Annotated in this window: 45 protein-coding genes and 3 tRNA genes (1 of these 48 running past the window's edge); 10 read left to right on the forward strand and 38 right to left on the reverse strand. The window is 62.9% G+C overall.

All coding sequences use genetic code 11. The features are described from left to right. Both CSC67_RS11230 and smc read right to left on the reverse strand, forming a co-directional pair. Nucleotides 1-236, reverse strand: partial view of a cell division protein ZipA C-terminal FtsZ-binding domain-containing protein gene (locus CSC67_RS11230; RefSeq protein WP_167752856.1) — the beginning only. Its footprint begins 772 nt before the window's first position; the window shows 236 of its 1,008 coding nt (coding positions 1-236); it begins with the start codon at nucleotides 234-236; its stop codon lies beyond the left edge, outside the window. A 44-nt stretch (nucleotides 237-280) separates the two neighbouring features. Further along, the gene (smc, locus tag CSC67_RS11235) at nucleotides 281-3,805 is read right to left on the reverse strand and encodes a chromosome segregation protein SMC (protein ID WP_118994609.1); all 3,525 of its coding nucleotides are present in this window, start codon (nucleotides 3,803-3,805) and stop codon (nucleotides 281-283) included. 326 nt (nucleotides 3,806-4,131) lie between these two features. On the opposite strand from smc, the gene lplT reads away from it, so the two are divergent. Beyond that, entirely contained in the window at nucleotides 4,132-5,436 is a 1,305-nt protein-coding gene (gene lplT, locus CSC67_RS11240) for a lysophospholipid transporter LplT (RefSeq protein ID WP_118994610.1), read from the forward strand. A gap of 13 nt (nucleotides 5,437-5,449) precedes the next feature. On the opposite strand, the gene CSC67_RS11245 is transcribed toward lplT, so the two are convergent. After that, nucleotides 5,450-6,517, reverse strand: coding sequence for a uracil-DNA glycosylase (locus tag CSC67_RS11245; protein ID WP_167752857.1), 1,068 nt, complete (start codon nucleotides 6,515-6,517; stop codon nucleotides 5,450-5,452). Continuing rightward, the gene (tsaB, locus tag CSC67_RS11250) at nucleotides 6,510-7,775 is read right to left on the reverse strand and encodes a tRNA (adenosine(37)-N6)-threonylcarbamoyltransferase complex dimerization subunit type 1 TsaB (RefSeq protein ID WP_118994612.1); all 1,266 of its coding nucleotides are present in this window, start codon (nucleotides 7,773-7,775) and stop codon (nucleotides 6,510-6,512) included. The genes CSC67_RS11245 and tsaB overlap by 8 nt, the downstream gene beginning before the upstream one ends. A 268-nt stretch (nucleotides 7,776-8,043) precedes the next feature. Between tsaB and ompR the strand changes: the two genes are divergently transcribed. From ompR to CSC67_RS11265, 3 genes are read left to right on the forward strand one after another with little or no spacing between them, the layout of a single operon-like run. Beyond that, on the forward strand, nucleotides 8,044-8,778 hold the full coding sequence (ompR, locus tag CSC67_RS11255; protein ID WP_017524991.1) for an osmolarity response regulator transcription factor OmpR: 735 nt from the start codon (nucleotides 8,044-8,046) through the stop codon (nucleotides 8,776-8,778). A gap of 43 nt (nucleotides 8,779-8,821) precedes the next feature. Continuing rightward, nucleotides 8,822-10,189, forward strand: coding sequence for a sensor histidine kinase (locus tag CSC67_RS11260; protein WP_118994613.1), 1,368 nt, complete (start codon nucleotides 8,822-8,824; stop codon nucleotides 10,187-10,189). Nucleotides 10,190-10,234: 45 nt separating this feature from the next. Then, complete coding sequence (locus CSC67_RS11265; protein WP_118994614.1) at nucleotides 10,235-10,783, forward strand: peroxiredoxin; 549 nt, start codon at nucleotides 10,235-10,237, stop codon at nucleotides 10,781-10,783. A 4-nt stretch (nucleotides 10,784-10,787) separates the two neighbouring features. On the opposite strand, the gene CSC67_RS11270 is transcribed toward CSC67_RS11265, so the two are convergent. The 3 genes from CSC67_RS11270 to CSC67_RS11280 all read right to left on the reverse strand — a co-directional run bounded on the left by CSC67_RS11270 (nucleotide 10,788) and on the right by CSC67_RS11280 (nucleotide 13,969). Beyond that, a complete protein-coding gene (locus CSC67_RS11270; RefSeq protein ID WP_245220202.1) occupies nucleotides 10,788-12,611 on the reverse strand; it encodes an alpha/beta fold hydrolase in 1,824 nt (607 codons plus the stop codon). Between the two features lie 129 nt (nucleotides 12,612-12,740). Continuing rightward, a complete protein-coding gene (gene ispF / locus CSC67_RS11275; protein WP_118994615.1) occupies nucleotides 12,741-13,226 on the reverse strand; it encodes a 2-C-methyl-D-erythritol 2,4-cyclodiphosphate synthase in 486 nt (161 codons plus the stop codon). Then, a complete protein-coding gene (locus tag CSC67_RS11280; protein WP_118994616.1) occupies nucleotides 13,223-13,969 on the reverse strand; it encodes an IspD/TarI family cytidylyltransferase in 747 nt (248 codons plus the stop codon). The genes ispF and CSC67_RS11280 overlap by 4 nt, the downstream gene beginning before the upstream one ends. Before the next feature lie 27 nt (nucleotides 13,970-13,996). Here CSC67_RS11280 and mfd point away from each other — a divergent pair, with 27 nt between their 5' ends. After that, entirely contained in the window at nucleotides 13,997-17,494 is a 3,498-nt protein-coding gene (gene mfd, locus CSC67_RS11285; RefSeq protein ID WP_118994617.1) for a transcription-repair coupling factor, read from the forward strand. Between the two features lie 110 nt (nucleotides 17,495-17,604). Then, the gene (gene serB, locus CSC67_RS11290) at nucleotides 17,605-18,450 is read left to right on the forward strand and encodes a phosphoserine phosphatase SerB (protein WP_118994618.1); all 846 of its coding nucleotides are present in this window, start codon (nucleotides 17,605-17,607) and stop codon (nucleotides 18,448-18,450) included. Between the two features lie 629 nt (nucleotides 18,451-19,079). Here serB and CSC67_RS21715 read toward each other — a convergent pair. The 18 genes from CSC67_RS21715 to CSC67_RS11380 form a co-directional block, all read right to left on the reverse strand. Then, nucleotides 19,080-19,355: a DUF2818 family protein gene (locus CSC67_RS21715; protein ID WP_425337648.1), complete on the reverse strand. Its 276-nt coding sequence runs from the start codon at nucleotides 19,353-19,355 to the stop codon at nucleotides 19,080-19,082. Nucleotides 19,356-19,633: 278 nt separating this feature from the next. Next, nucleotides 19,634-21,118, reverse strand: a complete 1,485-nt coding sequence (gene nuoN / locus CSC67_RS11300) for an NADH-quinone oxidoreductase subunit NuoN (RefSeq protein ID WP_118994620.1) — start codon at nucleotides 21,116-21,118, stop codon at nucleotides 19,634-19,636. 12 nt (nucleotides 21,119-21,130) lie between these two features. After that, nucleotides 21,131-22,633 carry an NADH-quinone oxidoreductase subunit M gene (locus CSC67_RS11305; RefSeq protein ID WP_118994621.1) on the reverse strand — a complete coding sequence of 501 codons (1,503 nt, stop codon included), beginning with the start codon at nucleotides 22,631-22,633 and terminating at the stop codon, nucleotides 21,131-21,133. After that, the gene (nuoL, locus tag CSC67_RS11310) at nucleotides 22,630-24,642 is read right to left on the reverse strand and encodes an NADH-quinone oxidoreductase subunit L (RefSeq protein ID WP_118994622.1); all 2,013 of its coding nucleotides are present in this window, start codon (nucleotides 24,640-24,642) and stop codon (nucleotides 22,630-22,632) included. Before nuoL ends, CSC67_RS11305 begins: the two co-directional genes overlap by 4 nt. A 16-nt stretch (nucleotides 24,643-24,658) precedes the next feature. Then, on the reverse strand, nucleotides 24,659-24,967 hold the full coding sequence (nuoK, locus tag CSC67_RS11315; RefSeq protein WP_017524981.1) for an NADH-quinone oxidoreductase subunit NuoK: 309 nt from the start codon (nucleotides 24,965-24,967) through the stop codon (nucleotides 24,659-24,661). Then, nucleotides 24,964-25,578: an NADH-quinone oxidoreductase subunit J gene (locus CSC67_RS11320; RefSeq protein WP_118994623.1), complete on the reverse strand. Its 615-nt coding sequence runs from the start codon at nucleotides 25,576-25,578 to the stop codon at nucleotides 24,964-24,966. Before CSC67_RS11320 ends, nuoK begins: the two co-directional genes overlap by 4 nt. A 16-nt stretch (nucleotides 25,579-25,594) precedes the next feature. Continuing rightward, on the reverse strand, nucleotides 25,595-26,083 hold the full coding sequence (gene nuoI, locus CSC67_RS11325) for an NADH-quinone oxidoreductase subunit NuoI (protein WP_118994624.1): 489 nt from the start codon (nucleotides 26,081-26,083) through the stop codon (nucleotides 25,595-25,597). Between the two features lie 17 nt (nucleotides 26,084-26,100). Next, nucleotides 26,101-27,174: an NADH-quinone oxidoreductase subunit NuoH gene (gene nuoH, locus CSC67_RS11330; protein ID WP_118994625.1), complete on the reverse strand. Its 1,074-nt coding sequence runs from the start codon at nucleotides 27,172-27,174 to the stop codon at nucleotides 26,101-26,103. Beyond that, nucleotides 27,175-29,502 (reverse strand): NADH-quinone oxidoreductase subunit NuoG, encoded by a 2,328-nt coding sequence (nuoG, locus tag CSC67_RS11335; RefSeq protein ID WP_118994626.1) that lies wholly within the window; start codon nucleotides 29,500-29,502, stop codon nucleotides 27,175-27,177. A 15-nt stretch (nucleotides 29,503-29,517) separates the two neighbouring features. Further along, complete coding sequence (nuoF, locus tag CSC67_RS11340; protein WP_118994627.1) at nucleotides 29,518-30,885, reverse strand: NADH-quinone oxidoreductase subunit NuoF; 1,368 nt, start codon at nucleotides 30,883-30,885, stop codon at nucleotides 29,518-29,520. Then, entirely contained in the window at nucleotides 30,882-31,376 is a 495-nt protein-coding gene (gene nuoE, locus CSC67_RS11345; protein ID WP_118994628.1) for an NADH-quinone oxidoreductase subunit NuoE, read from the reverse strand. Before nuoE ends, nuoF begins: the two co-directional genes overlap by 4 nt. 36 nt (nucleotides 31,377-31,412) lie before the next feature. Next, the gene (locus tag CSC67_RS11350; protein ID WP_118994629.1) at nucleotides 31,413-32,669 is read right to left on the reverse strand and encodes an NADH-quinone oxidoreductase subunit D; all 1,257 of its coding nucleotides are present in this window, start codon (nucleotides 32,667-32,669) and stop codon (nucleotides 31,413-31,415) included. Nucleotides 32,670-32,671: 2 nt separating this feature from the next. Further along, entirely contained in the window at nucleotides 32,672-33,283 is a 612-nt protein-coding gene (locus CSC67_RS11355) for an NADH-quinone oxidoreductase subunit C (RefSeq protein WP_118994630.1), read from the reverse strand. Nucleotides 33,284-33,329: 46 nt separating this feature from the next. Continuing rightward, on the reverse strand, nucleotides 33,330-33,806 hold the full coding sequence (locus CSC67_RS11360; protein WP_017524972.1) for a NuoB/complex I 20 kDa subunit family protein: 477 nt from the start codon (nucleotides 33,804-33,806) through the stop codon (nucleotides 33,330-33,332). Between the two features lie 100 nt (nucleotides 33,807-33,906). Beyond that, entirely contained in the window at nucleotides 33,907-34,266 is a 360-nt protein-coding gene (locus tag CSC67_RS11365; RefSeq protein WP_118994741.1) for an NADH-quinone oxidoreductase subunit A, read from the reverse strand. 244 nt (nucleotides 34,267-34,510) lie between these two features. Further along, complete coding sequence (locus CSC67_RS11370) at nucleotides 34,511-35,662, reverse strand: porin (RefSeq protein ID WP_118994631.1); 1,152 nt, start codon at nucleotides 35,660-35,662, stop codon at nucleotides 34,511-34,513. A gap of 287 nt (nucleotides 35,663-35,949) precedes the next feature. After that, nucleotides 35,950-37,086, reverse strand: coding sequence for a porin (locus CSC67_RS11375; RefSeq protein WP_118994632.1), 1,137 nt, complete (start codon nucleotides 37,084-37,086; stop codon nucleotides 35,950-35,952). Between the two features lie 611 nt (nucleotides 37,087-37,697). Beyond that, nucleotides 37,698-38,849 carry a porin gene (locus CSC67_RS11380; protein WP_118994633.1) on the reverse strand — a complete coding sequence of 384 codons (1,152 nt, stop codon included), beginning with the start codon at nucleotides 38,847-38,849 and terminating at the stop codon, nucleotides 37,698-37,700. A 594-nt stretch (nucleotides 38,850-39,443) separates the two neighbouring features. Between CSC67_RS11380 and CSC67_RS11385 the strand changes: the two genes are divergently transcribed. Beyond that, nucleotides 39,444-40,346: an aspartyl/asparaginyl beta-hydroxylase domain-containing protein gene (locus CSC67_RS11385; RefSeq protein WP_118994634.1), complete on the forward strand. Its 903-nt coding sequence runs from the start codon at nucleotides 39,444-39,446 to the stop codon at nucleotides 40,344-40,346. A 91-nt stretch (nucleotides 40,347-40,437) separates the two neighbouring features. Continuing rightward, on the forward strand, nucleotides 40,438-40,806 hold the full coding sequence (locus CSC67_RS11390; protein WP_118994635.1) for a hypothetical protein: 369 nt from the start codon (nucleotides 40,438-40,440) through the stop codon (nucleotides 40,804-40,806). A gap of 2 nt (nucleotides 40,807-40,808) precedes the next feature. Here the strand turns inward: CSC67_RS11390 and CSC67_RS11395 are convergent, their stop codons facing one another. The 12 genes from CSC67_RS11395 to CSC67_RS11450 form a co-directional block, all read right to left on the reverse strand. Further along, a complete protein-coding gene (locus tag CSC67_RS11395) occupies nucleotides 40,809-41,621 on the reverse strand; it encodes a response regulator transcription factor (protein ID WP_118994636.1) in 813 nt (270 codons plus the stop codon). Between the two features lie 118 nt (nucleotides 41,622-41,739). After that, a complete protein-coding gene (locus tag CSC67_RS11400; RefSeq protein ID WP_167752859.1) occupies nucleotides 41,740-42,618 on the reverse strand; it encodes a DMT family transporter in 879 nt (292 codons plus the stop codon). Between the two features lie 32 nt (nucleotides 42,619-42,650). Next, nucleotides 42,651-44,264: a sensor histidine kinase gene (locus CSC67_RS11405; protein ID WP_118994637.1), complete on the reverse strand. Its 1,614-nt coding sequence runs from the start codon at nucleotides 44,262-44,264 to the stop codon at nucleotides 42,651-42,653. A gap of 330 nt (nucleotides 44,265-44,594) precedes the next feature. Beyond that, nucleotides 44,595-44,679, reverse strand: a tRNA-Leu gene (locus tag CSC67_RS11410). Between the two features lie 96 nt (nucleotides 44,680-44,775). After that, on the reverse strand, nucleotides 44,776-45,315 hold the full coding sequence (secG, locus tag CSC67_RS11415; RefSeq protein ID WP_118994638.1) for a preprotein translocase subunit SecG: 540 nt from the start codon (nucleotides 45,313-45,315) through the stop codon (nucleotides 44,776-44,778). Nucleotides 45,316-45,332: 17 nt separating this feature from the next. Then, nucleotides 45,333-46,085: a triose-phosphate isomerase gene (gene tpiA / locus CSC67_RS11420; protein ID WP_118994639.1), complete on the reverse strand. Its 753-nt coding sequence runs from the start codon at nucleotides 46,083-46,085 to the stop codon at nucleotides 45,333-45,335. Between the two features lie 235 nt (nucleotides 46,086-46,320). Continuing rightward, a complete protein-coding gene (locus tag CSC67_RS11425; RefSeq protein ID WP_118994640.1) occupies nucleotides 46,321-47,298 on the reverse strand; it encodes an NAD(P)H-quinone oxidoreductase in 978 nt (325 codons plus the stop codon). A gap of 69 nt (nucleotides 47,299-47,367) precedes the next feature. Further along, nucleotides 47,368-47,778 (reverse strand): hypothetical protein, encoded by a 411-nt coding sequence (locus CSC67_RS11430; RefSeq protein WP_118994641.1) that lies wholly within the window; start codon nucleotides 47,776-47,778, stop codon nucleotides 47,368-47,370. An 11-nt stretch (nucleotides 47,779-47,789) separates the two neighbouring features. Continuing rightward, nucleotides 47,790-48,338: a hypothetical protein gene (locus CSC67_RS11435; RefSeq protein ID WP_118994642.1), complete on the reverse strand. Its 549-nt coding sequence runs from the start codon at nucleotides 48,336-48,338 to the stop codon at nucleotides 47,790-47,792. A gap of 60 nt (nucleotides 48,339-48,398) precedes the next feature. Next, nucleotides 48,399-49,169 (reverse strand): OmpA family protein, encoded by a 771-nt coding sequence (locus CSC67_RS11440; RefSeq protein ID WP_118994643.1) that lies wholly within the window; start codon nucleotides 49,167-49,169, stop codon nucleotides 48,399-48,401. A gap of 75 nt (nucleotides 49,170-49,244) precedes the next feature. Beyond that, a complete protein-coding gene (locus CSC67_RS11445; protein WP_167752860.1) occupies nucleotides 49,245-54,968 on the reverse strand; it encodes a YadA-like family protein in 5,724 nt (1,907 codons plus the stop codon). Nucleotides 54,969-55,087: 119 nt separating this feature from the next. Continuing rightward, a complete protein-coding gene (locus CSC67_RS11450; protein WP_167752861.1) occupies nucleotides 55,088-55,813 on the reverse strand; it encodes a response regulator transcription factor in 726 nt (241 codons plus the stop codon). Between the two features lie 356 nt (nucleotides 55,814-56,169). On the opposite strand from CSC67_RS11450, the gene CSC67_RS11455 reads away from it, so the two are divergent. Together CSC67_RS11455 and CSC67_RS11460 are read left to right on the forward strand one after the other, a co-directional pair. Then, nucleotides 56,170-56,259 (forward strand) — tRNA-Ser (locus tag CSC67_RS11455). 38 nt (nucleotides 56,260-56,297) lie between these two features. After that, a tRNA-Leu gene (locus CSC67_RS11460) sits at nucleotides 56,298-56,383 on the forward strand. Between the two features lie 167 nt (nucleotides 56,384-56,550). On the opposite strand, the gene CSC67_RS11465 is transcribed toward CSC67_RS11460, so the two are convergent. After that, nucleotides 56,551-57,459, reverse strand: a complete 909-nt coding sequence (locus tag CSC67_RS11465; protein ID WP_118994646.1) for a hypothetical protein — start codon at nucleotides 57,457-57,459, stop codon at nucleotides 56,551-56,553. Nucleotides 57,460-57,671 lie beyond the last annotated feature (212 nt).

Genomic DNA, 57,671 nt, shown 5'->3' on the forward strand with positions numbered 1-57,671 from the left:
TCGCAAACCGGATCGGCCTCGGTCATGTCTTCGACAGGCGCGTCGGCGGACCCTATTCCGGGCTCGCGCCGCCCCATCGCCGGCGCCAGGCCGCCCATGAGCGGGTCTTCGTCCGCCTCGGGAAAATGCTCCTGCATGCGCTGCCTGACGCGCCGGTCCTGCCACCAGTTGAAGCACACCAGCACCAGAATCAGGATCACGCCCAACGAAATCAGGCCTATCTGCAAATCACTCATTGTCCGCCCCGTAGCGTCCGTAAACTGTTAAGCACTTTAAAGCGTCAGGCTTCGGCCAGCTGCAGCGCCGATTCGATGTCGACGGCAACGATGCGGGAAACGCCCTGTTCCTGCATGGTCACGCCGACCAGCTGTCGAGCCATCTGCATGGCAATTTTATTGTGAGATATGAATAAAAACTGGGTCTGTTCGCTCATGCTGGAAACCAGGTTGGCATAGCGCTCGGTATTGGCGTCGTCCAGCGGCGCATCGACCTCGTCCAGCAGGCAGAACGGCGCCGGGTTGAGCTTGAACAGCGCAAACACCAGCGCGGTCGCGGTCAGGGCTTTTTCGCCTCCCGACAGCAGGTGGATGGTGCTGTTGCGCTTGCCGGGCGGCTGCGCCATGACCTGCACGCCGGCGTCGAGGATTTCTTCGCCCGTGATCGTCAGCTTGGCTTCCCCGCCGCCGAACAGGCGCGGGAACAGTTCGCCGAAATGCGCGTTGACCGTGTCGAAGGTTTCCTGAAGCAGTTCGCGCGTTTCTTTGTCGATCTTGCGTATCGCGTCTTCGAGCGTTTCGATGGCGCTGCACAGGTCCTGATGCTGGGCATCGAGGAAGCTGCGCCGCTCGCGCGCCGTGGAGAGCTCGTCGAGCGCCGCCAGGTTGACCGGCCCCAGGGCATCGACCTGGCGCGAGATGCGCTGCACCTCGGACTGCAGCCAGCCCGTGCGGCGCCAGTCGTCGGGGCGTTCGTCCAACAGCCTGCCCAGCGTCTCGCGGTCGACCTCGTGCGCGTCCAGCTGCTCTGAGAACTGTTCTACCGCCAGGCGCGCCGCCTGCTCCTGCAGCTGCAACTGCATGATGCGTTCGCGGCGCGGTTCGAGGGAACGCTCTTGAGCCAGGCGCTCTTCGTCGGCGGTGCGCAGCAGGGCTGCCAGATTGTCCAACTCGATGCGCGCAAGATTCAGCACCTCTTCGCGCCTGGCCCGCTCTTCGAGGGCGTCCTGCAGGCCGGCCTGCGCCGCGGACGCGTCCAGTTCGAAGAGTTCGCCCTGCAGCCCTTCGAGTTCGTCATTGGCGCGTCCGACCTGATCCTGGGCCAGTTGCAGATTGCGCCGCAGATCGGCCATGCGGGTCTGCAAGGAGCGCTCGGCGAACTCGGCCTCTTGGACGGCGCGCTCGAGGTCGCGCAGGTGCTGGCGCGCCTGTTCGGCTTCGCGCGCCAGGTCTTCGCCCGACATCTCGGCGTCGGAGAAACGCGTCTGGTGCTCGGCCAGCTCGATGTCCAGGGCTTCGAAACGCGCCTCGGCCTCTTCGCGACTGGCGCGCAGCTCTTCGGACTGCGCGTCGATTTCGGCCAGTTCTTCGCGGATGCGGGCCGCGCGCTCGCTGGACTGCCTGGCCCGTTGATCCAGCCTGGAATGTTCGAGCTGCACGTCGTGCAGTCGCCGGGTGAGCTCGCCCACGCGCGTACGGGCGGGCGCCACGGACTGCGACACCTGCTGCCAGGCCGCTTCGGCCTTGGCCACCCTGGATACGGCTTCGTCGGCCAGCAGCTGCCGCGCCTTGACCTGGCGCTGCAGGTTCTCGATTTCCTGCTGTCGCGCCAGCAGGCCGGCCTGTTCGGAATCGGGGGCGTAGAAACGCACGCTATGCCGGTCGACCATGTGGCCCGCCTTGACCACGTACAGCCCGCCGGCCGGCAGCCGGTCTCTTTGGAGCAGGGCGGAGTCGACGTCATCGGCCAGATAGACGTCGCGCAGCCAATCGTTCAGCAAGGCGCGCAGGTCGGCGTCGCTGATGCGCAGAAGCGACATGAGCGGAGTGAAGCCCGCGGGCGCATCCGCCGCCGGTGCGGCCGGAGGCAGCTGGTAGAAGGCCAGCCGGGCGGGCGGCGGCTCGGCGCTGAAGGCCCGCGCATGTTCGAGCTGCCGGATCTCGAGCGCCGCCATGCGTTCGCGCAGCACCGCCTCGAGCGCAGGCTCCCAGCCCGGCTCGACATGCAGCTTCTGCCACAAGCGGCCCAGGCTGGTCAGCTCATGCTGCTCGAGCCAGGGCTGCAGCGCGCCCTGCTTTTGCACGTCTTCCTGCAACTTGCCCAAGGCCGACAGCCGCGCCTCGAGGCGGGAAAGCTCTTGCGATTCTTCGCGCGCGGCGGCATGCGCTTCGCTGCGCTGCGCATCCAGGCCGGGCAGCTGGTCTTCGAACTCGGCCAGTCTGGCCTGGGCCTCTTCGAGCTGTTCGTCCAGCACGGCCAGTTCGCCGGCCAGGCGCTGGAGATTTTCGGGATCGGGGGCATCCAGCTCGCGCATCTCTTGCTCGAGGCGCTCGCGCCGCTGCTCCAGGGCGCCGAGCTGGCGGTCGGCGTCGCGCTGGGCCTGCGCCACCAGAGCCAGGTTCTGCTCGACCCGCGCCAGGACGCCGCGCAGTTCGTCGCGCGATGATCCGGCCGCCCTGACCCGGGCGTCGATCTCGGGCAGAGCCGCGGCCGCTTCCTCGGCGCGCGCGCGGGTTTCTTCGATGCGCGCGACGGCGGCCTGGCGTTCGTCTTCGCTCTGGGCCAGCTGCTCGGTGCAATGGCGCTCTTGGTCGGTCCATTCCTGGATCTGCTGCTGCAGCTGCCCGCGCCTGGCTTGCAGGCGGTTGCGCGAATCGACCACATGCCGGATCTCGGCTTCGAGCCGGCTGACCAGTGCGCCGGCCTCGAACAACTGGCCCTGGGCGGCGTGCACCGCGTCGGCCGCCGCATAATGCGCCTGCCGGCGGGACTCGAGCGCCGACTCGCCGGCCCGCAGGCCGGCGATGGCGCCTTCGAGTTCGGTCTGGGCCTGCTCGATGGCCAGAAACTTGGCCTGCTGTTCTTGGCGGGCGTTGGTTTCCTTAAGCAGCCACAGAGCGTGCTGCTTCTGTTCGCCTTCTTCCTGCAGCGACCGGTAGCGGGCCGCGACCTCGGCCTGGGATTCGAGTTTCTCGAGCTGGCCGGTCAACTCCTGAAGAATGTCCTCGACCCGCGTGAGATTTTCGCGTGTATCGCCGAGGCGGTTTTCGGTTTCGCGGCGGCGCTCTTTATACCGGGACACCCCGGCGGCCTCTTCGAGAAAGACCCGCAGCTCTTCGGGCTTGGCTTCGATCAGCCGGTTGATCATGCCCTGGCCGATGATGGCGTAGCCCCGGCTTCCCAGGCCGGTGCCCAGGAAGATGTCGTGGATGTCGCGCCGGCGCACTTGCTGGTTGTTGATGAAGTAGCTGCTGGTGCCGTCGCGTGTCAGCACCCGCCGCACCGCGATCTCGCTGTAGGCGCTCCATTGCCCCGCGGCGCGGCCCTCGGAATTGTCGAACACCAGTTCGACCGAGGCGCGCGCCGCCGGCTTGCGGTTGCCCGAGCCATTGAATATCACGTCCTGCATCGACTCGCCGCGCAGTTCCGAGGCGCGGGTCTCGCCCAGCACCCAGCGCACAGCATCGATGATGTTGGACTTTCCGCAACCATTGGGCCCCACGACGCCGACCAATTGACTGGGCGTGGGGATGACCGTCGGCTCGACGAATGATTTGAAGCCGGCTAGTTTTATTTGGGTCAGGCGCACAATGAACGGATGAGCTGAAATGTAGGAGCGGAACTATGTGGCTAAACGGGAACCATACCCGATGACAATTGGTTTGTATGATACCGCACCGGAAAGCAGTTCCAGCAAGCCGGTTCTGCCGGACGGCCACGGGTTTTCGCGCCTTTGCGCCATGTCCGGCCGCGCCTGACGCTATACTCTTTAACTCTTTTCGCGAATTGTTGCGATGATTGCCTGAAACGCGACCCATGCCCCATGTCCTGAACAAGCCTCCGCCCGCCTTTTGCTGATGGCCCGCTCGCCGGCCCCCAACCCGCAAACATCTCCTTTCTTAACCGGGAACATCATTGAAAAAAGGCTTTTATCTCGTCATGGCTGCCCAGGCACTGTCGTCTCTGGCCGACAACGCGCTGCTGATCGCGGCCATTGCGCTCATCGCGGACCTTCAGGGTCCCGACTGGATGGCGCCGATGATGAAATGGTGGTTCGCCCTGGCCTACGTAGTATTGGCGGCCTTTGTCGGCGCCTTTGCCGACTCTTATCCCAAGGGCCGGGTGATGTTCGCCACCAATGCGGTCAAGGTCGTGGGCTGCATGCTGATGTTCAGCTATCAGCTGACCGGGCTCGGCGTACCCGGTCAATTGGTGCTGGTGTTTGCCGCCTACACCCTGGTGGGCATCGGGGCGGCGGCCTACTCGCCGGCCAAGTACGGCATCGTCACCGAAATGCTGCCGCCCGAACAACTGGTCAAGGGCAACAGCTGGATAGAAGGGCTGACCGTGCTGTCCATCATTCTGGGCACGGTGCTGGGCGGCGTGCTGGTGAACCCCTCCGTGTCGGCGCACCTGCTGAGCATGTCTTGGATGCCCGGCATCGTACAGACCCGGGCCGAGGCGGCCATCCTGCTCATAGGGGTCGTGTATTGCCTGGCCGCCCTGTGCAATCTTCTGATTCCGCAAACCGGCATCAGCTATCCCAAACAGCAAACCAACCCGTTCAAGCTGGTGGTGGAATTCGCCGGCTATGTGCGCATCCTCTGGACGGACAAGCTGGGACAGATCTCGCTGGCGGTCACCACGCTGTTCTGGGGAGCCGGCGCCACACTGCAGTTCATCGTCATCGAATGGGGCGCCCAGCACCTGGGCTACCGCCTCGACCAGGCGTCCATCCTGATGGGAGTCGCCGCCCTGGGCACGGTGTTCGGCTCGATATGCGCGGGCCGGGTGCCGCTGCGCAAGGCGCTGTCGGTGCTGCCCCTGGGCGTGCTCATGGGCCTTGCCGTCTTGCTGATGCCCCTGGTGAACAGAACCTGGGAGGTCTATGGGCTGCTTCTGCTGGTGGGCGCCCTGTCGGGCTTCTTCGTCGTTCCCATGAACGCACTGCTGCAGCATCGCGGCCACGTCCTGCTGTCGGCCGGACACTCCATTGCCGTGCAGAACTTCAACGAGCAGCTCAACATCCTCTTGATGCTGGCGGTCTATAGCCTGATGTTGTGGCTGAACCTGCGCATCGGGGTCATTATCGTCATCTTCGGCTTGCTGGTCGCCAGCCTGATGCTGCTCTTCATGCGCTGGAGCCGCCTCAATCACAAAAGAGATCCCGAGCTGCACAAGCAGATCGGCCAGCATGGTCACGGCCAGGCGCTGCGCTGAACAGCCGCCCGCTTCAGACGAGCGCGCGCGCCAGATTCAGGTCGCGCCAGCTGGCGGCCTTATGGCGTGGCCGCGACAACAGCGAGGCCGGATGATAGGTCACCACCACCGGGATGTCGGACCCGCCTGACTGGAAGGCATGGACACGGCCCCTGTATTGCTCGAACGTAGCCGCATCGCCCAGCAAAGCCTGCGCCGCCAGGCGTCCCAGGGCCAGGATGCCGCGCGGCCTAAGCAAGGCGATCTGGCTGTGCAGATGCGGCAGGCAGGCGGCGATTTCTTCCGGGGTGGGCGGCCGGTTGCTGCGCGGCCGGCATTTGACCAGATTGGTGTAGAACACTTTTTTGCCGGGCTCGATGTCCGCCGCCGCGAGCATGGTGTGCAGGAGATCGCCGGCGGTGCCCTGGAAAGGCCGGCCGAGCCCATCGTCGCGTCCGCCCGGCGCCTCGCCCACCACCAGCCAGTCCACGGCTTGAGTGGCCCCCGCCCCCGGCACCGCGCTATGGCGCCCGGCGTGCAGGCCGCAGGCCTCGCAGGTCTGGATGCTTGCCTCCAATGCTTCCCACTCGGGCGACGACTCGCCTCGCGCCCCGTCCGGGCCCCGCACCGGGCTGTCCGGAACTAGCGCATCCACAGCCGGGATTGAAGGCGACGCCGGTGCATCGGGGGCCGGCATCGGCGCAGGCGAAGTTTGCACCGACGCAACGACTGTGTCCGCGGGAGGGACATCGCGTGCAGGCTTTGCGACGCCCGGTCCGGGCGCGGCCGGGCCGCGTTCGCCCCCGCCTTGCTTCAAGGCGGCCAGGGCCGCGAGGGCGCGGCTCCGGTTGTCGGATACGGCGGCGCCGGCGTCCATCTCGTCCGCCGCGGCCGCCTCGAGCGCGACAGTGTCCGCGGCTGCCGCACGCCCGCCCTGCGCCGCGCCGACGGCGCCGCCTGTCAGCGCGGCTCCGGCGTCGCCCCGTGCAAGCGCATCGCCGCGCGCCAAGCGCGCCAGCATCGGCCGATCAAGGCCGATTTCCTGCAGCCAGAGCCGCTGGGCATCGGTCAGCCGCGGTGGATCGGGCAGGCGCTCAGACATGGCCGGCACCAAGCTTTTTCTCCATGACCAGGGCGTCCTCGCGCGCATTGCGGTCTTTCGGATAGTAGTCTTTACGCATGCCTATCTGTGAGAATCCGCGATTGCGGTAGAAGGCCAGCGCCTGGGCATTCGAAGGACGCACTTCGAGGATGAGGGCCGGCAGGCCCCGGGCCAGCGCCTGCCCTTCGCAGTGGCGCAGCAGGCCATGGCCCACCCCGCTGCGCTGCGCATCGGGACGCACGGCGATCAGCAGCAGGTGCGCCACGTCGGGAGCGAACATGGTCAGGGCGAACCCTTGTATGCGCCCGCCTTCGCAGGCCACCCAGGCGCCATAGCCGGCCTGGAGCGCGTCGCGGAAATTGCCGCTCGTCCAGGGAAAGGACTGGACGGCGCTTTCGATGGCCGCCGCCTCGTCGATGTCGGCCTCGGTCATGCCGCGAATGGCAAGGGCCGGCCGCGCCTTGGGATTGCCTCCCCGGCCCTGCTCGCGCTCGGCGGTGGTATAGGCCACCTTGTCTCGCACGTACAGCGGAGCCGCCTGATGGGGCGGCACGGTGTGGCCGCGCTGGAAGGCATGCCATGCCAGTTGGGCCACCGTCTCGGCGCAGGCGCGCAGCGGCCCGCCCCGGCGCAGGATCACGCCGTCGTCGAAAGCCCGCGACGCGTCGGCCACAGCCACTTCGCCCAGCATCTGGGGATAGGCCTCGAGCGCATCGCCCAGCAGCTTGACCGCCGGCGTGTTGCCGCGCGCCCAGTGGCGCGCCTGGCGCCTTACCCAGGGAAGGACGTCGGAGACATCGAGCAGCACCGGCTCGTGCAAAGTATGCCAGCCCGAGGGATGATCGGCCGCCTTGCCGTACACGGCCGCATAGACCTCGGACATGCGGGCGTCCTGCACCACGGCCCGTATGGGTTCATCGCCGTCGTCGCGCAAGGCCGCGGCATGCAGCGACACGACGGGAATGACCGGCAAGCCAAGGGCGAACGCCATGCCCTGCGCCACGCCGCAGGCCACGCGCAGGCCCGTGAAGCCGCCCGGGCCCTGGCCGAAGGCGATGGCATCCAGGTCGGCGCGGCGCAGCCCGGCCTGTTCGAGGAGTTCGTCCACCATGGGCAGCAGGCGCTCGGCATGTTCGCCCGTCGCGTCGTGCGACAGAGAGCGCAGCCTGAACGCCTGGCCGTCGGAAGACAACAGCGCCACGCCGCACACACTGGAAGAAGTCTCTAGCGCAAGAAGATGATGTCCAGCAGTGCCCATGTGCCTCCAGAAAATGCCCTGTGCCGTTCCGTGTCGGCATCCATTTTAAGGCCAATGGTGCTAAGCTATATGGCTTGTATGAGATGGTAAACGGTTTGATTCGAGATTCGCAGAACGAAACGCCCCAAGGGGGCTCAAATAAAAATTGCCCATGCCTCTTGCCCTTGACGCCTTCCGATGCAAGGGCCGATTCTACCAAACGCTTAATATGTAATTTCTTGCTACCAGCCCCTTTCCGGGTTTCCCCGAGCCTGTTACATTTTCGACCATGAATACACAAAACCAATCCCTCATTCGAAAAATTCTCGTCGTCGACGACGATCCCCGGTTGCGCGACCTGCTGCGTCGCTACCTGTCCGAACAAGGTTTCAACGTGTTCGTGGCCGAAGACGGCAAAGAAATGAGCAAGCTCTGGCAGCGTGAACATTTCGACCTTCTGGTGCTCGACCTCATGCTGCCGGGCGAAGACGGCCTGTCCATCTGCCGCCGCCTGCGCGGCGGGCACGACAACACGCCCATCATCATGCTGACGGCCAAGGCCGAAGAAATCGACCGCATCGTGGGTCTCGAAATGGGAGCCGACGACTACCTCTCCAAGCCCTTCAATCCACGCGAACTCCTGGCCCGGGTCAATGCCATCCTGCGCCGGCGCGGCACCGAAGAGCACCCCGGCGCGCCCAGCCAAGAAAACGAGTCCATCGAATTCGGGCCGTACGTGCTCAATCTTTCCACCCGCACGCTTACCCGCAACAACGAGCAGGTGCCCATCACCACGGGCGAATTCTCCGTTCTCAAGGTCTTCGCGCGCCATCCCAAGATCCCGCTTTCCCGCGACAAACTGATGGAACTCGCCCGCGGCCGCGAATACGAAGCGTTCGACCGAAGCCTGGACGTCCAGATTTCGCGTCTGCGCAAACTGATCGAACCCAATCCCTCCAAACCGGTCTTCATCCAGACGGTCTGGGGCCTGGGTTATGTCTTCGTGCCCGACGGCGGACGCTGACGTCCCCCGGCGGGGCGTCGGGTAGTTTTTTGCAGTCGCCTGCATGTCGCGCCTTTCCAGACAACTCAAAAAGATCACTTCCAGGCTGCGCCTGGGCTTGTTCAGCCGTTCCTTCCTGCTGCTGGCCGCCTTGATGCTGGTCAGCCTGGGGGCATGGCTGCAGGTGTTCTTCAGCATGGAAGAAGGTCCCCGGGCCACCCAGATGGCGCAGCGGGCCGCCACGTCCGTCAGCATCACGCGCTCGGCGCTGGTCTACGCCCCGACCAATGTCCGGCCGGCTCTGCTGCTGGATCTGGCCACTAAAGAAAGCCTGCGCATCCAGCCTCGCGAGACGACCGACCGGCTCGAACCGCTGCCCGACTCCAACTACTGGAATCACGTCGCCTCCGAGATCAAGAAACGCCTCGGCGCCGGCACGCAGGTCATGTGGTCGGTCAACGAGGCGCCCGGCGTGTGGGTCAGCTTCGAAATCAATCGGGATCAGTACTGGCTGGTCTTCGACCGCGAGCAGCTGGGCCTGACCGCCGGCATAGAGTGGTTCGGCTGGGGCGTCACCGCCCTGCTCCTGGCTCTCATCGGTTCGGCCATCAGCGTGCGCTTCGTCAACCGCCCCCTGGCCCAGCTGGCCAAAGTGGCCCAGCAGCTCGCCCGGGGCGAAACGCCCTCCCCGCTGCCCGAGAAAGGCCCGCTCGAAATCCGCGAAATGAACATCGCCTTCAATCGCATGGCGCGCGACCTGCGGCAGGCCGAGGCCGACCGCGAAATCATGCTGGCGGGCATCTCGCACGACCTGCGCACGCCCTTGGCGCGCATGCGCCTCGAGATCGAAATGACTTCGGTCAGCGACGAAACGCGCCAGGCCATCGACGAAGACCTCGCGCAGATCGACCACAGCATCGGCCAGCTGATGGAGTACGCTCGGCCCGCGGGGGTCGTGCCCAGCAAAGGCATCGACATTTCCCGCGTGCTGAACGACCTGTTCGACCGCGAGCGCACCCACACCGAGTCCTTGGGCGGACATCTGTCCGCGTCCATACAGCCGGGGCTGTATGCCAAGATCGCGGCGCACGACCTCAAGCGCGTGGTCAGCAATCTTATCGAGAATGCCCGCCGCTACGGCCGCTCGCCCGCCGACGATCGCGCCTATATACAACTGCTGGCGCGCCAGGAGGGCGGCACGCTGGCGATCGAAGTCACCGACCAGGGCGCGGGCATCGCCGAAGCCGACATCGAGCGCCTGCTCAGGCCGTTCTCCCGCGGCGAATCCGCCCGCACCGGAGTCAGCGGCGCGGGCCTTGGGCTGTCCATCGTCGAACGCCTGCTGGGCCAGGTGGGCGGCCAGCTCAAATTGCTTCAGCGTCCCTCGGGCGGCCTCATCGCGCGCATCGAGCTGCCTCGGGCAAGGGGTTGAACCTGAGGCATAATTTGCTTATTGCAGGCGCATAAAGGAGAGCAAATGAAAACCGTAGGCGACAAGCTCGAGCCGTTCAAAGTCACCGGCGTCAAGCCGGGCTTCAATCTGCCCGAGGAAAACGGGGTGTCGGCCTTCGAAGACATCACCGAAAGCTCGTTTCCGGGCAGATGGAAGGTCATCTACTTCTATCCCAAGGACTTTACCTACGTATGTCCCACCGAGATCGTCGGCTTCGACCAGCTCAGCGCGCAATTCGAAGAGCGCGACACGATACTGATGGGCGGTTCGGTCGACAATGAATACGTCAAGCTCGCGTGGCGGCGTGCAGACCCCGAACTGGACAAGCTGAGCCACTACCAGTTTGCCGACATCACGGGCTCGCTCATCGACCAGCTGGGCATACGCCGCAAGTCCGAAGGGGTGGCCCTGCGGGCCACCTTCATCGTCGATCCCGACAACGTCATCCAGCACGTGTCGGTCAACAACCTCGACGTCGGGCGCAATCCCGAAGAGGTCTTGCGCGTGCTCGACGGCTTGCAGACCGAAGAGCTGTGCGCCTGCAACCGCCGCATCGGCGGCGCGACGCTGTAGAAGCCTAGCGTTCGACGGCCTTTCTCAGGCTGTCGAGCAGTTTTTCCGCCATGTCGGGGTCTTCGAAGTTGGACGCGGCCCGGACGCCGGCCGAACTGGCCTTCAAGGCCTCCGGCTTATCGTCGAAAGGCAAGGGCTTGCCCTGGCACTCGGTCAGGCGCTGCGAGGGCTCCTTGCCCAACAGATGATCCATGACCGCAAGGTCGACGCACTCGGTTTGATATACGATGAGGCCGTGGGCGCCTTCGTTCTGGACGCGCACCATATGGGCGGCCGGAAGCTGTTCGAAGGTTTCCATGGCGCCGCTGAGCGGCGTGGGCACATCGAACTGGCTTTGCAGCATCAGCAGCGGTGCATCCTTCAGGCTTTCCATTGAAGGCTTGGCTACGTTGGCCTTCCAGTCCCAGTAAAGACAAGGCTGCTTGGCGACCCGATTGCTGGCGATGGGCAGCGTTTGGGCCTGTTCGAAACCCGTGTCGATCCAGAACGCCTGGTCTTTATTTGCAAGAGGCTCGTCGTTGCAAACCACCGTATCCCAGACGGCCCCTCCAGTGTCGAGCGCAAACAGGTCGGGCTCGGCATAGAAGTTGGGGTCCTGCAGCATCCTGAGGCGCTGGACCAGATGCGAAGCCCTTCGCTTGAACAGCTCGTTGAGTGCTTCGTCGGCAAAGTAAGGGCCGCCGTTTATGAAGGCGATTTCTATGTCATTGAGCGACTTGCCCTGGCCGATGAGTTTCTGGGTTTCGATGGCGGCCTTGACGGAAGAAAGATAGCCGGGAATGACCGTCCGTTCGGCCCTGAAGCTTCCGCCGGTGTCGAGCAGGGCCTGGGTGACCTCGTGGCCCACGGTGTTCAGGTCGTCGACGATGGACTGGGCGCTTGTCCCCATGCCGAAGACATCGTCGTGCCTGGCGGCATACGGCGCCACATATTCCTTGAACGTGTGCACCTGCCCGTTCACATAGCTGATGGACGCATTGTGAATCGACTTGCTGAAGTTCATATTGCTGTCCAGCACCATGGGGCCCACTTTGTCGGGGAAGATGCCGGCATACCAGAAGCCCAGCCAAGTGCCGTACGATATCCCGTAGTAATGGAATTTTTCATCGCCCAGCAGATGGCGCATCAAATCCATGTCGCGTGCCGTGGCGTCGGTGTGGATGTAGTCGGCAACGGGGTTTTTCTGGCAATTGCTGGCCGTATAGCGCGCGATATCCGTCAGCCGGCGAATATTCTCGGCGCCATCGCCCCACTTGGTGTCGTCCGTCGGATAAATGAGCTCGTTGCCGACACACACGATATTGGTGCTGGCGCCCACTCCGCGCGGTGAAAAGCCCACGAAGTTATATGCTGCGCCCACCTCTTTGTATTTTCTGCCCAGTGCGGAATCCTCGTTTCCATTCGACAGCAGCATGGAAAACAGCAGGGAATTCATCTGGCCGTCGCCTCCCGGCCCGCCGGGATTGAAAAACAGATTGGGTTTTGTCTCGGCCGCCTCGGCGGCTTTTACACGCAGCATCGACACCGAAATCTGCAAACCATCCGGATTCTGATAGTCCAACGGGGCTTTGATGTCGGCGCACTGTACGCGGTCTCCCAGCTTGGCAGCGTGCTGCGCGAAATCGGCGGATGGCCCGTTTTCGGCGATATACCGGCTGCAGTCGCTCCAGTTGACCGTTTGGTTCTTATAGAAGGCAAGGGGATCGGGCTCCGGCTTGGGGGTGGGCTTGCCGTCGCCCCCGCTGCCGCCGCAAGCGGCCAGAGTAAGCGCCGCGGCGCAAGAAAGAAGAGTGATCGATACTTTCACGGGGATAAGGGGCGAGGTCATGGAGAGAAAGGTTTAGTTACCAACGGGAACTTTTTTTGTCGCAGTATACAGGCGCGCTGTACGCGCCGGAAGTCCCGGGTTCACCCCGGCATGACGATGGCGGCAGAAGGGAAAAGAGAGATCTACAGGCTAGCTGCGGGCCAGCAGCGCGACCACGGTGGCCGCTATGCCCTCCTTGCGGCCCAGGTGGCCCAGGCCTTCGTTGGTCTTGGCCTTGATGTTGACGGCGCTGGCTTCCAGGCCCAGGTCGGCGGCGATATGGGCCGCCATGGCGGGCGCGTGCGGACCGATCTTGGGCGCCTGGGCATGCACGGTGGCGTCGAGGTTCACTGCCTTCCAGCCCGCCGCTTCCACCTTGGCATAGGCTTCGCGCAGCAGACGGCGGCTGTCGGCTCCCTGGTAGGCCGGATCGGTATCGGGAAAGTGCCTCCCGATGTCACCCAGCCCCGCGGCGCCCAGCAAAGCATCGGTGACGGCATGCAGCAGCACGTCGGCATCCGAATGCCCCGCCAGACCGTGCGTATGGGGAATCTCGACCCCGCCTATGATCAGCGGCCGGCCCTCGACCAGCGCATGCACGTCGAAACCCTGCCCCACCCGAAAGGGAACGCTCATAACCATTTTTCCATCAGTTCGAAATCTTCCGGCCAGGTCACCTTGAAATTGCGCACCGAGCCCGGCACGAGCCGGGGCCTGTGGCCGGCCAGCTCCATGGCCGACGCCTCGTCGGTGACGGGCCGATGGGCCGCCTGAGCCTGCTCCAGGGCGTGCAATAGCTTGTGCGCGAGAAACATCTGGGGAGTCTGCGCCGTCCACAAGGCCTCGCGGTCGACGGTCGAATGCACCACGTAGCCGCTGTCTGTGGTACCCGCCCCGCCCGTCAGCAGGCAGGCGTCGCGCTCGGCCTCCACGGCCCGCTTGACGGTGTCGGCCACCGGCAAAGCCAGCAAGCCGCCCGTTCCGTGAGCAAGGCAGGAGTCGATCAGCCTGGCCAGGGCCTGGGCCGGCAGGCCGGGACGGGCCGCGTCATGCACCAGGACCCAGTCCTTGGGTCCCGGCGCGGCCTCGCGCAGGGCGGCCATGACGGTCCGGGCGCGGGTAGGCCCGCCGCAAGGGCGAACCGCCACCCGGGAGAGGCCGGCCAGGGCCGGCCCGGCCAGGTCGTCGCCCGCCGCCACGGCCACCAGCACGCGCTCGATGCGCGCGTCGGCCAGCAGCGCCCGCACCGCGTGCCGCAGCATGGGTTCGCCGCGCAAAAGGCGGTATTGCTTGGGCTGAGGCGTCTGATCCGGCGCCGGCTGCTGCGCGCGCTGGCCGACCCCCGCGGCCGGAACGATGGCGATCAATTTATCTGGCATGCAAAGATTTTATAATGACAGCCTGAAATGGCTACGACTTCTTCCCTTTTGCTTCCTTCCATTCCTTCCATTCCGTCCCTCATCAAGGCCCTCAAGCCCGGCCAGCGCCACGCGGCGCCGACCCCGCCCGGCTCGGGCGATGCCTGGCTGCTGGCCGACCTGGCGCGGCAGGCATCGCGCCCTCTCGTCGTCCTGTGCGCCGACCCTTTGACGGCACAGCGCCTGGCCGATGAAATCAGGCTGTTCGCGCCGCAATTGCGCATACGGCAGCTGCCCGATTGGGAAACCCTGCCCTACGATAATTTCTCGCCGCACCAGGATCTGATTTCAGAACGGCTGCAGACGCTTCATGCCCTGCTGCAGGGTACGGTCGACATTCTGACGGTGCCCGTGACGACGGCGCTGTACCGCCTGGCCCCGCCCGCCTTCCTGGCCGCCTATACCTTCTCGTTCCGGCAAGGCGACCAGCTCGATGAAGAAAGCCTGCGCCGTCAACTGACCCTGGCCAATTATTCTCACGTCACGCAGGTTACCGCGCCCGGAGAGTTCTGCATACGCGGCGGCCTCATCGACCTGTTCCCGATGGGATCGGTGCTGCCCTACCGGCTGGACCTTTTCGACGACGAGATCGAATCCATCCGGGCTTTCGACGTCGACAGCCAGCGCAGCCTCTACCCGGTCAAAGAGGTGCAATTGCTGCCCGGCCGCGAGTTTCCCATGGACGAGGCCGCGCGCAACCGTTTTCGTGCGGGTTTTCGCGAGTTCATCGAAGGCGATCCCTCGCGCGCCCTGCCCTACAAGGACATCGGCAACGGCATCGCGTTTGCCGGCGTGGAATACTATCTGCCCCTTTTCTTCGAAGAAACCGCCACTCTCTTCGATTATCTGCCCGCCGATACACTGACCGTTTCAGTGGGCGACATCGACGAAGCCATGCGCGGCTTCGCCCAGGATACGCATAGCCGCTACCAGTTCCTGAAAAGCGACCGCGAACGGCCGGTGCTGCCTCCCGGCATGCTGTTCCTGGATTCCGAAGCGCTGTTCCTGCGGCTCAAGGACTTTGCCCGACTGGCCCTGACTGCCGGCGGGTCGCATCCCGATTTTTCAAGCGTGCCCGACGTCTCGGTAGCGCGGCGGGCCGAGAACCCGCTGGCGCGCCTGCAGGCCACGCTGCAACAGCCGGAATTGCGGCTGGCGCTGTGCGCCGACTCGGCCGGGCGACGGGAGACCCTGCTGCAGATGCTGGCCGAATTCGGCATCGCGCCCGACGCCGGGGCCGATACGCTGCAGGAGTTCCTCGACAACGACAACCATTTCAGCGTCATCGTGGCGCCGCTGGCGGCCGGATTCTTCCTGCCCGGCAGCCGCCTGATGCTGCTGACCGAGAACGACCTTTATCCCAACCAAACGCATGCTCTGCGCCGCAGGCGCCGAGCCCAGGAGCGCAGCAGCGATGTCGAGGCCATGGTGCGCGATCTGTCGGAGCTGCGCGAAGGCGACCCGGTCGTCCACGCCCAGCACGGCATAGGCCGCTACCACGGCCTGGTCGACATGGATCTGGGCGAAGGCAAGATGGAGTTCCTGCATCTGGAGTACGCCAACGGCAGCACGCTTTATGTGCCGGTCTCCCAGCTGCACGTCATCGCCCGCTACAGCGGCGCCGACCCCGAAAGCGCTCCCCTGCATCAGCTGGGCTCGGGCCAGTGGGACAAGGCCCGCCGCAAGGCGGCGCGACAGGTGCGCGACGCCGCGGCCGAACTGCTGGCGCTTTATGCCCTGCGCGCCGCGCGCGAAGGCTACGCTTTCAAGCTGCCGCTGAACGACTACGAGGCCTTCGCCGAAGGCTTCGGCTTCGAAGAGACGCCCGACCAGTCTGCGGCCATCGAGGCCGTCATCGGCGACATGACCTCGGGCAAGCCCATGGACCGGCTCGTCTGCGGCGACGTGGGCTTCGGCAAGACCGAGGTCGCCTTGCGCGCCGCCTTCCTGGCGGTGGCCAACAACAAGCAGGTGGCGCTGCTCTGTCCCACCACGCTGCTGGCCGAGCAGCACGCGCAGACCTTTGCCGACCGCTTCGCGGACTGGCCGGTAAAGGTGGTCGAGCTGTCGCGCTTCCGTTCCAGCAAGGAAGTGGCGGCGGCGGTGCAGGGCCTGAAGGACGGGACGGTGGACATCGTCATCGGCACGCACAAGATTCTGTCCAAAGAGGTTTCGTTCAAGCGTCTGGGCCTGGTCATCATCGACGAGGAACACCGTTTCGGCGTGCGCCAGAAGGAAGCCCTCAAGGCGCTACGCGCCGAGGTCGACGTGCTGACGCTCACGGCCACCCCTATTCCGCGCACCCTGGGCATGTCCCTGGAAGGCATACGCGACTTCTCGGTCATTGCCACCGCGCCGCAAAAGCGCCTGGCCATCAAGACTTTCGTGCGACGCGAAGACAACAGCACCATACGCGAAGCACTGCTGCGCGAACTGAAGCGCGGCGGCCAGGTGTACTTCCTGCACAACGAGGTCGAGACCATCCACAACCGGCGCGCACGGCTCGAAGAGCTCGTGCCCGAGGCCCGCATTGCGGTCGCCCACGGCCAGATGCCGGAGCGCGAACTCGAGGAGGTGATGAAAGGCTTTTACCAGCAGCGCTACAACGTGCTGCTGTGCACCACCATCATCGAAACGGGCATCGACGTGCCTTCGGCCAACACCATCGTCATCCACCGCGCGGACCGGCTGGGCCTGGCCCAGCTGCATCAGTTGCGCGGCCGCGTCGGCCGCTCGCACCATCAGGCCTATGCCTATCTGCTGACCCCGGGCGAGGACGCCATCACCAGCAACGCCAAGAAGCGGCTGGAAGCCATCCAGGCCATGGAGGAGCTGGGCGCCGGCTTCTACCTCGCCATGCACGACCTCGAGATACGCGGCACGGGCGAAGTGCTGGGCGAATCGCAATCGGGCAACATCCATGAAATCGGCTTCTCGATGTATTCGGAAATGCTGAACACGGCGGTGCGCGCGCTGAAGGCCGGCGAAGAGCCCGACCTGGAAACGCCCTTCGCGTCGACCTGCGAAGTCAATCTGCATGCTTCGGCGCTGCTGCCTCCGGACTACTGCCCCGATGTGCATGCGCGGCTGGGGATGTACAAGAAGCTTTCGCACGCACGCAGCGAAGACGACCTCATCCTGATCCAGGAAGAGCTGATCGACCGCTACGGGAAACTGCCCGAGGCGGCGCAGACGCTGCTGGCCACCCACCGGCTGCGCCTCATCGCCGAGCCGCTGGGCATCATCAAGATAGACGCCAGCGAAAGCCAGGCCATGATACAGTTTTGCGCCAAGCCCAATATCGATCCGATGCGCATCATCCAGCTGGTGCAAACCCAGCGGCACGTGAAGCTTGCGGGACAGGACCGCATCAAGATCGAGATCAAGCCGGCGCCCGGCGGCAAGGACGATTCGCGTCAGGCCCAGGCCGGCAAGGTCGCGACCCGTATCGACGCAGTGCGGTCGGTGCTGCGTGCGCTGGCGTAGGCGCCGCCGGCGCACTGCGCTTCGAGCCGGCCCGCCGCAAGAACCGCGTCGGGCCTTCCGGCACAATTACCGATTCATCAACCCCCTTGTATCCCTAAGACTCTCCAGCCATGAGCCACCTCATACTCCAGTCCCCCGCGCTTCGCGCCGAGAACGTTGAACAGATCGCCGCGCTGGCCAACGCCCAAGGCGTGCATAGCCTCGGCAACACCGCGGCCCACCTGCTGGGCGTCGACGAAGGCGAACGCGGCGAGATCGGCCGGCGCTGCGATGACCTGGGCATCGACTACGCGTTTCTGGACAGCATCCGCAGCCTGTCGGAATGCAGGATACTGGCCATGGACATGGACTCGACGCTGATCAACATCGAATGCATCGACGAGATCGCGGACATGGTGGGCCGCAAGTCTCAGGTCGCGGCGATCACCGAGGCGGCGATGCGCGGCGAGATCGCCGACTTCGCCGAAAGCCTGCGCCGCCGCGTCGCCCTGCTCGAAGGCGTGCAGGCCTCAGACCTGGAGCGCGTCTACGTCGAGCGCCTGTGCCTGAACGCGGGGGCGGAACGGTTGATCGAAACGGCGCATGCGGCGGGCGTGAAGACGCTGCTGGTGTCGGGCGGCTTCACGCTGTTCACGCAAAGGCTGAAGGAACGACTGGGCCTGGACGAGGCGCACGCCAATGTGCTGGAAGTGGAAAACGGGGTCCTGACGGGCAAGGTGCTGGGGCCGATCGTGGATGCGCAGGGCAAGGCGGACCGGGTTTCGGACCTGGCTCGGCGGCTGGGCGCGACGAAGGACCAGATCATCGCGCTGGGCGACGGCGCGAACGACTTGAAGATGCTTGCGCTGGCGGGATATTCGGTGGCCTATCGGGCCAAGCCGGTGGTGCGTGAGCAGACGCGGTTTGCGATCAACTACAGTGGGCTGGATGCAGTGTTGAATTGGTTCAAGGCTTAAGGTTTGACGACGCTGCGTCACCAGTAAGGTTCTTTGTTCTAGTCCCGTCCCTGCGCTGCGGGGGTGTGCTTGGGCGGGCAGCGGCGGTCGGCCCTTCGGGCACGCCTGTCCGCTTCGTCCGGGGCTTACGCCCTCTCCCTTCAGCGGCGCCTGGCTCTCCCACCAATGCCCGCCCAAGCACACCCCCACATCACAGGGACTGCACCGGAGTAAGTAGACGGCTCGCGTGCGAGGCCACACAATTCGAAATCTTGAGGCGCGGGGCGGGTGGGTATTTTGGGCGACGTCCGAGCAAGCCGAGTACCCTGTCATTTTCGGGGAGGCAAGCCCGCAGCTGTTTGAGCGGCCGCTTGGCGGACCACTGGTCCGCCGCCGCGAGTTCTGCGGGCGCCCCGAAAATGATAGGGTAGGAGGGAAGCCCGGCGCAGCCGGGCCGCAGCGAGCGGCGCCCAAAATACCCACCCGCCCCGCGCCGGCTTAAGTACTTATATGGTTGAAGTGTCGGAGCAGAGAGACATTAAGAACTTGCGACCGCCTAGCGTACCGACCGTTCAAGTATTCTCCCACCCCACTTATTACCGTCGATAAGGAACTGAGCAGCGCAAGGTTAACCATGGCGACCGAGCAGCCTACGCCTTCCGCCCAGCATGATGGCGACGCAGCAAATAGCGCAGCACGAAGCCGGGATAAGCCAGCACAAGATATAGGCTGAGGGTAATGGCGTAGAACTCCCAACCCTGCTGGAAGGGATTGCCGATATTCGCTTCGAAGGCGAAGCCCAGAGTGCCGACCATCAGGTACAGCACCAGCACCTCGATCAGCCGGGCCAGGAAAGGCTTCTCCACCGCCACGCGGCGAAAACGCCAGCCGGGGTAGGACAGCAGCAGTACCGCCCCAATGGCCACCGCCAGCAGCTTGCCCAGGAAGAGCGCCGCCGATGCAGCGTCGGCGCCTATGATCAGCGCGCCGCCGATCAAGTCCAGCGCCAGCAGGCACCAGCCCGCCAGCAGTGCAAAAAAGACAATCGACTCCAGCACGCGAAGCAGTGCCGGGCGAGCCGGCTCGCCCGGCTGAGCCCACGGCAGCGCCAGCAGATGGCGCTGCAGCAGGAACGGCAGGCTTGCCGTGCCGAACGCCAGCAAAATGACCACCCAGACTGCCAAAGACTGATCCATGACGGCCGCTAGAAGCCCAGTGAAGTTTCAATGGCGCGAACGCAAAGCGCCATGAGACCGCCGGGCAGTATGCCCAGCGCCAGGATCGCCAGGCCGTTGAGCGACATCAGGCCATTGGGCAGCACGCCGCTGGGCGCGGACAGCACTTCGCCTTCAGGCTCGTCGAAATACGCCATCTTGACGATGCGCAGATAGTAGAAAGCGCCCACCAGCGAAAACAGCACCGCCACGACGGCAATCGACACATAGCCCGCGCCGACCAGGGCCTGCAGCACCGCCAGCTTGGCATAGAAGCCCACCATGGGCGGAATGCCGGTCAGCGAGAACATGGACACCAGCAGCACGCCGGCCAGCACAGGACTGCGCTGGTTCAGGCCCTTGAGGTCGGCAATGCGCTCGCAATCGAAGCCCTTGCGGCTGAGCAGCAGGATCAGGCCGAAAGTGGACAGCGTGGTCAGCACATAGGTCAGCATGTAGAACAAGGCCGAACCATAGGCCTGGCCGGTGGCGGCGGCCTGGTCCTCGACCACGCCCGAAAGCAGTCCCAGGAACACGAAACCCATGTGCGAGATGGTGGAGTACGCCAGCATGCGCTTGAAGTTGGTCTGCACGATGGCGGTCAGGTTGCCGATGGCCAGCGAGAGCACGGCCATGATCAGCAGCATGGGCTGCCAGTCGAGCGCCAGGCCGTGCAGGGCCTCGGTAAGCAGGCGCAGCACGATGGCGAAGGATGCGATCTTGGGCGCCGCGCCCAGGATCAGGGTCACCGACGTGGGCGCGCCGTGGTAGACGTCGGGCACCCACATATGGAAAGGCACGGCGCCCAGCTTGAACGCCAGGCCCGCGACGACGAAGACAACGCCAAATACCAGCGCCAGGCGGTTCGCGTCGCCGGCGGCGATGGTTTGCGCGATACGGGCCAGATCCAGGTGCCCGGTGGCGCCGTAGATCATGGAAAGGCCGTACAGCAATACACCCGAGGCCAGCGAGCCCAGCACGAAATACTTCATGGCCGATTCGACGGCGGGCATGTGGTCGCGGCGCAGCGCGATCAGGGCGTACAGGGCGAACGACATCAGTTCCACACCCAGATACACGGTAAGCATGCTGCCGGCCGAGATCATGACCATCTGGCCCAGCAAGGCAAAAAGCGTCAGCGTATACAGCTCGCCGCCGTTGTCGAGCATGTCGCGCGCTTCGGCGTACGAACGGCCATAGATCAAGGTGACCGCCACCGCAATGTAGGAAGCGATCTTCAGCAGATGGGCCAGGGGATCGACCACGTACAGGCCGTGGAAGGTAGAGCCGGCCGTGCCGTTGGACCATTGCACCGCGCTGACCACGGTGACGGCCAGCAGCGTGGCAAGGCTCAGCACAAAGGTCAGGTGGCGTTGCGAAGCCTTCGAGAACGCATCGATCAGCAGGATTGCCGCGGTGAGGACCAGGAGCAGAATCTCGGGCAGCGCCAATGCGAAGTGAAAATGGTTTTGCATAGTGATCCAGGCCTACAGTTTCGAAATGGAGACGTGCTGCAACAAGGCCTGTACCGACACATGCATGACGTCCGTGAACGGTTTGGGGTGGATGCCCATGTAAAGCACCATGATCGCCATAATTCCCAGGATGAAGAACTCGCGCGCGTTCAGGTCGGGCATGGCGCGCACATTGTCGTTGCCGATTTCGCCGAACGCCACCCGCTTGAGCATCCAGAGGGAGTAGACCGCCCCCCAGATGAGGGCGGTAGCCGTCAGCAGGCCGATCCAGAAGTTGTATTCGACCGCGCCCATGATGACGGTGAACTCGCCCACGAAGCCGCTGGTGGCCGGCAGGCCGCTGTTGGCGAGCGAGAACAGCACGAAGAAAGTGACGAAGCGCGGCATGACGTTGATCACCCCGCCGTAGTCGGCGATGCGGCGCGTGTGCATGCGGTCGTACAGCACCCCGATGCACAGGAACATGGCGCCCGACACGAAGCCGTGCGACACCATCTGCACGATGGCGCCCTCCATGCCGGCCGTGTTGAACAGGAAGAATCCCAGCGTGACGAAGCCCATGTGGGCGACCGACGAATACGCCACCAGCTTCTTCATGTCGTCCTGCACGATGGCGACCAGGCCGATGTAGATGACGGCGATCAGCGACAGCGCGATCATCAGGCCGGCCAGGCTGTGCGAGGCGTCGGGCGCGATGGGCAGCGAGAAGCGCAGGAAGCCGTAGGCGCCCAGCTTGAGCATGATGGCCGCCAGCACCACCGAGCCGCCGGTGGGCGCCTCGACGTGGGCGTCGGGCAACCACGTATGCACCGGCCACATCGGCACCTTGACGGCGAAGGCGGCCAGCAAGGCGATGAACACCAGCACTTGCGCGGTCTGGCCCAGCGGCAGCTGGTGCCAGGTCAGGATGTCGAACGAGCCATCGGCCGCATGCCACAGATAGATGAAGGCGACCAGGGTCAGCAGCGAGCCCAGCAAGGTATACAGGAAGAACTTGAACGCCGCATAGACCCGGTTGGGGCCGCCCCACGCGCCGATGATGAGGTACATCGGAATGAGGGTGGCCTCGAAGAAGACATAGAACAGCATGCCGTCCAGCGAGGCGAACACGCCCACCATCAAGCCCGACAGGATCAGGAAGGCGCCCATGTACTGCGCCACGCGCTTGGTGATGACCTCCCAGCCGGCCAGCACCACGATGACCGTGATGAAGGCCGTCAGCAGCACGAACCACAGCGAGATGCCGTCGATGCCAAGATGGTAGTTGACCGCGAAGGTCTCGATCCAGGGCGCTTTCTCGACGAACTGCATGTCGGCCGTGCCGGGATTGAAGCCCGTGTACAGGGGCAGCGTGACCAGGAAGCCCAGCACCGAGCCGGCCAGCGACAGCCAACGCGTGAGCCCCGGCCTGTCGTCTCGGCCCAGAAGCAGGACGATCAGGCCGGCGACGATCGGCACGAAGATCGATAGAGTCAGCCAGGGAAAAGTTGAAGACGCCATGTCGCTAGCCATCAGTGAACCGTCAGCACGAAAAAGGTTAAGAACGCCATGATGCCGATGATCATGGCAAAGGCGTAGTGATAGATGAAGCCGGACTGCAGGTGCCGGCTAATGGCCGCCACCCAGCCCACGACCTTGGCGCTGCCGTTCACGACGATGCCGTCGATGAAGCCGCGGTCGCCGCCCTGCCACAGTCCGCGGCCCAGGCCGAGCGCCAGGCGCGACACCACTTGCTCGTTGAACCAGTCGGCATAGTATTTGTTCTCGAGCAGGCCATAGACGCCCGACAGGCTGCGGCGCAGGGCCGCCGGCACCGCCGGATTCACCATGTAGCAATACCAGGCGACCACCAGGCCGGCGATCATCAGCCAGAACGGCACGGTAACGAATCCGTGCAGTGCGTAAGCCAGCCAGTCATGCCAGTGAGCAGCCAGCTCGGCCATGGCGGGATGCTCGGCCAGCACCGTGATGGAGCCTTCGAAGAAACCGCCGAACAGCATGGGATCGATCAGCAGCGCGCCCGCGATCACCGACGGTATCGCCAGCAGCACCAGGGGCAGCGTCACCACCCACGGCGACTCGTGCGGCACGCCGCCATGGTGGCCATGGTCGTCGGCGTGGCCGTGATCGTCCACATGGCCATGGCCCGTGGTGTCGAACCTTTCTTTGCCGTGGAAGACCAGGAAGTACACGCGGAAGGAATACAGCGAGGTCACGAACACGCCGATCAGGGTGGCGTAGTAGGCGAAGCCCGCGCCCCATACGTTGGCCGCGCCGGCGGCTTCGATGATGTGCTCTTTGGAATAGAAGCCCGCGAAGAACGGCGTACCGACCAGCGCAAGCGTGCCCACCAGGAAAGTGATCCAGGTGATGGGCATGTACTTGCGCAGGCCGCCCATATTGCGGATGTCCTGGTCGTGATGCATGCCGATGATGACCGAGCCGGCCGCCAGGAACAGCAGGGCCTTGAAGAAGGCGTGGGTCATCAGGTGGAACACCGAGGCCGCGTAGGCCGAGGCGCCCAGGGCCACCGTCATATAGCCCAATTGCGACAGGGTGGAGTAAGCCACGACCCGCTTGATGTCGTTCTGGATGACGCCCAGGATGCCCAGGAACAGCGCGCCGATGGCGCCGATGACGATCACGAAGGACAGCGCAGTGGACGACAGCTCGAACACCGGCGAGAAGCGGGCCACCATGAAGATGCCCGCGGTCACCATGGTGGCCGCGTGGATCAGCGCCGAGATGGGCGTGGGGCCTTCCATCGAGTCGGGCAGCCAGCTGTGCAGCGGCACCTGCGCCGATTTGCCCATGGCGCCCACGAACAGCGAGATGCAGGCCACGGTGACCAATTGCCAGTCGGTGCCCGGGAAAGGCAGCGCGGCGAGCTTGTCGGTCTGCTCGAACACCTGGCCGTAGTGCATGCTGCCGGTATAGGCGAACAGCAGGCCGATGCCCAGGATGAAGCCGAAGTCGCCCACCCGGTTGATGACGAAGGCCTTCATGTTGGCGAAGATGGCCGTGGGCCGCTTGAACCAGAAGCCGATCAGCAGGTAGGACACCAGGCCCACTGCTTCCCAGCCGAAGAACAGCTGCAGCATGTTGTTCGACATGACCAGCATCAGCATCGAGAACGTGAACAGCGAAATGTACGAGAAGAAACGCTGGTAGCCCGGATCGTCGGCCATGTAGCCGATGGTGTAGATGTGCACCATCAGCGACACCGAGGTGACGACCACCATCATCATGGCGCTGAGCGAATCGATCAGGAAGCCGATTTCGATCTGGATGTCGCCGATGGCGTTCCAGATGTAGACGGTGCCGTCGAAAGTCTGGCCGTTCAGCACCTGGAACAGCACGACCACCGAGCCGATGAAGGAAACGAGCACACCGAGGATGGTGATGCAATGCGCAGCGCTTCGGCCCACGAAGCGGCCCAGGAAGCCGGTGCCGAACAGGCCCGTGATCATGGCCCCGACCAGCGGCGCCAGCGCGATAACGAGATAGAGACTGGTTGAACTCATAGTATCGGTAATCCCATCAACCCTTAAGCTGGTCTAGTTCTTCGACGTTGATCGTATTCAGGTTGCGGAACAGCAGCACCAGGATGGCCAGGCCGATGGCCGCCTCGGCCGCCGCGACCGTCAGGATGAAGAAGACGAACACCTGGCCCGACATGTCGCCGAACCAGGTGGAGAACGACACGAAGTTGAAATTGGCGGCGAGCAGGATGAGCTCGATCGACATCAACAGGATGATGAGATTGCGGCGATTCAGAAAAAAACCGAATACGCCCACGGCAAAGAGAATGGCGCCCAGTATCAGATAGTGGGCCAGCGTGATTGTCATTTTGTGTCCTTGCTGCTTGATTCGGTCTGCGACGGGATGCTGACCAGGCGCAGGCGGTCATGGGCGCGCACGCGCACCTGCTCGGAAGGATCGGTGCGCTTGACGTCGCGGCGCTTGCGCAGCGTGAGCGCGATGGCCGAGACCATGCCGACCAGCAGGATGACGGCGCCCACCTGCACGGCAAAGACGTATTCGCCGTACATGAGGCTGCCCAGGGCGCGCGTGTTGTTGAAGTCGGCGCCCATGTCCGCCTGGGGGCCGAAGCCGTACCACAGCGTGGCCAGAACGAAGGCCAGTTCGAGCACCATGATGGCCCCGATGACCGAGCCCATGGCCATGTAGGTCTTGAAGCCGCGTCGCAGGGTTTCCATGCGCACGTCCAGCATCATGACCACGAACAGGAAGAGCACCATGACGGCGCCCACGTATACCAGCACCAGCAGCAGGCCCAGGAACTCGGCGCCGGCCATCACCCACAGCATGGAAGCCGTGAAGAAGGCGAGAATCAAGTGAAGCACGCCGGTGATCGGGCTGGCCGCGGCGATCACGCGGATCGCGGCATACACCAGCACGAACGACAGGATGTAGAACAGGACGGAATAAAAAGTCATGAGTTCAGCCCCGATGTCAGCGGTAAGGCGCGTCGGCTTCGCGCCGGCGGGCGATTTCTGCTTCGTAGCGGTCGCCGACCGCCAGGAGCATGTCCTTGGTGTAGTAAAGGTCGCCGCGCTTTTCGCCGTGGTATTCGTGCAGGTGCGTCTCCACGATGGAATCGACGGGACAGCTCTCTTCACAGAATCCGCAGAAAATACACTTGGCCAGGTCGACGTCGTAGCGCGAGGTGCGGCGCGAGCCGTCCTCACGCTCGTACGATTCGATGGTGATGGCCAAGGCCGGGCAGACCGCCTCGCACAGCTTGCAGGCAATGCAGCGCTCTTCGCCGTTGGGATAGCGGCGCAGCGCGTGCAGGCCCCGAAAACGCGGCGACGCGGGCGTTTTTTCCTGCGGATAGCGCAAGGTGACCTTGCGGCGGAAAAAATACTTGCCGGTCAGCCGCATACCCTTGAGCATCTCGGACAGCATCAGGCTGCCGAAGAAATCTTTGATAGCTTCCATATCTAGCCCCAGTCAGTCTATTGCCATATGTTCCAAGGCGTCTGCATCCAGATCGCCACCACCAGCAGCCAGACGCCGGTGACGGGGATGAATACCTTCCAGCCCAGCCGCATGATCTGGTCATAGCGATAGCGCGGGAAGGTCGCGCGGAACCATATGAACAAGGAGACGACGCAAAAAGTCTTGATTCCCAGCCACAGCCAACCCGGCACCCAGGTAAAGGGCGCGAAGTCGAAAGGAGCCATCCAGCCGCCCAGGAACATGATGGACGCCACGGACGACAGCAGGATCATGTTGGCGTACTCGCCCAGGAAGAACAGCGCGAAAGCCGTTCCCGAGTACTCGACCATGTGGCCGGCCACGATCTCGGACTCACCCTCGACCACGTCGAAGGGATGGCGGTTGGTCTCGGCCACCGCCGAGATGACGTAGATGACGAACAGCGGCAGCAGCGGCAGCCAGTTCCATGACATGAAGGTGACGCCGCGGTCGGCGAACCAGCCGCTGCCCTGCCCCAGCACGATCTCGCTCATGTTGAGCGAACCGGACACCAGCAGAACGGTAAGCAGCACGAAGCCGATCGCCAGTTCGTAGGAGATCATCTGCGCCGAGGCGCGCATGGCGCCCAGCAAGGCGTACTTAGAGTTCGACGCCCAGCCCGCCACGATGACGCCGTATACGCCCAGCGACGTGACCGCCATGATATACAACAGCCCGGCATTGACGTTGGACAGCACCAGTTCGGGACCGAACGGGATCACGGCCCAGGCGGCCAGCGCCGGCATCAGCGTGACGACGGGCGCCAGCAGGAACAGCACCTTGTTCGACTTGCTGGGCAGCACCAGTTCTTTGGTCAGCAGCTTGAACACGTCGGCGAAAGGCTGCAGCAGGCCCTTGTAGCCTACCTGGGTCGGCCCCAGGCGCGCGTGCATGGCGCCGATCATCTTGCGTTCCCAGTAGGTCAGGTAGGCCACCATCAGGATGACCGGCACCGCGATCACCACGACCTTGACCATCGTCCACACCACATACCAGGCGGTCGGGCCGATGAGGCCGCTTCCGAAGGCTTCCAGTTGATTCAACCAATCCATTTAGGCACGCTCCACCGAAATCTCGCCAAACGAAGCCCCCAGCGGCAGGGTCTCGGCAAACGCCGTGGAAATCCTTACGGCTCCGTCCGCCACCGCGGCGTCGAGCTCGGCCTGCAAGGCGGCTTCGCCATGAGCCGACCGCGCGCGCACCGCATCGCCATCCTGCAGCCCGAGGCTTTGCAGCGTGGCCGCATTCATGCGGGCCGTGGGCTTGCGCGAGGCCGCCGTCTGCTGAAGCGGCTCGGCGCGCCGCACCAGGGCGTCGCTGCGATAGATGGGCACGTCGGCAACGCGCTGCAGGCCCTGCGCGCCCCGCCCCAGCCCGACAGGCCCGGCAACCTGATTGGACAGGCGCTCTTGGATGCCGTCGACCAGCACGGTGTCGCGCACCGTCTCGGAGGTCTCGTCATCGAAGCCGGCAAGCTGCAGCAGGTTGCCCAGAACACGCAAGACCTTCCAGGCCGGACGGGTGTCGCCATAAGGCGCGGCCGTGCCCTTGAAGCTTTGCGTGCGCCCTTCGGCATTGACGAAGGTGCCCGAGGTTTCGGTAAACGGCGCAATGGGCAGCATGACGTCGGCCCATTCGGCGGCGGCCGAATAATAAGAGGTCAGGGCCACCGCGAACTGGGCGTTCTTGAGCGACTGCACGGCCTGTGCGCCGTGGTCGGAATCGAAGGCCGGCTCGGCGTGCAGCACCACATAGCCCTTGAGGCCTTCTTGCAGCATCTGCTCGGCCGTCAGCCCGCCGGCCTGGGGCACGGCGCCGGCCAGGTAGCCGCCCACCGTATTGCCGCCCGGCGTCAGGAAGCCCAGGCGGGCGCCGGCGGCTTGCGCCAGCGCCTGTGCGTTGGCGGCGATCAGGGCCGCTTCGGGCGAGGACACCGCCATATTGCCCAGCATGATGGCCGTTCTTTCGCCGCCTGCCAGGCTCGCTGCAAGCCGGCGGGCCTCTTCAGAGGGCTCGACCGATGCGAAGGCTTCGGGCACGTCCTGCTGATTGGCCTTGGCCCAGGCGACCAGCACCTGCGCCAGGGCATGTGGGATGCCGGCCGGCGCCACGGTGTAACGCGCCGCAACCGGAAACAGCGGGTCGTCGGCGGCGCTGTCGATGAAGGCGACGCGGGTGCCCTGCTTGACCGCCTGGCGCAGGCGCTGAGCCAGCAAGGGGTGGTCTTTGCGCAGGAAGGAGCCGACCACCAGCACGCGGTCGAGCTGCGCGAATTCTTCGACGGACATGCCCAGCCAGGGCACGCCCGACAAGGCCGAATCCAGCGCCGGATCGTTGTAGCGCAGGCGGAAGTCGACATTGCTGGAACCCAGGCTGCGCGTCAGCCGCGCCAGCAGGGCCAGCTCTTCGACCGTGGCGGTATGGGCGCCGACGGCGCCCAATTGTTCGGCGCCGTGATCTTCACGCACCTGGTTCAGGCCGCGCACCACCGCCTGCAGCGCGTCGGCCCAGGAGGCCTCGTGCCATTGCCCCGTCGCGTCGCGCACCATGGGATGGCCCAGGCGGTCTTCGGTGTACAGGCCGGTATAAGAGAAACGGTCACGATCGCTGATCCAGCATTCGTTGACTTCGTCGTTCTCGAAAGGCACGACGCGCAGCACGCGGTCGCTCTTGACCTGCACCACCAGATTGGCGCCCAGGCTGTCATGCGGGCTGATCGAGCGGCGCCGGGCGAGCTCCCAGGTACGGGCCGCGAAGCGGAAGGGCTTGGAAGTGAGCGCACCCACCGGGCACAGGTCGATCATGTTGCCGGACAGCTCGGATTCGACCGCGCGGCCGACGAACGACGTGATCTCGGAATGCTCGCCGCGGTTCAGCATGCCCAGTTCCATGATGCCGCCGATCTCCTGGCCGAAGCGCACGCAGCGCGTGCAATGAATGCAGCGGGGCATTTCCTCGGCGGAGATGAGCGGACCCATGGGCTTGTGGAACACCACGCGCTTTTCTTCTTTGTAGCGCGAGGCCGATTCGCCGTAGCCCACGGCCAGGTCCTGAAGCTGGCACTCGCCGCCCTGGTCGCATACGGGGCAATCGAGCGGGTGGTTGATGAGCAGAAATTCCATGACGCTTTTCTGGGCGGCCACGGCTTTTTCCGAGCAGGTGTGCACCACCATGCCGTTGGTGGCCGGGGTGGCGCAGGCCGGCATGGCCTTGGGCGCCTTCTCGACTTCGACCAGGCACATCCGGCAGTTGGCGGCAATGGAGAGCTTCTTGTGATAGCAGAAATGCGGCACGTACAAGCCCAGCTTGTGGGCCGCATGCATGACCATGCTGCCCTCGGGGACTTCAACCTTGTTGCCGTCTATGGTGAGTTCAACCATTAGCTTGTCCTGACCCTACAGATATTTGGGCACCACGCAGCTTTTGTGCTCGATGTGGTGTGCGAACTCGTCGCGGAAATGCTTGATGAAGCTGCGCACGGGCATGGCGGCCGCATCGCCCAGGGCGCAGATGGTGCGCCCCATGATGTTGGAAGCCACCGAATCGAGCACGTCGAGGTCTTCGGGGCGCCCCTGGCCGTTCTCGATGCGCTGGATCATGCGATACAGCCAGCCCGTGCCCTCGCGGCACGGCGTGCACTGTCCGCAGCTTTCTTCGAAATAGAAGTACGACAGGCGCATCAGCGACTTGACCATGCAGCGGGTCTCGTCCATGACGATGACCGCGCCCGAACCCAGCATGGATCCGGCCTTGGCGATGCCGTCGTAGTCCATGGTGGTCTGCATCATGATGTCGCCGGGCAGCACGGGAGCGCTGGAGCCGCCCGGAATCACCGCCTTGAGCTTGCGGCCGCCGCGCATTCCGCCGGCCAGCTCGAGCAGTTCCGAGAACGGCGTGCCCAGCGGCACTTCGTAATTGCCGGGCAGCTCGACATCGCCCGACACCGAGAACAGCTTGGTGCCGCCGTTGTTGGGCAGGCCCGTCTCGAGGTAGGCCTGGCCGCTGTTGCGGAAAATCCAGGGCACGGCGGCGAAGGTCTCGGTGTTGTTGATGGTGGTGGGCTTGCCGTACAGGCCGAAGCTGGCCGGGAACGGCGGCTTGAAGCGTGGCTGGCCCTTCTTGCCTTCGAGCGACTCGAGCAGCGCGGTTTCTTCGCCGCAGATATAGGCGCCGTAGCCATGGAAGGCGTGCAGCTGGAAGCTGAAGTCGGAACCCAGGATGCGGTCGCCCAGAAAGCCCGCTTCGCGCGCTTCTTCGAGGGCCTCTTCGAAGCGGTCGTACACTTCGAAGATTTCGCCGTGGATGTAGTTGTAGCCGACGCTGATGCCCATGGCATACGCGGCGATGGCCATGCCTTCGATCACGATGTGCGGGTTGAAGCGCAGGATGTCGCGGTCTTTGAAAGTGCCCGGCTCGCCCTCGTCGGAGTTGCAGACCAGGTACTTCTGGCCCGGCAGGTTGCGCGGCATGAAGCTCCATTTCAGGCCGGTCGGGAAGCCCGCGCCGCCACGCCCGCGCAGGCCCGAGGCCTTCACTTCGGCGATGACGTCCTCGGGCTTCATGCCGGTGGTCAGGATCTTGCGCAGGCCTTCGTAGCCGCCGCGCTTGACGTAGTCCTGCAAGCGCCAGTTGCTGCCGTCCAGGTCGGCGACGATCTGCGGCTTGATGTGCCGGCCATGGAAGATCATGCTGCGCGGCAGGTCGCCGCCGGGCGCGACGTCGAGCCCGTGCGAGAACTGGCTGAGTATTTCCGGAGCGTTCATGCCGATTCTCCGTGCCGTTTGAGTTGCTCGATCATAGAGTCGATTTTCTCGGGCGCCATGCGAACGCACATGTGCTTGTTGTTGACCAGCAGCACCGGCGAATCGCCGCAAGAGCCCATGCACTCGCCTTCCATCAGGGTGAACATGCCGTCTTCGGTGGTTTCATGGAAACCGATGCCCAGCTTCTCGCTGAGGTATTCGGCGGTCTTCACGCCGTCGCGCAAGGCACAGGGCAGATTGGTGCACACCGTGATCTTGTAGCGCCCCACCGGCTTGGTGTTGAACATGTTGTAGAAGGTCGCGACCTCTTGCACCGCGATGGGCGGCACCTGCAGGTAGTCGGCGACGTCTTCGATGATTTCGGTCGAAACCCAGCCTTGCTCGTCCTGGGCGATGGCAAGCGCCGCCATGATGGCCGATTGCTTCTGATCGCCCGGGAACTTGGTCAATTCCCTATCGATTTTTCGGTAGGCTTGTTCGGAAAGCAGCATAATTTGAATCCGGTTTATACCTGGTTTGGGCGCCGCCTAGCGGTCGATTTCGCCGAACACGATGTCCAGCGTGCCGATGATGGTGACGGCATCGGCGATCATGTGGCCGCGCGACATTTCGTCGAGCGCCTGCAGATGCACGAAACCGGGCGCCCGGATCTTCAGCCGATACGGCTTGTTGGCGCCGTCGGACACGATGTAGGTGCCGAACTCGCCCTTGGGATGCTCGACCGCCGCATAGGCTTCGCCGCGCGGCACGTGCATGCCCTCGGTAAACAGCTTGAAGTGGTGGATGAGGTCTTCCATGCCCAGCTTCATGCGCTCGCGCGCCGGCGGCGCCACCTTGTGGTTGTCGATGATGACCGGCCCCGGGTTGTTGCGCAGCCATTCGACGCACTGGCGGATGATGCGGTTGCTTTCGCGCATCTCGGCGACCCGCACCAGATAGCGGTCGTAGCAGTCGCCGTTGGTGCCCACGGGAATGTCGAAGTCGAGGCGGTCGTAGACTTCGTAGGGCTCCATCTTGCGCAAGTCCCACTCGACGCCCGAGCCGCGCAGCATGGGGCCGGTGAAGCCCAGCGCCTTGGCCCGCTCGGGGTCCACGACGCCGACGTCGACCAGGCGTTGCTTCCAGATGCGGTTGTCGGTCAGCAGCGTCTCGTATTCGTCGATGCAGGTGGGAAAGCGGTTGGTGAAGTCTTCGATGAAATCGAGCAGCGAACCCGAACGCGCCTCGTTCATGGCCCTGAGTTCTTTGTCGCCGCGATACTTGCTGCTGGCGCCATACTGCGGCATGGCGTCGGGCAGATCGCGATACACGCCGCCCGGCCGGTAGTAGGCCGCGTGCATGCGGGCGCCCGAAACGGCCTCGTAGCAGTCCATCAGGTCTTCGCGCTCGCGGAAGGCGTACAGGAACACCGCCATGGCGCCCACGTCGAGCCCGTGCGAACCGATGGACATCAGGTGGTTGAGGATGCGGGTGATCTCGTCGAACATGACGCGGATGTACTGCGCCCGCAGCGGCACCTCGATGCCCAGCAGCTTCTCGATGGTCATGACATAGGCGTGCTCGTTGCACATCATCGAGACGTAGTCCAGGCGGTCCATGTAGGGCAGCGCCTGCAGATAGGTCTTGTGCTCGGCCAGTTTCTCGGTGGCGCGGTGCAGCAGGCCGATATGCGGGTCGGCGCGCTGGATGACTTCGCCGTCCAGTTCGAGCACCAGGCGCAGCACGCCGTGCGCCGCCGGATGCTGGGGCCCGAAGTTCAGGGTGTAGTTCTTGATTTCTGCCATGTTTAACGCTCTATTCCGTAGCCTTCTTCGCGCACGATGCGGGGGGTGATCTCGCGCGGCTCGATGGTGACCGGCTGATAGATCACGCGCTTCTGCTCGGTGTCGTAGCGCATTTCGACATGCCCCGACAGCGGGAAGTCTTTACGGAAGGGATGGCCGATGAAGCCGTAGTCCGTCAGGATGCGGCGCAGATCGGGATGCCCCTCGAAGACCACGCCGTATAGATCGAAGGCCTCGCGCTCGAACCAGTTGACACTGGGCCAGACGTCGACCAGCGAGGGCAGGATGGGGAATTCATCGTTCGGCACCCACGTGCGCACCCGCAGGCGCCAGTTGTGGGACACCGACAGCAGGTGCAGCACCACCGCATAGCGCTGCGGAAACTGCGGCGCCGGCTGGTCGAAAGCCGGCTGGCCCCACATGGAGTAGTCGACCGCGCACAAGTCGATACAGGTGGCGAAATCGAGCGCCGGCTGGTCGCGCAGGGTCGTGCAGGCGTCGACCCATTGGTCGGAGGCCACGTCCAGCGTGAGTTCGTTCAGGGCTTCGACAAGCGCGGCGCCCTCGCCGAATTGCGCCAACAGATTGGATTTCAGTGTTTCAAGCCGGGTCATAGCAAGCCATCAACCGTTGAATAAAGGGATTGGTCGCCGGTCATGCCTAGCGCGCAATCGTGTTCGTGAGACGGATCTTGTTCTGCATTTGCAGCAGCCCATAGACCAGAGCCTCGGCCGTGGGCGGACAGCCCGGTACGTAAACGTCGACCGGCACGATGCGATCGCAGCCCCGGACAACGGAATAGGAATAGTGATAGTAGCCACCGCCATTGGCACAGGAGCCCATCGAGACCACCCAGCGGGGCTCGGGCATCTGGTCGTACACCTTGCGCAGGGCCGGGGCCATCTTGTTGCACAAGGTGCCCGCCACGATCATCAGGTCGGACTGCCGCGGGCTGGGACGGAAGATGATGCCGAACTGGTCCAGGTCGTACCGCGCCGCGCCGGCGTGCATCATTTCGACCGCGCAGCAGGCCAGGCCGAAAGTCATGGGCCACAAGGACCCCGTCTTGGCCCAGTTCAGAAATTTATCTGCGCTGGTCGTGATAAAACCTTCTTTGAGTATGCCGTCAATAGCCATGATTTTGCCTTAACGCTTGTACAGCGAGGGGCACGGCGAACCGGTATGAGCCGTGCCAAATAAGTTGCGATGCGGTCCATGCCGCGATGAAAGCCGGCGCCTACTCCCAGTCGAGCGCGCCCTTTCTCCATTCGTAGACGAAGCCGACGGTGAGCACCGCCAGGAACACGACAACCGTCCAGAACCCAACGAGGCCCACTGCGTCGTTGGCAATTGCCCACGGAAACAGGAAGGCGATTTCGAGATCGAAAAGAATGAACAGGATGGCGACGAGGTAGTAGCGCACGTCGAACTTCATGCGCGAGTCGTCAAAAGCTTCGAAACCGCACTCGTAGGGGGACAGCTTTTCTTCATCGGGGCGATGAGGCCCAAGCACCCGTCCCACCGTCAAGAGCGCAAAACCTATCAAGATCGCAACAATAATAAACAGCAAGACGGGAAAGTACTGTTGCAGGTTCATGCCCAACATCCAATCACGATAAGTAAACTGGTCGATTGTAGCATTTCGAGCGGCTGCGACGCTGCCTGACGCCGCCGCGCCTGCGCCGACTGCCCTCTCTTACACGTCCATTTGGCCAGGCGAAAAAAAACCACCCTGAAAGGGTGGCCGGAATTCCGTCCGGAGTGCCAGGTAGACTCGACCATGCCCGGACGGAAACCGAAAGGCCGCGGGCCGTAGCCCGGGCCGACTCGGAGCGGTTTTCTTAGAACTGGTGACGCATGCCGACACCAACCAGGGTGGACTTCAGGTCGTCCTGGAAGGCAACGTTCTTGGCATACGAACCGACAGCGTAGATGTTGGTACGCTTGGACAGCGGGTAGGTGTAGCCCAGGCTGTAGACGTTCTGCTTCTCGTCGTCTCCGGCGGTGCCGCGCGGATCAGCCATGCCCCAGGAGGCCATGACTTCACCCGGGCCCACGGGGGCGCTGAGGCCGACCGTGTAGGAGTTGACGCGCATGCCGTCTTCGACCACCAGCGCGCCGGCGGTATCCAGGTCGGCAAAAGTGATGCCCTGGAACCAGCCATTGCGCGTCTGGCCGAAGCCTGCGTGCAGACGGGCCACCGAGAAGTCATAGCTGGCACCCACGTTCCACGACTTGACCTTCACGCCGCCATCGGGGTTGGGCGTGCCATCACCGAAGGACTCGGGCGCTTCAAACTGGTCGTAGGTAGCGGCCAGGCCGATCGGGCCGTTCGCATAGCGAAGGCCGGTGGTCCAGGCATGGGTGTTGGGATCGTCGCCGCCGCTTTGACGGAACTGCTGCGAACCGTTGGCGTTGAACGAATAGCCGACGCCGAACTGGAAGCCCGAGAAGTTCGGGGTCTGGTACATGACCATGTTGTCATAGCGCAGGCTGGCCGCCGAGTTGAACGTGGTGCCGGCCGCCGCTTGGCCGAAATCGACGCCGAAGGGGCTGGCGACGTCGGCAAAGTACTTGGTGGCGATGTTGGTCTGGCGACCGAGATCCAGGCGACCCCAGGCATCGGACTGCAGGCCGACGGTGGCCTGACGACCGAACATGCGGTTGCTGTTACCCAGCGCCTGGCCGGAAACGCCCGTGCCCAGGTCGAAGCCGCTTTCCAGCACAAAGACAGCCTGCAGGCCGTCGCCCAGATCTTCCGTACCCTTCAGGCCCCAGCGGTTGGCGGAGTTGATGCCGTTGATCATGCCGGTGCGCTTGCCGTTGTACTCGACGGGCTCACCAGTGACAGGGTCGGCGACCGTGCCCTTGAGTTGCTGGTAGCCGATACCCCCGTCGACGATACCGTACAGCGTCACCGACGTTTCTGCATGCGCCGCACCGGCAGCAACAAAGCCGGTAGCGAGGGCAGCAGCGAGCAGAGTCTTTTTCATTTGAGAAATCTCCGTAGATTTGATTTGATCTGATTTGGTTTAGCGACAGCGCAGATGTGTCTCTGCTTTTGGGTTTGTCCGCCGCTGGGGACATGACGACTGTTGCAATAAAATCGAAACATGCCGTACACATGGCCATACTAAACCTGCCCACGGAGCTTTTAAAAGAAAAACCACTCCGAAGAGTGGTTTTAAGTCCACGAAACGTAAGTTCGTGTTTCAGGCAAGGTTTTCCCTAAACTGGAAAACCCTGCCAGGTCATAGCGTTACCGCTATTTTGCGGCCAATTAGAACTTGTGGCGCAGACCGACGCCAACCAGGGTGGCCTTCAGGTCGTCCTGGAAAGCCACGTGCTTGGCATACGAACCGATGGCGTACACGTTGGTGCGCTTGGAGAGCGCGTAGGTGTAGCCCAGGCTGTAGACCTGCTGCTTCTCGGCTTCGTCTTCGCTGCGGGGATCAGCCATGCCCCAGGAGGCCATGATCTCGCCATTGGCGCCCACGGGAGCGCTCAGGCCCAGCGAGTAGGAGTTGACCTTCAGGCCGTCTGCGGGAACGTAGCCGCCGGCGTCCAGATCGAACGAGCCGTCAACCGTTTCAAGCGCGCCAAACCAGCCGTTGCGAGCCTGGCCGAAACCAGCGAACACCTTCACAACTTCGAAGTTGTAGCTGGCGCCCAGGTTCCAGGAACGCACGGTGATGCCGGCTTCGTCGGCAAAGTCGCCGCCCAGAGTTTCGCGGACCTTGATCTGGTCGTAGGTCAAGCCGGCAGCCAGGGGGCCGTTGGCATAACGCAGACCGGTGGTCAGGGCGCGGTCGTTGGGCTGTTCGCCGCCGTTGGTCTTGAAGCGCTGGTTGCCTTCGGTGTTGAAGGAGTAGCCAACGCCAAGCTGGAAGCCGGAGAAGCTGGGGGTCTGGTACATGACCAGGTTGTCGTAGCGGATGCTGTTCAGCGCACCGAAAGTGGTGCCCGACTTGGCTTGACCGAAGTCGGTGCCGAAGGGGGTCACTACGCCGGCCAGGTATTTGGTGGCGATGTTGGTCTGGCGACCGAACTCGAGCTGGCCCCAGGCGTCGGACTTCAGGCCGACCGTGGCTTGGCGGCCGAACATGCGGTTGCCTTGGCTGGCGGTGCCGCGGCCCAGGTCGAAGCCGTTCTCCAGCACGAAGATGGCCTGCAGGCCTTCGCCCAGGTCTTCCGTGCCCTTCAGGCCCCAGCGGTTGGCCGAGTTGATGCCGTTGATGAGGCCGGTGCGCTTGCCGTCGACGTCGACCAGGTCGCCGTCATCGTTGGCGATCGAACCCTTGACGCGCTCGTAACCGATGCCGGCGTCAACGATACCGTACAGCGTGACCGAGGTTTCGGCTTGGGCGACGCCGGCGAAGCCAGCGATCAGAGCAGCAACAAGCAGACTCTTTTTCATGTTTTGAATCTCCGTAGATTTGACTAACCAGGCAGTGAAGCACTTAGACTCACCGCCTTTAGAACTCCGCAGTGGAAGCTGGACGTATTCCAACAAAAAACCTGTTCGCTGGCTACGAACACGTCTGGAAACGTTTGCTTTTCTCCTGTTTCTGTAGCATTACTGCAACAAAAGTGTTGTTTTAAGGGGAGTTTCATTCGCCGAAGCGCCTACGCCGCTACATGGTCAAATCCATCGATTTCACGGAAAAAACAGTTCGAGTTTTTAAAATAAATTTTTAGTTCTCTACCTAATTAATTGTTTTTATTAGCTTATCTAATGTAGTTTTAGACAATTCCGAAATTGCCTCCTCGTCCTCGGCCCTTCCGGCCGACCAAGAGGCACGGGTATTCACCCATGGCTGGCCAGCCGCATCCAAATCAAACTACGCAGTTGCCCGGCGATTGCGGGTGTCTGTTGCAGCAAACATACTGAAATCTGCCGAAACATGCCGTTTCGTCGGCAAGCGTCCATGCCGGACGCTATGAAACCGACGAAACGTACTTCATCGCCCTGATCGGCTTCCGAACGCGGAAACCGTCGGACCGCAGCGTTACCGCTATTTGCGCCGGTTAGAACTGATGGCGCAGGCCGATGGCGAACTGGGTGGCCTTCAGGTCGTCGTAGAAATGGACGCCCGTGCCGTACGAACCCAACGCGTAGACGTTGGTGCGCTTGGAGAGCTTGTAGGTATAGCCCAGGCTGTAGAAGTGCTGCTTGTCCTGGCGGTCGTCGCCGAAACCGTCCTTGGGGTCGGCCATGACCCATGAAGCCAGAATCTTGCCGCTGGCGCCGACCGGGGCGCTCAGACCCAGGGTATAGGAGTTGACCTTGGCATCGTTGATGGCGCCCCAGGTCTGGCGGCCCGTCATGTCCTCGGTGCCGCCGATATCGCGATAGTCAATCGCCGACACGTGCTTGAACCAGCCGTTGCGAGTCTGGCCCACGGCGGCGTGCACTTCGACGACGTCGAAGTCGAAGCTGCCGGCCAGGTTCCAGGACTTGATCGCCGTGTCGCGGTCTCCGCCGATGCCGTCCACGCGCACTTCGGACGTCTTGTATTCGTCATACGACAACGCCACAGCCAGAGGGCCGTTGGCATACCGGGCCGCCGCGCCCCAGGCCTTGTCGTTCGGCTCGTCGCCGCCGCTGGTCTTGAAACCCTGCGTGCCGGCATTGCCGGTGAATGAATAATTCAGACCCAGCTGGAAGCCCGAGAACTTGGGCGTCTGGTACATGATCATGTTGTTGTAGCGGACGCTGTTGAGGGCGCTGAAGGCCGAACCGACAGAAGCCTGACCCCAATCCGGTCCGAAGGGGCTGGCAACGCCCGCCAGGTACTTGCTGGCCACCGTGGTCTGGCGACCGAAATCCAGCTGCCCCCAGGAGGAGGACTTGAGGCCGAGAGTCGCCTGGCGACCGAACATGCCGTCGCTTTGCGTTCCGTCGCTGAGGTTGAAACCGTTCTCCAGAACAAAAACAGCCTGCAGCCCCTCGCCCAGATCCTCGGCGCCCTTCAAGCCCCAGCGGTTGCCCCCCATGACTCCATTGGCCATGCCGGTGTTGCTGCCTTTGAAGCTTTCGCCGGTGGTGGGATTGGTGCCCTTGAATTGTTGGTAGCCGATACCGCCGTCGACACGGCCATACAGCGTTACCGAGGTCTCGGCTTGGGCGGCGCCGGCAAAGCCGGCAATCAGAGCAGCAACAAGCAAACTCTTTTTCATGTTTGAAAATCTCCGTAGATTGAGTAAAGGGCAGCGAAGGCTGGTTTGCCGCCGATCCAACTCCGCGAGCGGAAGTTGGAGGTATTCCAGCAAAGAACAGTGTTAGTGGCTACGAACATATCCGGAAAGCCCTGTTTTTCTCTCGATTCTGTTGCTTGAACACAACGAAATTGTTGTTTTTATGGCTTCAGCTGTAACAGAATTTTCTTATTTTGCGTCGCAATAAATCGCTTCAACCCAACCTTCATCCGCCCTTTGAAGACTCCCTATTTTTCTATTTATGCTTCTATTACTCTTTTATTTCAAGTAACTTACATTTCATTTTTATGACGCGACATGATTTGATGCGCCGCACTATCAAGACTCATAAATGTATCTTCCATGGGTTTTATCCTATATTTTTCTCATCAAAATTAGGTTAAAATTTTGCCCCAATAAATTCATGCACATGCGGCATGCCGACCGGCCGCCTTTGCAGCCTCCTTCCCGCGCCCTTCTTCCACCCGGCCCTTCGAGGCCATGCTTGCCATGCCCGGCCCACCACAAGCGCCGGCACGCGATAAAATCATTCATTGCCCATAGACAGGAATCCATATGATCAAGGCAGCCATCATCGCCCTGTGGCTGGGGTCGCTGACCTACATCTACTTTCGAGGCAAGGTTCGTCTCAGCTTCTTTCGCACGGTGTTCAATCACACCGCCCTGCTGGCGCCGGTCAATGCCTTCATGTATTTGTTTTCGGCCGTGCCGGCGCGCCCCTATATCTCCGACACCGGCATCAAGGGACTGGCCGCGCTCGATCAAAACTGGCAGGTGATACGCGAAGAAGCCGCTAATCTGGCGCAGGCCGAACGCATACGCGCAGCCGCCAACAACGACGACGCGGGATTCAATTCCTTTTTCAAGACCGGCTGGAAGCGTTTCTATCTGAAGTGGTACGACGCGGAACACCCCTCGGCCGGCGAATTGTGCCCTCGCACGGTGGCCTTGCTGCGCCAGATCCCCGAAGTCAAGGCCGCCCTGTTTGCCGTGCTGCCGCCGGGCGCCAAGCTGAACCCCCATCGCGACCCCTACGCGGGTTCGCTGCGCTACCACCTGGGGCTCGACACCCCCAATGCCGACGGCTGCTTCATCGAGGTGGACGGCCAACGATACAGCTGGCGCGACGGCGAAAGCGTGGTTTTTGACGAAACCTACATCCACTGGGCCGAAAACACGACGGACCAGACCCGCACCATCCTGTTCTGCGACCTGGAAAGGCCATTGAAATACGGCTGGGCGGCCCGTTTCAACCGCTGGTTCTCCCGAGTCGTCATGACGGCGGCGGCCTCTCCCAATCAGGAAGGCGACCAAGTGGGGCTGGTCAGCCGCCTATTCCGCATCTCGTGGGTGGTGGGCCAGTATCGGCGCAGGCTCAAACGCTGGAACAAAACCGTCTACCATCTGCTGCGGGCCGCCCTGGTCGTCGGCATCATTGCGCTGATCATTCTCATCTGACCCCTCACTGCGGCACGAGGCTTGCTGCGTTCTGAACGACCCGTCCGGGTTTCACACTTGAGTCTTTACCAAAGACCCTCAGGAGAACGCCATGAAAAAATCCATTGCCGCGATACTATGCTCTTTGCCCCTGGCCTGGGCCTCGATGGTTCACGCCGAAGGAGGCGACACGGTCAAACCCGACATGCAGGGCTCGCCAGCCACCTCTCCGGGCGATGCGCCGGTACCCGGCACAGACCGGGACACCCGCCACGACGGCAGTGCCTCGGACCGCATGGATCGCCAGCACCCTGCCGACCGGATGCCCGATGCGACCGGCCGCCGCGACTCCACTTCGGGCTCCATGGACAGCCCGGCTGACCGCAATCCCAACCCGGCAAGCCCCACCGACCGCGAAGGCCTGGAGTCCAATTCGACCTCGACCGACACCCCGCCCAACGTACCGCGCACAGCGCAGTAGGGCTATTGGCCCATTACCCGGTTCAAAGCCAGTGCATTTGCCAGCGCCTGACTGCGAAAAGAGGAAGGTGACGCGCCGACCGAACTGTTGAAGGCCGTCGAGAAATTGGCGGCGCTCGAGAAGCCCACCTTCCTCGCGATGGACCGTACGCTGAGCGTTGTATGGGTCAAGAGGTATTTGGCCTTGCGCATGCGTTCCTGGCGTATGTATTCGGCCACCGACATGTCGAGGCAGTTCTGAAAGGCCTGGGCCAGACGCCGCTCCGGCACCGATACCGCCTCGGCAAGATCGGCGAGGCGCCGGATGTCGGGCAGCCGCTCTTCCAGATGCTTTTTGGCGCGCCGAACCAGGTTCCAATCGTCCCGCTCTCCGGAGCGGGACGTTTCTTTTCTTGTGCCGCGATCATCGCGCAGCATGAGAGACAAGCGCAATTGCGCCTGCACCCGCTCGATCAGCTGCCCCACGGTAAAGGGCTTGACGAGATAATCCAGCATTTCGCTGCGCTCGGCGACATCGCGGCCGTTGAAATGCTTGGCGGTCGCATAGAACAGCACCGAGATGTCCTCGGTGACGGGATTCCCTCGCAGCATGCGCTCCAATGCGAAGGCATCCAGGCCCGGCGTCTGGAGGTTCATCAGGATCATGTCGGGCCGTGACTGCAGCGCCAGCTCATAGGCCTCCCGGCCCTCGCCGGCCACGCTCAGGTGAAAGTCATTGCCGCGCAGCATCTCCTTGAGAAGATGCTGCTCTTCGGCGCTGCCGTCGACGATGAGCAGATGGGCGGCAGGCAGGGGGAGAGAAATAAAGGCCTTCACAAAAAGACAAAATTCGTTTGAACAAGAGCAGGCCTTATATATAAAAAATGGCTTGACAGCTGTCCAAGAATTTCATCCGGGCTTGACGTTTGTTGACAGTGGACGCTTCGAGGCGGGCTCAGGAAGGCGTCTTTTCGCTGCGCTCGTGGAATAGCGCGACATAGATGCCGCTGCCTGCAATCAGCAAGGCGCCCATGTAGAACCAGCTGGTGGGTATTTCGTGCCAGACCAGCCAGCCGAACAGCGTGGCCCAGATCAGGCCGCTGTAGTCAAAGGGCGCGACGATGGAGGCCGGGGCCACGCGAAAGGCCTGGGAAATCAGGCCCAACCCCAAGGTGCTGAACAGCGCGATGCCGACAAAGCCCAGCAGGTGTTCGGACTGTATGGGCTGCCATACCGGCACAGACAAAGGCCCGGCAAAAACGGCCTGGCCCAGCGCAAGATAGAGCATCATGGTCAGCATGCTTTCCTGGGCCTTGATGTAGCGCGCCGTCGTCATCATGACCGCGTAGGCCAGCGCCGTGGCCAGCGGCAGCAACGCGGCCCATTGCACGTGGCCCGGATCGGGACGCGCGACCAGCACCACGCCGGCGAACCCGATGCACAGCGCAAGCCAGCCGCCCAGCGCGACCTTTTCTTTCAGGAACAGCACAGAAATAATCGTGACGAAGAACGGTGCGCTGAAAGCGATGGCCGTGGCCTCGGCCTGGGGCAGCATGGTCAGGCTCAGGTAAAAGCAGTATGCCGCCGCCACATTGAGGGCCCCGCGCAGCAGATGTATGCCCGGATGCATGGTCTGCAGCGCTTGGCGTCCGCCCGCCGCCGCGGCCAGGCCCAGCAGGACGATTGCGGCCAAGCCGCCGCGCAGAAACAGGATCTGCATGGGGGAATACATATGCCCCAGCCATTTAGCCAGTGTATCGCTGACCGTCAGACAGAAGATGCCGCTCGTGATGCAAGCGATGCCCAGCGGGACGCGTGAAGAGGAAATACTCATAGGCGCCCATCATACCCAAAAGCGGCGTGAAGTCAGCCTCGCTGGGCCAATTCATGAATTGCGTCGAAATTCAGTTCATCGAGCGCCGCTTTCACCGCAGTTCTGAAGCCGTCATGGCATGACGAAGAAAATACCGCCGATTCGAGCAGATCATCGATGTCGCTATAGCTGCCCTGAAGGGCGTACTCGGCCAACTGCTCCCGCACTACCTTGGGAAGCTTGCCGGCCGGCAGGGACTGTTGGGCGGCTGCCGCCGCGCCCGTCTCTAAATTTGATTCAAGCGGCCGCCATCCCGCCGGCAACAGGCTACTGGAGCATGCCGGCACCCGCAGCACGAGCGAAAAACAGCTGCCTTTGCCGGGCTCGCTGGCCACCTCGAGCACGCCGCCCATATTCTTTGCAATTCTCTGTGCAATGTACAGGCCCAGACCCGTGCCGTGCCATTTCTCGTCGGGACGCTGATTTTCCTGAAAGAGCATGGCGAGTAAATCGGCCTCGATGCCCGGCCCCGTATCCAGGACCCTGAACTCGAGCGTCGCCGACCCGGGCTCTGCGGGCGACGCCGCCACATGAAGCGCAATGTCGCCATGGCGAGTCGCCAGCGCCGCATTGGAAATCAGATTGAGCAGGACCTGCTTCAGTCGGCGTTGGTCGGTCTGGATATGAGCTGGCAGCTCGGTCAGGACGCGCAGCGAGAAGTCGTTGTTCCGCGCAAGGCACCATGTTCGGCCATGGACACACAGCTCGGTCAGAAAGGCGTCGACCTGGACGGGCCTGGGATCGACCTTCAGCAAGCGAAAGTCATCGTGCCCGCCCGCAAGAATATCTTCGATCAGCGAGGCCTGATACTGCGTGCTGCGCTCGATCGCCCGCATATGGGCAATCTGTTCCGGACTCGCCGTTTTTTCCAGCAAGCGCAGATTGCCCACGATGGTCGCCAGAGGGGCGCGCAGGTCGTGGCTGATGAGGCTGAGGTTCTTGTCGCTGATGGTTTTCGCCCTGGCATTTCGTTGGACGATGGTGACGATCAATGCAAGCGCGAACGCCGGGGCGAAGGCGTAGATCGAAACCTGGGTGAATATCCAGTATGCGCTGAAATCGAAGCCATAGTCGCCAGATGGTTTGGTCGTCACGAGCAGCGCCCGAGGCACGGTGGTAAGCGTGAACAACACGAAGGCGTAATACGCCACCCGTTCGGCCAACAGCCCCTTGCGCAGGTTTCGGGCCACCACCGCCCCATGAGAAAACACCAGGAAAACGGCGCCGTTCAAGCAGTACGACCGCATGACCCCGTTCTCTTCGATGAACAGGAAATATGCCCGGCACGCCAAGGCGGCAATCAGAATTGCCGCCGGCGCCGCATAGCGGGGCCTCGCCCCGGACAGGGCGATCAGCCCCTGCGCGAAAACAGTGACGGCCACCAGGTACATCATGCCGCTGAACAGTACGTTGTAGGCGCGGCTTGAAGGAACGAGGATGACCTGCGACGTGACTCCGGCGGCATAGAACAGATAGCTCAGGCCGAAGTAAAACAAATACCGCGGCCGCCGCGGATCGGCGCGCCACAGCGCCAGAACGCCAAGAGCAATGAGAACCACCACCAGGGGATGGGCAAGCGCAAGCTGAATACCAGCGTCATTCAACATAAATTGACCCCAACCATGTCGACCCGGACAGCGCCGCCGAGATTTTCAGAGTTGTTTCTTCAATTATGTATCAGTTTTCTATGTTCAGCTTTTTGCCAGGAAGCGATTCCTCGCGGCGCCTCTTGCTGCGTCCCCCAAGGGGCCGTTTCGCCGGCGCGCCCAGAGACAAAAATACCCACGCCGCGCAGGCTACGCCTGCTTGCTGCCCCCCATGGGGACTTTTTTGCCTTGGGGTGGCCCGGCGACAAAAAAACCCGCATGAACGTCGTTCATGCGGGTTTCTGATGTTCTATCGGTCGTTGACTGGATCGAACGGACCGATCTCAAATTTGGTGCCGACGGCGAGACTCGAACTCGCACAGCTCTCGCCACTACCCCCTCAAGATAGCGTGTCTACCAATTCCACCACGTCGGCAAATGCAAAGAACGCAATTTTAGCATGTTTTTCACAATACAAATCGCCAAACGTCGGCGGCATTGCAAAAAGTGCGGCGATCATGCCTTTGAAGCATCAGGGCGCGGACTGCGCGGGAGCGTCGGGGGCCTGAGGCACCTCGGGCTGAGCGGGCGCAGCGGACTGCCCGGCCTGAGAACCGGAAGGCGCCTGGGGCACTTCCGAGGGCGCTTGCGGCGCCTCGCCGGCAGCGCCAGTCGGCGCAGCGGGCACGGCCGCCCCGTTGGACGCAGGCGCGGCCCCCTCGTTGCCGGCCGGCGCAGCTTCTCCCGGCACCGTCGGCACGGCGCTGCCCGAAGCGGGCGGCGGAGGCGCCTGGTAGTCCTGCATCAGGCCGCCATCCAGAATGGAGTCGCCCGTGCGATGCGCCGTATAGGCCAGGCCGATGGTCGACAGGAAGAAAACAATGGCCGCCCACTTGGTCATGCGCGACAGAAAGTTTGCAGCGCCCGAAGCGCCGAAAATACTGCCCGCCGAACCGCTGCCAAAGGACGAACCCATGTCAGCGCCCTTGCCCTGCTGCAGCAGAACGAGCACGATGATGCTGAGCGACGTGATGACCTGAATCGCCAGAAGTAAAGGTGACAACCAATTCATTGAAATGACTCCGAAGCCTATGAGGCTGCAATGCGTAAAAATTCGTCCGCCACGAGCGAGGCGCCGCCCACCAGCGCTCCGTCGATGTCGGGCATGGCGAACAGGCTGGCAGCGTTGTCGGCCTTGACGCTGCCGCCATACAACACCCGCACCTGAGCCGCGTCCACCGTGGCCAGGCTGGCGCGGATGGCGGCGTGCACGTCCTGGGCCTGCGCCGGCGTGGCGCTGCGGCCGGTGCCGATGGCCCATACGGGCTCGTAGGCCACCACCAGCCTGGAAACCGCCTGGGAACCCAGCGCCAGCACCGGCTCGAGTTGACGCTGGATGACGGCGAGCGTCCGGCCCGCGTCCTGTTCGTCCAGCGTTTCGCCCACGCACACCACGGGGGCGAGGCCGGCAGCCAGGGCCGCCTTGGCCTTGGCCGCAACGAGATCGTCGGTTTCGGCATGCATGGCGCGGCGCTCGGAGTGCCCCACCAGCACCCAGGTGCAGGCGAAGTCGTTCAGCATTGAAGCGGAAACTTCGCCGGTGTAAGCGCCTTTTTCGTGGGCGCTGACGTCCTGGGCGCCCCAGGACACGGCACTGTTTTCAAGCTGCGAACGCGCCTGGGCCAGATAGGGAAAAGGCGTGCAGACGGCAAGCGTGCAGTAGTCGGCCAGGATGCCCGCCCCGGCGCGCAGATCGGCCAGCAGCTTGGCATTGGCCTCGAGCCCGCCATGCATCTTCCAGTTGCCCATGACGAGGCGCTTGCGAAAAGAAGCAGTATTCATTGAGTTCCAAAAGCGGCAACCGCCCCAATGCGCCTCAAACGCGCCCGGGCAGCCACCTTGGCATGGTGCTTTCGTGCAGCCGGCCCCAAAAGGGCCGATCACAACTATAAAAATCGAGTTAACCGGGCATTATATCGCGTTACGCCCCCGGCATCCAACAGCTGCACCATGCAGCGTGGCTCCCGAACCCCGCTGGGCCCGCCGGGGGCGCTTTCCCGCCCACACGAGCGCGCTACTACACGGTAAGGATCAGCTTGCCGATCTGCTCGCCCGCCTCCATCATGGCGTGTGCATCGCACGCCCTGTCCAGCGGGAAGGTCTTGTGCACGATGGGCTTGATACGCCCCGATTCGAGCAGGGGCCACACGTGGCGCTGCAGCGACTGCGCAATGTCGGCCTTGAATTCGACGGGACGCGGACGCAGGGTGGAGCCGGTGACCGTCAGGCGCCGGCGCAGTATCTGGCCGCAGTCTATGGTGGCCTTGCTGCCGCCCAGCACCGCAATGATGACGATGCGGCCGTCGTCCGCCAGGCACTTGAGGTCGCGGTCGATGTAGTCGCCCGCCACCATGTCCAGAATGACGTTGACGCCCTTCTTGTCGGTTGCACGCCGGATTTCCTCGACGAAGTCCTGGCTGCGGTAGTTGATGCCCAGCACCGCGCCGAGTTCTTCCGCCGCCCTGGCGCGCTCGTCGCTGCCGGCCGTGGCATACACTTTGTTGCCCATGGCCGTGGCCAGCTGGATTGCCGTGGTGCCGATGCCGCTGGCCCCGCCGTGGACCAGCAGGGTTTCGCCCTGGGCCAGACGGCCCCGGTCGAACACATTGCTCCAGACGGTGAAATAGGTTTCGGGCAGACCGGCCGCCTCGATCTCGGACAAGCCCTTGGGTATGGTGAGACATTGCGCGGCCGGCGCCACCACGTATTCGGCGTAGCCGCCGCCCGACACCAGGGCGCAGACCTTGTCGCCCACCGAAAAACCGCCGGCGGCGGCATCGCCGGACACAATCTCGCCCGCCACTTCCAGGCCGGGCAGATCGGAAGCGCCGGGAGGCGGAGGATAGACGCCCTGGCGCTGCAGCACGTCGGGCCGGTTGACCCCCGCGGCGGAAACCTTGATCAGCACCTCGCCCGGACCCGGCTCGGGCATGGCGCGCTCGATCGGCACCAGCACCTCGGGACCGCCCGCTTTCGTAATTTCCACCGCTTTCATATCGACTCCTGTATTCGTTGACCTCGCAAGGCGGCCCGTTTTCGGGATGCGCTTGCACCGCAAGCGTCATTATCGCCCATGCGGCGCAGAGCACTGCATGGGCGATGAGGCGCTTGCAAGTTCGCTCAAAGCGTCCAGGATATCGTCGGTGCTCGCCGACCTGGGCAGGCAGACGTCGGCGCCCGCGTACAGGCCCCGTTCGCTGGCCAAGGGCATGGCGTCGGTCAAGAGCATGATCGCCGCGTCATCCACCCGACGCAGCGCTTCAGTCACGGCGTATGGGTCGAAATCGCCGCTGGAGTCGCCGTCGATGACCAGGACACGCAAACGCCTGGCCGTATGGCCCACCTCGGCCGGACTGGTGGCAATGACTGTGTGGAAGCCGGCATTGGCAACGGCATTGTGCAATGCCAGGAAATCCACGAAGCGCGTCGAACGGGGCGAACTGAGAAGCAGGAAGACGATGTCGGCGTCATACATGGGGCGCAGGCTTAAGAGCCGCCGCGCATCATCCTGACGATCGCCTGGCTGTGCTGAACGCTTTGCGTGCCGACCAGCAAGCGGCCGTCCCGGATGGTTTCGCCTATTTGAGCGACGCTGACCAATTGCCCCTGCACGCTGAGCAGCAGGTAGTGGCCGCGGGCCTGTTGCGTAATGCTGTGCAGCTTGGGTATGCCCCGCTCGTTCATCTCGAGCAGGACGAAGGTGCCGCTGGGTCCGCTCACGGGCGACACGCGTCCGATGTCGGACTGGGTCAGCACCGGCTGAGGCAAGGCGTACAAAGGCGTCTTGCCTCCGGCATCGACTTCGATCAGCGCCGGCTCTTGCTGCTGTTGCGCCAGATGCAGAGTGATGATGGTGGCCGATCGCGGTTGCGGCGCACTGCGGGGCGCAGCCGCGGCGGCGGGCGGCGCGCTCTGGCTTCTGACCGAAGGAGGAACCGGATCCACGGGCTGAGGCACTTGGTTCGGCGCGGTGTGCTGGCATGCGGCCAGGCCGGCCATAAGCACCGCCGCCGTCAATTTGAGCAGGATATTCATTGTTTTCTGAAATAAAAAAGGCCGGCCAGGAATCTCCTGGCGGCCTGTTGGGCACCAACGCTAGCGCTGGCCCTGAACCTCGATGTCGACACGGCGGTTGGGCGCCAGGCAGGCGATCAGATCGCCGCGGTCTCGTTGATCACACTGCACCACCGGCCTCTCCTCGCCGAAGCCCTGCGCCACGATCACTGAGGCGGGGATGCCCTCCGCGGCCAGAGCGCGGCGCACCGACTCGGCCCGCTGCTGCGACAGGCGCTGATTGGACGCCGCATCGCCGATCCGGTCGGTATGGCCCGAAACCGTGATCCGCTGCACCTCGCGCATCTGTTTCAACTGCCCGGCAATGTCGCGCACCGTGCTTTGGCCTGCCGCCGTGAGCACCGCGCTGCCAAAGGCAAATCCGACGTCGCCCGAAAGCGAGAACGGCTTCACGGGCGCCGGCTGGCTTGGGTTCAGGATGTCGGCGCACTCGGCGGGAGCCCAGTGGAAGCTGCGCGCAATCTTTTCATTGTCGAACAGCACCTTGAACTGGCAGGTCTTCAGGCCCTGGGGCGTGTTGAAATGGAACAGGTAGTCCCACTCGCGCACCCGGAAGCCTTCAGAGAAATGCGGCCGGCCCAGCAGATCGTAGAGCTGATCGCGCGTCACGCCGTCCCGAACCTGGCGCAGGTTGTCGATGTTGGGGAATGAGCCCGTGTGAAACGTCGCTTTGTCCACGTCGGGGAACACCGGTTCTTCGGTCTGCCCGTTGGCGTCCACTTTGCTCAACGTACCGCAGCCTGCCAGGGCAAAGCCGACCAGAACAGCGGCTCCAATCAATTTTTTATTCATGATGTGAATTCCTTCAAGGATAAGTGCGGCGCATCGGCATGGTGCCGGCCGATGCGCCTTCGACTTCAGGGCTACCTACCACTGATAACCGATACCGACGGCTCCGCCGTAGTCGCCGCGCGACGTGGCATTGCCCGAAAGCTTGTAGATCCACTTGCCGTTATCGGTAATGCCCGAGAAGCCGATCGCCATGCCCGATTCGCCGTTCCAGGTGCCGCCCGCCATCGCCATCATGTTCTTGCCGGGCAAGTAGGCTTGCGGCAGCGCTGCGGTAGCCATGGCCGCCGCCACACCCGCGCTCAGCTTGTTGTCCAGGCGGCGCACGTCGTTGCGCAGGCTGTTGACCTGGCCCTGCAGATTGCCCGTGGCCTGCTGCAGCTGGCCCACGTTCACCGCATCGGTTTCGTTCACGCCCGCCGCCACATTGGTGATGGGCTTGCCCGACATATCGATGCCGTTCTCGTTGATGACAGGACCACCGTTGCTGATCTGGATTTCATCGGCCTGCACCTTCACCGCGGTGATGGAGTTGACCTTGATGTCCTGAGCCACGGATACCTTGATGTCCGCGCCCGCACCGTCGGACCGTTCGGTCTTCGAGATGACGATGTTGTCGCCTTCGACGAAGCCCACGGTGTTGCCGTTGTGGATGGGCGTGCCGCCCGAGCCGCCGCTGCCGCCGCCGGATCCACCGGAACCCGAGCCGCCCGAACCGCCCGAGCCATCGCCCGAGTTGTCAGGCGCGGGCGCCTCGACGTTCCAGTGCATGCTGTCGAGCACGTCCTTCAGCGAACCGTGCTGCGTGCCGTTGTAGGCGAACGTACCGTTTCCGTCGAGATCGATGAAGGACTCTATCGGCCTGAGCTGGCCATAGTTCACCGCATCCGTGTCGTTCACTCCGGCAGCAACGTTGACGATGCGCATGTTGCCCGCATTGATGCCGTCGATGGTGACGCTGGGACCGTTGTTGATCGTCAGGCCGGTGTTGCCCAGGTGCACGTCGCCGCCCACGTTGACGCCGCCGTTGTTGATTACGGTGTCGCCGGTCGTCAGGCTGCCGTCGGGACCAAGATCAACGTCCTTGTTCAGCGTGATTTCCACCACGCCGTCCTGGTCGTCGCCTGTCTGGGCCACGGTGATGTTGTCGTCGCCCTCGAACGTCACGAGTCCGTTCGGTCCGATATTGACATCGTTGCCCTCGGCGTCGGTCAGGTTCCAGCCGGCGTTGGCCGTTTCGCTGACGACCATGAGCTGGTCTTCCGTCGCCGCTTGGCCGCTGACGATCGGCCCATCGGGATTCCAGGTCTTGTTGGTCAGGCCGCCGATCGTGCCGGACTCGCCGTCGATCGTGACGGGGTTGCTGCCGCCGACCATGACTTGAGTGCTGCCGATGGTCGTCGTATTGCCGCCCGCATCGGCCACCGAGATGGTGCCGGCGCCCACCGTGGTCGAATCGCCCGCAGCGTTGCTCACCGTCGTACCGTCGGCCGCCAACGTGGTCGTGTCGCCTGCGCTGTTGGTCACGGTCGTACCGGCGACCGTGGTCGTCGTCGAGTTGCCGGCACCGTCATTCACCGCCAGGCCGTCGTTGTTGACCAGCGTATTGCCCGTCCTCAGGCTGCCGTCCGAACCCAGGTCAACGTCCTTGTTCAGGTTGAATTCCAGGTCGGTGCCGTTGCGGGTGATTTCGATGTTGCCGTCGGTGTTGCTGAAATCGACCACTCCATTAGGCCCCACCTTGTTGTCGGCCAGAGCGCCCTCGCCCCCCACCGACACGTTCCATCCAGCGTTGGCCGCCTGGCTGACGAGCATGAGCTGGTCTTCCGTCGCGGCCTGGCCGCTCACGATGGGCCCATCGGGGTTCCAGGTCTTGTTGGTCAAGCCGCCAATGGTGCCGGCGTCGCCGTCGATGGTGACCGGGTTGCCGCCGCCGACCACGATCCGATTGCCGCCGATAATGGTCGTGCTTCCGGCGCCGGCCACTTCGATCGTGCCTGCACCCACCTCCGTTCGGTTGCCTGCGCCGTCATCCACGGTCAGGCCGTCGGTGTCGAGCACCGAGTCGCCAGCCGTGACGCTGTCCACGTCCAGGTCGCGATTCAGGGCGATTTCGATCACGCCGTCCTGATCGGCACCCGTCTGCTCGACGGAGATGTTGCTGTCGCCCTGGAAGGTCACCAGGCCGTCGGGGCCGATGTTGACTTCGTTGCCGCCAGCGTCGGTCAGGTTCCAGCCCGCGTTGGCGACCGCCTCAACGGCCTCCAGCTGATCGAGGTTCACCGCATCGGTGCCGTCCTCGCCGGGGGCCAGGTTGGTGATGCGGTTGTCGTTCATGTTGATGCCGCCTTCATGAATCACCGGACCACCGTTGTTGATCGTGATGCTGCTCAGATCGGTCAGGTTTTGCGCCATCACCAGGTTCAACTGGTTGCCGTCGCTATCCACGCGCAGATTGGCGCCCGTGGAATCTGCGCCGGCAGCCAGCTCGCCCGAGATGGTCAGCGGCGTGTTGTCGCCCAAGGTCTTGGCGATGTCGGTTCCGGTGTTGCCCGCAAAGCTCAAGCCGTCGTTCTGGGTGGCGATTTCATAGCCGTTGTAGGTCACGTCGCCGGCATTGTTCACGACGAAGTTGTCGCCCAGGCGGGTTTCACCTCCAACCGTCAGGTTGTTGGTCGTGATGCTGTCGCCCTCGATGACGGTGTCGCCAACAGTGATGCTGTTGCCGACCTCGATGTCGTTAGCCAGGTTGAACGTCATGTTCGTACCGTCGCGGGTGACGACAATGTTGTCATCGGTATTGCCGAAGTCCACCGAACCGCCTGGGGCGACGTTGCCGGCGGCACCGCCGTCGGCGCTGATGTTCCAACCCTGGCCGACATAGCCCAGGGCGTCCTGCACGTTGTTGTAGGTATTGCCGTTCACCGTCAGGTTCGCAGTGACTTGGTGGGTGGTGGGGTTGTACGAAGAACCGCCGCCCAGCGCATCAGCCACGCTCTGGCCCGCGGTATCCAGATTATCGGCCAGGCGATCCAGCGCCACGTTGGTGCCGTACAGCTGGCTGCCGTTGATGGCGTCGGTGCTGGTGGCGCTTACGCGGCCGGCGGCGACGTTGGTGATGGTGCGCTCGGCGCCCGGAGCGCCCACGCTGACAGTCGCAATCGGGTTGGTGCCGGCGAAGTTGTACGTGTTCTTGTCGACCGTCATGCTGGAAGTACCGACCGCTGCCGCCGTGACGGCGCCGCTGCCCAGCGCGACCGCGCCAATATGCCCGGCCGTTGCGCCCTGGCCGAATGCGGATGCATTCGTCGCGGCGGCGCTTGCGCCCGTGCCGACAGCGATGGAGTCTGTGCCGGTAGCTTGTGCATTCGTGCCGCTGGCTTGCGCATTCGTGCCGCCGGCGGCGGCGCCAGTACCGCTCGCCTGCGCGTTGGCGGCGCTGGCAACGGCTCCATTACCGCTTGCCTGAGAATTTGTACCGCTGGCCCGAGACCCGGTGCCGAACGCCATAGCATCCACAGCAGTCGCCTGCGCATCCTGGCCCTGGGCCACTGCGCGAGCTTGCGTGGCGCGAGAGCCGCTGCCGATGGCAATGGAGTCCATGCCGCTGGCCCGGGCGTCCGTACCCTGAGCTTGAGAGCGGACGCCGCTGGCGCGAGAACCCGAACCGAAAGCCATGGCGTCCACCGCGGTCGCCTCGGCATTGTCGCCCTGAGCAATGCCCCTGGCGGCATTCACGAGAGAATCCCGGCCGATGACGATGCCTTCCTGCGCCGACGACACCGAGCCGGTACCGATGACGATCGAGTTCTGGACGTTGGTGCCGTCCTGGTCATCCACTTCCGAATCGGTACCGATGACGATGGAGTTCGCGCCGCGGCTGCGTGCGATGTTGCCAATAGCCACGCCGCTGTCGTCGCGCGCTTCCGTACGGTCATTACCGATAACCACCGACTTGGCACCCACCGCTTTAGCATCGTGACCCATGGCTACCGAAGAATCGCCCAAGGCTTCGACATCAGACCCGACGGCTGTTGAATTGGCGCCAGAAGTGCTGGCATCCGGCCCCAGGGCAATTGAGCGAATTCCGCCCGCGCCATCGTTATTTACGTTGTCGTACGGAGTGCCGCCATCGTTGATGGAAAGATATTTGGGCTTGGCCGCGGCAATTTGATCGCCCCAGTTATCGCCGATTTTGTCTGCCAAAAGGTCGTAGTCAACGGCTGCGCCAAAGTCATCGATGATCGTCCTCAATTGGCGGACGTTCACCGCATCAGTATCGTTTGCGCCATCTTCCACGTTGACGATACGCCGCGTAAATTCGTTGCCAGGCTCGCTGCTTCCCACGGAAACAGCACTTCCTGTAAAAGGATTATTGGTGAACGCACCGGCCCCGGAAACATCCGCCGCGACAGCCCGGGAACCCGAGCCCAGGGCGACAAAGCCACTGTCAGCCAGGGTATTACGGCCGATGCCAACACCCGAGCCCTGCGTACTCGCGCTAATGCCGATCGCCACGCCATTGATTCCGGCAGCGGAAGCGAAGGAACCCATTGCGACACCGTCGGTGCCCGCCCGGGCGCTTTCGCCGATAGCGATGACGCGGTCCACCGAACCGCCAGCCACATTTGCATTCCTGCCGATACTGATATTGGAATCACCATCCAGCCCGCTGCCCGCATTTTCCCCGAGGGCCACATTGTCGTTGCCCAAGGCGCCATTGCCGGCTGAACTTCCCATTGCCACGTTACGTTGGCCTTGGACGTTTTGACCGGCCTGGGCTCCGATGGCGATATTATTCTGCCAATCGTTTGCGGGGCGACCAACCGTGCCTACGCCAGCTTGTTCACCGATCGAGATATTGTTCTGGGCTGCCGCCACGGCGCCTGAGCCTACAGCAATGCCGACACCACCCGCTGCGCTCGCGCCGTCACCCACGGCAACCGCGCTACCTCCGGTGGCGGCGGCCTCGTCGCCAACGGCGACCGCACCTGTACTGGAAGCATTGGCCCCATAACCCACGGCGGTCGCACGGGTGCCGCCCGCACGTGTACCTGCGCCTAGCGCGGCGCTATTGACTCCGGTTGCCCGTGCGTCATCACCCGCAGCAAGGCCGCGGTTACCGCTGGCCACGCTGCGAGGGCCGATGGCAACCGACTCAGCGCCACTTGCCTGGGCATCCGCAGCGGTGGAATTGGCGCGGAAGTATTTGACGCCGGGGTTGGCGCCATCGACGCCCAATGCGCTCAGGCTGTTGTTGATTGCGGCAATATCGCCTTCGTTGCCGGTGATTCTTGTTTCATGATCAGCGATCGCAGTTTCGTTGTTGGTGATCCTGGTCTCATGACCCGAGATGGCTGTTTCGTTACTGCCGACCCGGCCTTGAAGCGTAGTGATGGCCGATTGCGCGCTGGTGACTTGTTGATTGGTCGCAAACAACTGCTGGCCTGTTACGACCTGCATGCTGGAGGCATTGAGCACCGCATTGGCGCCAACGGTAACCTGATCGGCCGACAGCGCCCCGCCTACCGTCAAACCGGTCAGGCCGGTAATGGTGCCACCGCCCTGGAAGTCGATGTTTCCGCCCGGCGTGGTGAATTCAATGGTGTTGCCTGGCTCATCAACTACAACGTCAGCCAGCGCGCTTCCCATGAAAAGCGCGCCCGCCGCGACCGCCGCCGCTAATCCACCCGCGGCACGAACACGGCTGGAAGACCGCTTGCCTCGTGCCTTTGAATTTTCCGAAACTGCAACGAAGGTTCCTGTCCTTTCGTTGTATATGCTTTTGTACGCTTTGTTCATCTTGCTCTCTCCGAAGGGGGCCTTTAACCCGAACGGACGCAAGTATGGGAGGGTCCAACGCGCGCTACTTTTGAAAAATAACTTGAAACCTTTGAAAAACTTCCAAACAAAGCTGAAACTTACAAACTTGTTTTTTCTTGACATTCTGCCCGCCGAACCTCGCGCCGGTATTGCGCGGGGCTCATCCCAACAATGCTTTTGAACGCCGTCGAGAAATTGGCGGGGCTCGAGTAACCCACGTCAAGCGCGATCTGAGCTATAGGAAGGCGTGTACGTACAAGCTCGGCTTTCGCTGCGTCTATTCTGTGCGCTCGTATGTAAGAGAAAGCGGTCAGGCCAAGATGGGAGATGAACGCTTTATTGATGTCTTTTTCACTTCGGCCCATATGCAACGATAAATCGCTCACGCTCGAAATATCCGCTATATGCTTTTTGATGTGCCATAGGGCATTTTGCATAAGCAGCCGGTCTTCCATAGGATAGATGCTGTTGAAGTCTACGCCCAAGTCAACGGGTTCATTCAACTTTGCACTGGTATTCCAATGCATCCGGGCCCGTATCGCCAACTCTCTGTCGACATATGAAATAGGCAGATAGTCGTTCGCCCCCGCTTCCAGTGCACGGACTCCGCTGTCGGATGCGCTTTCTTTGACGATGGCCAGAATCGTTATCGTCCGATACGCCTCTACCCGCCTTAGCGCGTCAATGGCTACGGCGATATCGATATCGTCGTCGGCATTGTCGATGATGATCAGGCGGGTAGTGCCTGATCGCCGCCGGCCCAGCAGCGACCCAACGTCGGAAAAGAACAAAAACTGCGAAGTGAGCGCATGCAGATTCAGCATGTATTGGGACAAGCGCTCGGGTACTCTGCTCAGAATGACAATTGATCCTTCTGACATACGCGAATCTACTCGACTGGAGTTGCTATATGAGAATCGCGAGCGAAATATGTAATTTCCGCGACTGAAATAGATGTATCAATATTGTGGGGCTAGCCTGAGTTTTTCCCCCTTTCAAGCATTGCTTTATTGTCAAATTTTGACACTTATAGAAACGTGTCAGGACGCAATCGCCTGGCAGTGCACGGGAAAGCCCAACGCGATTATTCGTAACCGCGTTCGGGATGTGGAACCCGCCGTTAACGCACGTCCGCAAATGACAAGCACCCGCGGCATGCGTTACACTGCCATGCTTTGCTGGAAGCGTGCCAGAGTGGTTGAATGGACCGGTCTTGAAAACCGGCGACGGGGCAACCCGTCCGTGAGTTCGAATCTCACCGCTTCCGCCATCCCACAGCAGTTACAAAGCCCCAAGTCACCAAACAATGCGTCCATGGCGGAATTGGTAGACGCAAGAGACTTAAAATCTCTCGATCATTGATCGTGCCGGTTCGATTCCGGCTGGACGCACCAATAAAATCAAGCAGTTAGGGCCAAATCCATTCACACAAAGCTAGCGTAGCGTGTTCCGCGTCCATATCTTCACGCACGTTATTGCGCCTACGCTGAATGCCGCTACGGACAGCAAAAAGGGCTGCCTGATATCGGCAGCCCCAAAACCGTAGACCTGTACATCGGCTTTACAGGTCTCGGGCCCTACCCCCTATGGTGGCGGCAAAGCTGGCTACAAATGCGCCCAGCAGTAACGAGGCAAACGCCCAAAGGGCAAATGCGGCGGCGGCTTTGCGCGCGGCGTCCGCGGCCTCTCGAGCCTTGGTCTCGAGCTCGTCGGCGGCTTGTTTCGCTTGCGCAGTGATTCGATCCAGACGCTCTTGCGCTTCGGCTTCGCTGACGCCGGCGCGCTGAGCGATCACTCGGGTCAAGTAGGTCTTGTCTTCTTCTGAAATTTCGCCTTGGGCGACGCTTCTGCCCAGAATCACGGACACCTCACGCTTCACGTCACCCTGGGGGCTGGACAAGTCGACCTCGTTCGGCCGCAACAAGGCATCGGCAAAGTAGTCCAGCGACCATCCACCTTCATCGCTGCCGGCGCTTTCGCCGCCATTGGATGCGCCTGCGGCCAGCGCGGTAGTGCCTGTCTCGGCCATCGATGCGCCCGCCCGCGCGGTGCCCGAGATGACGGACGCCGCGGTGGAGCCCAGCAAGGCGAGGGCTACGACGAAGCTCAGCGCCCAGACCAGAAAGCCATGGGCGGTGTCCCTGAAGTAGATCTCGTCCCCGCGGGCGTCGGCCCATTTGGTCCTGAGCCTGCCGGCTACGTATCCGGCCACGGCGTAAGAGATGATCTGGCTGATGAAGAGCCATATTATGGTTCCGACGGCCAGAGTGGTTCCGGAAGCGCCATCGTTTTTCCAGGGCGAGACGGCTAGAAATCCCAGTCCGGTACCGCCGGTGATAAGCATTGCGCTCAAGGCCGCCGCAATCACGGCGCCGGCGATGACGGCCCCCCATGACACGGCCGAGTGGGTGGATTCCATAGAAACATAAGGGTTCGGGCCATACCCCGGAGCGGATTCGGTTCTTTGCATGACATATCCTTTATTGATTGATCGGACTTCAAGAACTCAGTGCCAAAACAAAGCCAGCAGAATGATGATCGGAATGGGTACACCCAGCAGCCATAAAAGAATCGATCGCATAATTGCTCCTTGAAAATTCGGTGGGCAAACTGCCTGTTCAAGAGGTGTCAGGAAAACGGGTATAGAAACGGCCCCGCCATAGCGGTTCGTGATCGCATAGC

This window comes from Pusillimonas caeni (genome assembly GCF_003545815.1).
Taxonomy (GTDB): domain Bacteria; phylum Pseudomonadota; class Gammaproteobacteria; order Burkholderiales; family Burkholderiaceae_B; genus Pusillimonas; species Pusillimonas caeni.

Coding starts and splice junctions, on each gene's coding strand:
- CSC67_RS11245 (WP_167752857.1), bottom strand. CDS start 6,517: ATGTCTGAGCGCCTGCCCGATCCACCGCGGCTGACCGATGCCCAGCGG.
- tsaB (WP_118994612.1), bottom strand. CDS start 7,775: ATGGGCACTGCTGGACATCATCTTCTTGCGCTAGAGACTTCTTCCAGT.
- ompR (WP_017524991.1), top strand. CDS start 8,044: ATGAATACACAAAACCAATCCCTCATTCGAAAAATTCTCGTCGTCGAC.
- CSC67_RS11260 (WP_118994613.1), top strand. CDS start 8,822: ATGTCGCGCCTTTCCAGACAACTCAAAAAGATCACTTCCAGGCTGCGC.
- CSC67_RS11265 (WP_118994614.1), top strand. CDS start 10,235: ATGAAAACCGTAGGCGACAAGCTCGAGCCGTTCAAAGTCACCGGCGTC.
- CSC67_RS11270 (WP_245220202.1), bottom strand. CDS start 12,611: ATGACCTCGCCCCTTATCCCCGTGAAAGTATCGATCACTCTTCTTTCT.
- ispF (WP_118994615.1), bottom strand. CDS start 13,226: ATGAGCGTTCCCTTTCGGGTGGGGCAGGGTTTCGACGTGCATGCGCTG.
- CSC67_RS11280 (WP_118994616.1), bottom strand. CDS start 13,969: ATGCCAGATAAATTGATCGCCATCGTTCCGGCCGCGGGGGTCGGCCAG.
- mfd (WP_118994617.1), top strand. CDS start 13,997: ATGGCTACGACTTCTTCCCTTTTGCTTCCTTCCATTCCTTCCATTCCG.
- serB (WP_118994618.1), top strand. CDS start 17,605: ATGAGCCACCTCATACTCCAGTCCCCCGCGCTTCGCGCCGAGAACGTT.
- nuoN (WP_118994620.1), bottom strand. CDS start 21,118: ATGCAAAACCATTTTCACTTCGCATTGGCGCTGCCCGAGATTCTGCTC.
- nuoL (WP_118994622.1), bottom strand. CDS start 24,642: ATGAGTTCAACCAGTCTCTATCTCGTTATCGCGCTGGCGCCGCTGGTC.
- nuoK (WP_017524981.1), bottom strand. CDS start 24,967: ATGACAATCACGCTGGCCCACTATCTGATACTGGGCGCCATTCTCTTT.
- CSC67_RS11320 (WP_118994623.1), bottom strand. CDS start 25,578: ATGACTTTTTATTCCGTCCTGTTCTACATCCTGTCGTTCGTGCTGGTG.
- nuoI (WP_118994624.1), bottom strand. CDS start 26,083: ATGGAAGCTATCAAAGATTTCTTCGGCAGCCTGATGCTGTCCGAGATG.
- nuoH (WP_118994625.1), bottom strand. CDS start 27,174: ATGGATTGGTTGAATCAACTGGAAGCCTTCGGAAGCGGCCTCATCGGC.
- nuoG (WP_118994626.1), bottom strand. CDS start 29,502: ATGGTTGAACTCACCATAGACGGCAACAAGGTTGAAGTCCCCGAGGGC.
- nuoF (WP_118994627.1), bottom strand. CDS start 30,885: ATGAACGCTCCGGAAATACTCAGCCAGTTCTCGCACGGGCTCGACGTC.
- nuoE (WP_118994628.1), bottom strand. CDS start 31,376: ATGCTGCTTTCCGAACAAGCCTACCGAAAAATCGATAGGGAATTGACC.
- CSC67_RS11350 (WP_118994629.1), bottom strand. CDS start 32,669: ATGGCAGAAATCAAGAACTACACCCTGAACTTCGGGCCCCAGCATCCG.
- CSC67_RS11355 (WP_118994630.1), bottom strand. CDS start 33,283: ATGACCCGGCTTGAAACACTGAAATCCAATCTGTTGGCGCAATTCGGC.
- CSC67_RS11360 (WP_017524972.1), bottom strand. CDS start 33,806: ATGGCTATTGACGGCATACTCAAAGAAGGTTTTATCACGACCAGCGCA.
- CSC67_RS11365 (WP_118994741.1), bottom strand. CDS start 34,266: ATGAACCTGCAACAGTACTTTCCCGTCTTGCTGTTTATTATTGTTGCG.
- CSC67_RS11370 (WP_118994631.1), bottom strand. CDS start 35,662: ATGAAAAAGACTCTGCTCGCTGCTGCCCTCGCTACCGGCTTTGTTGCT.
- CSC67_RS11375 (WP_118994632.1), bottom strand. CDS start 37,086: ATGAAAAAGAGTCTGCTTGTTGCTGCTCTGATCGCTGGCTTCGCCGGC.
- CSC67_RS11380 (WP_118994633.1), bottom strand. CDS start 38,849: ATGAAAAAGAGTTTGCTTGTTGCTGCTCTGATTGCCGGCTTTGCCGGC.
- CSC67_RS11385 (WP_118994634.1), top strand. CDS start 39,444: ATGATCAAGGCAGCCATCATCGCCCTGTGGCTGGGGTCGCTGACCTAC.
- CSC67_RS11390 (WP_118994635.1), top strand. CDS start 40,438: ATGAAAAAATCCATTGCCGCGATACTATGCTCTTTGCCCCTGGCCTGG.
- CSC67_RS11400 (WP_167752859.1), bottom strand. CDS start 42,618: ATGAGTATTTCCTCTTCACGCGTCCCGCTGGGCATCGCTTGCATCACG.
- CSC67_RS11405 (WP_118994637.1), bottom strand. CDS start 44,264: ATGTTGAATGACGCTGGTATTCAGCTTGCGCTTGCCCATCCCCTGGTG.
- secG (WP_118994638.1), bottom strand. CDS start 45,315: ATGAATTGGTTGTCACCTTTACTTCTGGCGATTCAGGTCATCACGTCG.
- tpiA (WP_118994639.1), bottom strand. CDS start 46,085: ATGAATACTGCTTCTTTTCGCAAGCGCCTCGTCATGGGCAACTGGAAG.
- CSC67_RS11425 (WP_118994640.1), bottom strand. CDS start 47,298: ATGAAAGCGGTGGAAATTACGAAAGCGGGCGGTCCCGAGGTGCTGGTG.
- CSC67_RS11430 (WP_118994641.1), bottom strand. CDS start 47,778: ATGTATGACGCCGACATCGTCTTCCTGCTTCTCAGTTCGCCCCGTTCG.
- CSC67_RS11435 (WP_118994642.1), bottom strand. CDS start 48,338: ATGAATATCCTGCTCAAATTGACGGCGGCGGTGCTTATGGCCGGCCTG.
- CSC67_RS11440 (WP_118994643.1), bottom strand. CDS start 49,169: ATGAATAAAAAATTGATTGGAGCCGCTGTTCTGGTCGGCTTTGCCCTG.
- CSC67_RS11445 (WP_167752860.1), bottom strand. CDS start 54,968: ATGAACAAAGCGTACAAAAGCATATACAACGAAAGGACAGGAACCTTC.
- CSC67_RS11450 (WP_167752861.1), bottom strand. CDS start 55,813: ATGCTGAATCTGCATGCGCTCACTTCGCAGTTTTTGTTCTTTTCCGAC.
- CSC67_RS11465 (WP_118994646.1), bottom strand. CDS start 57,459: ATGCAAAGAACCGAATCCGCTCCGGGGTATGGCCCGAACCCTTATGTT.